The following is a 55,938-nucleotide window of genomic DNA, read 5'->3' on the forward strand; positions in this document are numbered from 1 at the left end:
AAACGTCCAAAAAGCCACTAGACATCCCGTCCAAAAACATCCTGGACTCCGTGTCCAAAAAGTCGCTAGACATCACACAGCTGGGCTAGCAGGCAGCTGGCTCGATGGCTCATGCCAGGATTCGAATAAGAGATTTAGAGTGCGTATTCGCGGAGGCGATCGGCGCGGTTTCCTTCGCGCAGCTTGGCCATGACCTCACGTTCAATTTGGCGAACGCGTTCGCGGGAGAGACCGAACTTGCGGCCAATCTGGTCGAGGGTGCGCGGAACCCCATCGTCCAAGCCATAGCGCAAACGGATGACGTCCTGCTCGCGCTCCTCCAAAGAACCAATGACGGAGCGGATATCGGAGTGGCGCATGGAAGCAACCACGGCGGTTTCGGCGTCCGTTGCTTCGGCATCCTCGATGAAGTCTCCCAGTGGAGCCTCTTCATCGGTGCCCACCGGCATATCCAAGGAGACAGGATCGCGGGACTGACGCAGCAGCATTTCGATCTTGGACTCTTCGATTCCCGATTCCTCTGCGAGCTCCTCGTTCGTAGCCTCGCGGCCTAGGGATTGGTACATCTCGCGCTTGATGCGCGAAAGCTTATTAACCTGCTCAACTAGGTGTACAGGGAGGCGAATTGTCCGGGACTGGTCAGCCATGCCGCGGGTAATGGCCTGGCGGATCCACCAGGTTGCGTATGTGGAGAACTTGAAGCCCTTGGCGTAGTCAAACTTCTCCATCGCGCGAATCAGGCCCAAGTTACCCTCCTGGATGAGATCCAGCAGCGGCATGCCGCGGCCGGTATAGCGCTTAGCCAGGGAGACCACGAGGCGCAAGTTTGCTTCCAAGAGGTGGGAGCGTGCCTTCTTACCTTCGCGGGCCAAAATCTTCAGGTCACGCTTCTCCGCGCGAGTCAACTTCTCAGCATTGGCAAGCTTGTACTCGGCGTAGAGACCAACCTCAATGGTCTGCGCCAATTCAACCTCGTCCTCGGCGCTCAGCAGCGCAGTCTTGCCGATTCCATTGAGGTAAACGCGGACCAAGTCCGCGGAGGGATTGTCATTGGTCTGGTTACGGCGTGAGCCGCGGTCAACTTCCTGTCCGTCCTCGTCCTGGACGCTAGCAGCGGATGATGTGGCCATCTCATGCCTCCTAAGTTGCGGCTTGGTTCATCCCCTACAACGGGCCTTCGCGTCAGATAGTTCCCACGGGCCCAAAAATGTTTAATCACCCGGGATGTGCGAGAGGTTTTAGGCCATTTTGGGGGAGGCGCGCCGAAGCTAGACCTCAACGAGCACGGTAAACGGTCCTTCATTGATGGAGGACACGCGCATCATCGCTCCAAAGCGGCCTTCTTCCACAGTGATTCCGCGCTCGCGAAGGCGAGCGACAACTCCCTGGATAACCGGCTGCGCGGCTTCACCCGGTGCGGCATCTGACCACGATGGGCGCCTGCCTTTGGCTGTTCGTCCGTAGAGGGTGAACTGACTTACCACCAGAACAGGCGCACCGCTGTCGGCCACGCTGGTTTCGCCTTCTAGAATACGCAGCTCAGCGATTTTGCGCGCCATCGTGTCCATCCGCTCTTCCAAGGTTGGTCCTTCGGCAGTGCCGGAGTCAGAACCTGCCGCGACGTCCTCGCGGGAAATACCGACGAGCGCTAAGACGCCGCCGGTATCCGGGCAGGAAATAGAGCCGACAACGTCGTTGTCTACGGTGACGGTAGCTTCGGAAACGCGGGTTAAGACAGCACGCATGGAAGGGAGTACACGACCTTTCTGGTGAGGAGTTCTTTCTCAGATGACAAACGCGAGGGGCTTGAGGGAAAGGAGGGGACTACTCAGTGTTGCTAAATGCCAACAATTCCGTAGGGATGAGAAGCCCATGGCGGATGAGATCCACAATGGCTGGAAGCGCGGCGCTAACCAACTCGGATTCCTCAAAGCCCTGCGCGGCGGCATAGAGCTCGATGGTCTCCCCAATGCTCAGCCCGTGGGGATTGAGCCCGGCGACGATCGCCGCGAGGTGCTCGTCGACGTCATGCTGCCAGCGCGGACCGTCCGTGCGGCTGAGCCGTAATGCTGCGCGCTCAAAGCCCATGCCAAGCTCCGTGTCGGGCAGTGAAACGTCTTCGCGGGCGACACCTGGGCGCAGCTGCACATGCTTTGTTTCCAGCTCACCCGGCACCAGGTTGCGTAGCCATTCAATGCGAGCAAAGTATTCCTCCACTTCGGGCCCGAGCGGATCGATGACCGGCTGCGCCATGGTTTCTGCCAAAATATCGGAGGGCTCGCCGTCTGCAATGCGCTGGATAGCCACGAAACCAAACCCGATGCCGGTGACATCATGATCGCGGAAATGCTCCAGCCAACGGCGTGAACGCTCCTGGCCTTCGGCACTGCGAACATCCACGGATTCATCGCTCAACCACGTGGAAACATAGAGCGCAGGGTCCGCCACATCGCGCTGAATGATCCACGCGGCCACGCCGGTATCCGGCAGCCACGAGGCAACCCGCTGCTGCCAAGACTTGTCGCCTTGGTGTACCCACGCAGCGAGAATGTGTGCGGTGCCCCCAGGATTGAGGTGCTCCACAGCTTGCGATATGACAAGCTCACTTGCTCCATCCAGATTGAGGCCGGAATCCCGGTACACGTGGCCCACCTTGGGCAAGCCCACCACGAACGGAGGGTTAGCAACGATTCGGTCGAAGCTCTCGTGCTGCACGGGCTCGAACCAAGAACCCTGGCGAAGCTCAACACGGTTTTCTGCGCCTGCAGCAGCGACAGTAGCGCGGGCAAGTTGGAGGGCTCGCTCGTGAACGTCGGTCGCAACAATTTTTTCAGCAGACTCCAGTTGCCCAAGGATTTGTACGCCAGAACCCGTGCCCAGGTCTAGTACTGAGGACACGGGAGTGGTCGGGGTCGAGTGCAAGAGGGAGAGACTGGCAGAGCCTACTCCCAACACGTGCTCGGAGCCGGGCACGTGATCCACTAGGGAAGCATCAACATCGGAAAACACGATGCGGTTCTTACCCACGATGATGTGTGGCCGAATGTCATAAGCCACGTAGGCGGTTCCGTGCTCGTCGGTAAGCACTGCGCCGCAGTCGAGCAGCCGGGTGGTTAGGCGTGCGCCGAGGACGTCGGAAAGCAGCGTGGCCGGTACGTGTTCGTGCAGCAGGAAGATCCGGATGAGGTGGTCCAGGCGGGAATCACCGTTGGCTCCCAGTGCCACGGCGGCTGGTTCGCCGCGATGTAGCGCTTCGGTGTACTCCGGCCCCAGGTGTCCCGCGATACCGTCCGCACTGAACCCTGCCTCAGCAAAGACGTGGGCTAGTTCCTCCGCAACGTCTGCGATGGGGTTGTCCGGGTTCATCGCCGGGCCGAAAGGGGAGGGCTGTTGGGTGCTCATAAAAATATCCTTTGATAGTTGGGGGAAGGAAACGGTGACTTCTTAATCTTCGTGCTCAATTGTGTTGGTCGTTGAACTCTCCGCGTCCGTGCCCGAGGGGGAAGTGTCCGATGAGGGCGCGCCGGGAAGTTCGCCGTGAGCACCGCTGGTGATTTGTTCGCGCCGTGTCTGCGCCATCTGTCGGGCGAGCGCGGGCTTGTAGACCGCTTTGTCGCGTTTGTCCTTCTTCTGCCCCCGCCCGTTGCCGATGACCACGGCTATCCAGGGAAGCGGGAAGGTGACGCCCACGACGATGGCGGCGGCAATCCACCAATGCCAGGCATACACCATGACACCAGCTAGAAGCAGCGAAGGGATGCGCAGAAACTGCAAAATTGAGTAGATAACTTCGCGGCGATGCCGGTCCTGGCCGGGAGCGAGTTTGGCGGTTGTAATGAGATAAGCCTTGCGCCCGAATCGACGCCCACGCCGCCGCCCCGATCGTGGGGTATGGCGGACGTTATCGCGCGAGTTCGAAGGGGTCATGCCCACCAGCGTAGCGGTAGGACTCGCCAACTTCGATACCGATGCGGCATGATAGTGGGCGTGAGTACGACGACTAAGACTATTGAACGCCCTGATGTCCGCGAGGATACGTCGACCAACGACGACACCCCGAAGTTTTTCCACTATGTAAAGAAGAACCAGATCCTCGATTCCGCGGTCAACGGTAAGTACGTCGTTGCCCTCTGTGGTGAGACCTTCCCTGTCACCAAGCAAGCCAAGCCCGGTTCGCCCGTGTGCCCGGACTGCGAGCGCGTATATAAGAGCCTGCGCCGCCGCTAAGCGTGCCGTCGACGCGTAATGTTGCGTCGACGTAAAACGAAGACTTTCACAAGAGCGGGATGTTGGGATAACTAGAGGGGGATAGTCGCTGACCGTGTCTACACAGACTCCAGCACAAAGATTTGCCAATAATGGTTCGCTGCGTGTGTGGCAACGCGCGGCCTTGGATAAATTCCTGGCCACCAAGCCGAAGGATTTCATGGCGGTGGCAACGCCAGGCGCAGGTAAGACTACCTTCGCCCTGCGCGTGGCCACAGAGCTCATGGCGGACCGTACCGTAGAGCGCGTGATCGTGGTGGTGCCCACCGAGCACCTCAAAGTGCAGTGGTCTGAATCTGCCTCCCGCGTGGGGCTCGCGCTGGATCCGAAGTTCACGAACTCTTCTGGAGTCAACCCCGCCATGGATGGCGTGGTGGTGACCTACGCCCAAGTAGGCATGCACCCCTTTAAGCACCGCGCGGTGGCCTCAGCCCGGCGCACCTTGGTGATTCTCGATGAGATCCACCACGCCGGCGACGCCAAGAGCTGGGGTGACGGCGTGCGTGAAGCCTACGACGACGTGGAACACCGCCTGGCGCTGACCGGTACGCCTTTCCGCTCGGATGATTCCCAGATTCCTTTCGTGCGCTACGAGGAGGACGGGGAGGGGCACTTGGTCTCCCGCTCCGATCACACGTACGGCTATGGCGATGCGCTTGCCGACGGCGTCGTGCGCCCCGTGGTCTTCCTCAGCTACTCCGGCGAGTCCCGCTGGCGCGATAGTGCCGGCGAGGAACATACGGCCCGCTTGGGCGATATCCTCAATCCGGAGCAGACCGCCCGCGCGTGGCGCACTGCTCTGGACCCCAAGGGCGAGTGGATCCCCACCGTCCTTCAAGCTGCCCACACGCGTCTGATGCAGATGCGCCGCAACATGCCGGATGCCGGCGGCCTCGTACTCGCTACCGATACGACGACGGCGCGCGCCTACGCGAAGATCCTCAAGCAGATTTCGAACACCCCGGTATCCGTCATCCTTTCCGATGACCCGGGTTCCTCCGCGCGTATCGCAGAGTTCTCCGAATCCACCGACGAGTGGATGGTGGCCGTACGCATGGTGTCCGAGGGCGTCGACGTTCCGCGCCTCGCAGTGGGTGTCTATGCCACGTCTGCCTCGACCCCGCTCTTTTTTGCTCAGGCCATCGGCCGCTTCGTGCGCTCCCGCATGCCGGGCGAGACCGCCTCGGTATTCCTGCCGTCTGTCCCGGTCCTGCTGGGGCTGGCGGAGAACATGGAGAAGCAGCGCGACCACGTCCTCGGAGGGGAGAAGAACCCCGACAAGGAGGGCTGGGACGATGAGTTGCTCGAGGACGCCAATAAGAAGAAGTCCGAGCCGGACATGCTCGAGCCTTCCTATGAGTCCCTCGGCGCGGAAGCAGAATTCTCCGGCCTGCTCTACAACGGCTCGCAGTTCACCACGGGCAATATCACCGACGAAGAAGAAGACTTCCTCGGAATTCCCGGGCTTCTCGACGCCGACCAGGTCAAGGACCTCCTTCGCAAGAAACAGTCCGATGAGATGGATCGCCGTGAGGCAGAGGAGAAGGCGCGCCGGGCTGCGGAAGCAGCGGAGGAACAACGCCGCAAGCTCTACGGCACCCCACATGCGCCGAAGCGTGGGGCGGAGGCGTCGGCAAGCAGCACCGGATCCCAGTCAGGCGTGGTGGATGAGATTTCCGCGCTGCGCAAGGAGCTCAACACGGTGGTCTCCATCACCGCTCAGCGCACCGGCCGCCCGCACGGAGCCATCCACACCGAAGCGCGCAAGGCCTGCGGCGGACCTCCTACCGCGCTGTGTAACGCTGAGCAGTTGCAAGAGCGCATCGATTATCTGCGCAAGTGGTAGCTGCGCGGACGCAGTAGAATCCGGCACAGTATCCGGTGGCGAAGGGTAGGCTCGGCAGCATTGTGAGAAGAGTGCTCTAGGCCAAAGAAAACCTAAGGAGAAAGATGATGAAAAAGCTCATCAACTCACCGGACAACGTAGTAGCCGAATCAGTAGAGGGCTTCGCGTTAGCCCACGGTGACATTGTCACTCGCAACACGAACCCGCTGTTTGTTTTCCGCAAACAGAAGAAAGAACATGGCAAGGTGGCTATTGTCTCCGGCGGTGGCTCTGGGCACGAGCCGCTGCATGCCGGTTTCGTCGGCCATGGAATGTTGGACGCGGCCGTGCCCGGCGCTATGTTTACATCTCCGACGCCAGATGCCATCCAAGCAGCCACCGAGGCAGCTAATGCTGGGGCGGGAGTGCTCTACATCGTGAAGAACTACACCGGCGATGTCCTCAACTTCGATACTGCGGCAGAGCTGGCTGAATTCGATGATATTGAGGTCAGCCAGGTCATTGTGGACGATGATGTCGCGGTGGAGGATTCTACGTTTACCGCCGGCCGTCGCGGAGTGGCGGGAACCCTCTTGGTGGAGAAGCTGGCCGGTGCGGCGGCCGAGCGCGGCGATGATCTCGTTGCGGTGACCGCTGTGGCGAAAAAGGTGGTAGAAAACACCGCGACTATGGGCGCGGCGCTTTCCGCCTGCACCGTGCCCCATGTGGGCAAGCCTTCCTTTGACCTCGGGGAAGACGAGGTTGAGTTGGGCGTGGGTATTCATGGTGAGCCGGGCCGCAAGGAGATTCCGCTGGTTTCGGCCGACGACGTAACGGACCACTTGCTTGATCCCGTCCTGGCAGACCTTAAGCTGAGCGAAGGCGAGCGCACCGTCGTCGTTGTCAACGGCATGGGAGCCACCCCGGCCTCTGAGCTTTACGTGGTTTACCGTCGGGTAGCTCAGCGCTTAAAGGAGGCGGGGGTGAGCATTGAACGCTCCCTTGTGGGCAACTTCGTCACGAGTCTGGATATGGCCGGGTGCTCCGTGAGCGTCATGCGCGCCGACGATGAAGACCTGGCGCTTTTCGACGCCCCCTGCCACACCGCCGCACTACGCCAAGGAGTGTAACTATGACAAATGATGTAACTCTTTCAACCGACTGGGCATTAGCGTGGATGAATAATTGTGCTGCAGCTGCGCATGAATACCGCGAGGAGCTCATCGAGCTTGACCGCGCCATTGGAGACAGCGACCACGGTGAAAACGTCGATCGCGGCTTCCGCGCCGTCGTGGAGAAGATGGGCGCGGAAATCTCCCCAGAGGATTCTACCGTCGCTGATGTTCTGAAACTGACGGCAAAGACACTCATGTCCACCGTTGGCGGCGCCTCCGGGCCGTTGCTAGGGACCGCTTTCTTGCGTGCGTCTAAGGCTGCCGGTTCCGGGGCGATTGATGCGCCCACGGTGGCCGGTCTATTTGAGGCTGCGCTGGAGGGTATTACTGCGCGCGGCAAGGCCGCGGAAGGGGAGAAGACGATGGTCGACGCCTGGGCGCCGGCCGCACGAGCTGCCCGTGAAGCGGCGGATGCCGCGCTGAGTCCCGCTGAGGTTGTGCGCGCGGCTGCTGACGCCGCAGCAACCGGCGCGGAGGATACCATTCCGATGGTGGCAACGAAGGGCCGCGCTTCCTATCTTGGGGAGCGCTCTGCTGGGCACAAGGATCCGGGTGCTACGTCCTCGGCTCTGTTCCTGGCCGCGGCTGCCGACGCTGCCGAGACTTCAACGAAGGAGGCATAAAACATGACACAACCGCGCGTTGGGCTTGTCCTTGTATCGCATTCGGCCAAGCTCGCTGAAGGCCTAGCAGAGCTTGCCGGACAAATGGCCGCTGATGTGACCATCCTTCCCGCCGGCGGCTTGGAAGACGGCGGTATCGGAACTTCCTACGACTACATCGAAGGCGCCATCAGCCATGCCCTCGGCCAAGGTCTCGGCGTTGTCGTCCTCACGGACTTGGGCTCGGCCACGATGACCGTTGAGTCTGTTCTTGAGTTCCTTGATGAAGAACAAGTCCGGTTTGTGGATGCCCCACTAGTCGAGGCTGCCGTTGCCGCAGCCACCGCCGCCCAACAAGGAGATGACCTTGCGGCCGTCGCCAGAGCTGCGGAACGGGCCATCGAGGTCTTCGTGCCGAAGCAGTCTGCCGCCGCTGATCCAGTGGATAAAGAGGAGCCTGAAACTAACCCAGATAGGTACTCGCTGACAGTGACCGTGGCTGATGAGGCGGGACTTCACGCCCGTCCAGCCTCCAAGGTCTCGGAGATGGCCGCAGAGGCAGACGGTGTCATTGTCCTCTCCTTTGATGGCGAAGAGGTAGAAGCAGACTCTGCAATGATGCTGATGTCTCTTGGTGCTTGTCAGGGTGCTTCAGTGACTATCAGCGGTGACACTGCTGATAAAGAGGTCATTGACCGGATTGCTACGGGCATAGAGCTGGGGCTCGACGGCTAGGGCTCCTGGGAAATCGATGAGCAGCGGGCAATGACCCCCGTACGCGGGGACTGCGCCCGCTGCCTTCGCATAAGATATCGGGCAGTGACCTAGCCGAGTCTTCGCGAAAGTGGGAAGTCATGACCCAGCCCGACTATGTGGAACCAAACTACTACGCAGCGGATCCGTACCAGGCTCCGTACCCGCAGGCTTATCCGAATTCCTATGCGGGTTCCTATGCGCCGGTGCCTTATGAAAGGCCATCCACTCCGAACCCGCTCGCCCCATGGGCACTGGGCTTGGCTATCGTTCCGCCACTTATCGACATCGCGCTGACACTCCTCATCAGCCCCGTTGGCTTCATGCTGTCGATGCTTACCATGATCACTGGGTGGTGTGCAGCAGGGCTTGGCGTTGCTGCGCTCATTCTCGGATCGGGGCGACGCCCTGAGCACAGGGGGACCGGCATGGCGGTGTGGGGAATGCTCATTGGCGTGGGCTGGAGCTACATTGCTCCTTTCGTTTCCATGGCACTGATTTTTGTCGTGGGGCCAAATTATTAGCCATCCAATGCGCATAGAGCGCGCAGAGCACAGAAGAAGCGGCGAGGAAGGTTAAACCTCCTCGCCGCTTAAATCTTTCTGCTCTCCCTAGTCTAGGTAGTCGCGCAACACCTGAGAGCGTGATGGGTGGCGCAGCTTGGACATCGTCTTGGACTCGATCTGGCGAATACGCTCGCGGGTAACGCCGTAGACTTGGCCGATTTCGTCTAAAGTGCGCGGCATGCCATCGGTCAGGCCGAAGCGCAGACGAACCACGCCGGCCTCTCGCTCGGAGAGCGTCGTGAGCACGTCCTGGAGCTGATCCTGCAGCAAGGTAAAGGACACAGCGTCGACAGCAATGACCGCTTCGGAATCCTCAATGAAGTCACCGAGCTGGGAGTCGCCCTCATCACCGATGGTCTGGTCCAGAGAAATGGGCTCACGGGCATACTGCTGGATCTCCAGCACCTTCTCTTCGGTGATATCCATTTCCTTCGCCAGCTCCAGCGGGGTGGGCTCGCGGCCCAAGTCCTGCAGCAGCTCGCGCTGAATGCGGCCCAACTTGTTGATGACTTCCACCATGTGCACCGGGATGCGGATGGTACGAGCCTGATCAGCCATGGCGCGAGTAATGGCCTGGCGGATCCACCAGGTGGCATAAGTGGAGAACTTATAGCCCTTGGTGTAGTCGAACTTCTCAACGGCGCGGATTAGACCCAGGTTGCCTTCTTGGATGAGATCCAGGAAGGCCATGCCGCGGCCCGTGTAGCGCTTAGCCAAGGACACCACGAGACGCAGGTTTGCCTCGAGGAGGTGGTTCTTCGCCTTGCGGCCGTCACGAGCGATGGCGCGCATGTCGCGCTTCTCCATGGGGGAGAGCTTGGCGGCCTTGTCGCCTTCAGCGCGAGCCTTCTCCATCTCGTCCATGCGGTACTGAGCGTAGAGGCCTGCCTCGATGCGCTTAGCCAGGGAGACCTCCTGCTCGGCGTTGAGCAGGGCGACTTTACCGATCTGCTTGAGGTAGGCGCGGACAGAGTCGGCCGAAGCAGTCAGCTCCGCGTCTTTACGGGCCTGACGCAGGGCAGCGGATTCATCCTCATCCCAGACGGAGGAGCCATCCTCCTCTTCGTCCTCGGAGTCCTCATCCTCCAAATCGTCATCGTCGTCACCGAACTCGTCGTCCTCGTCCATCTCCGCGTTGTCCGGATCGAAGTCGATGTCGGCGTCATCGGGCGTCTCGGCGTCCAACTCATCGGTCTGATCCTCTGCGAGGTCCTCCGAAGACTCGGCGCTTTCCGGCGAGGTTGCCTTCTTTGCCGCCGACTTGCGCACCGTCTTCTTGGCCGTCTTTTTCGCGGCCTTCTGGGCGGACTTGCGAGTAGTTTTCTTCGTTGCTTTCTTGGCCGTCTTCTTAGCGGTCTTCTTCGCAGTCTTTTTCGCGGTCTTCTTGGCCGTCTTCTTAGCGGTCTTTTTTGCCGTCTTCTTGGCGGTCTTCTGTGCAGGTGCAGATGTCTCGGAGGTGCTCTTGTCCTCGCCGAGTACCTGGTCTGAAGAATCAGTGGCTGCCACGTACGCCCTTTCGACTTGCTCTCTGAGTGGAAAATATGGGGACGCGCAAGTTTGTCGCGACTAGTCCCCGATGCTAGCCCGCCTCCGAGATGAGCGAGGGAGGCGCGCCGCTGGATATTCGATAATCGACAGCCCAGTATAGATCATTTTTGTCAACAGGCGGTGACTGGGGTCAACTAGGGAACGCCGGGACAATATAGATTAGGGGCGAATTCCTTCCTTCGCCGCCATTGCCGCGCCCACGATGCCCGCGCGATTGCGGAGCTGAGCAGCAACGACCGGTGTTTCAATTTTGAGGTGCTCGCCCCACTTGTCGAACTTGCGGGAGATTCCGCCACCGATCACAAAGGCTGAAGGGTTAAACAGCGCCTCATACTCGTGGAGTACGCGGTTGACGCGCTTTGCCCACTGCTTGGACTTGAGACCTTCGCGTTCCTTGACTGCCGACGACGCCTGGTGCTCTGCTTCCTTCTCACCAACGATAAGGTGGCCAATCTCCGTATTGGGGAAGAGCTGGCCGTCCAGAAGGAATGCGGAGCCGATGCCCGTGCCCAGGGTGAGGAAGATGACGGGGCCCGAACGTGCAATGTCATCACCGTAGGCCACTTCGGCGAGGCCGGCCGCGTCGGCGTCGTTAAGCACGGTGAAGGGCGCGTCGAGGTATTGGCTCAACAAATCCTGCGCATCCACGCCAATCCAAGACTTATCAATATTCGCCGCGCTGCGAATCACTTGGCCTTTCACCACAGCAGGCATCGTGATTCCGACGGGGCCGTCCCAGCCTTTTTCGGCGACGATTTGGGCAATTACTTTTGCTACGGCTTCCGGCGTAGCGGGCTGGGGAGTAGCGATCTTCAGACGGTCACCGACGAACTCGCCTGTTGCGAGGTCTACCTCGGCGCCCTTGATGCCGGAGCCCCCAACATCAATGCCAAAGGAATGGCCCTGGTGCTCAAGGCTCAATGTCGTGTCCTGGTGCTGTGCTTCTTGCGCGGTCATACTGACAGTCTATGTTGAGCGCGGCGTTGATGTGGCAACAGTGTGAGTTTCGTATCGCTGGCGGAGTCGGCACTGTGCCGTTCCCGTATTAGTGACCGCATTGTGGGTGGGTGTGAGGAGTGATACTCAGAAAAATATCCAGCACTCCAAGAACGGTGAATGCCCAGCTCATCCTATTAAAATTCGCAGGGTAGGGGGTAGAGGGGTGGGGCGGTTGGTGCCCCCATCGCGGGGCGAGTGTGACACGGGGGCTTGCGTGGTTTAGGATGCCGTCGATAAATAGACGTACCAATCAATCTGACTCACAGGGGCAAGCATTATGGCCACCGATTACGACGCACCGCGTCGCCGCGCAGAAGACGACCTCGAGACCGATTCCCTCGAAGGCCTGAAGGCGGCTGAAAACGATAACAACGGCATGGATGACGATGGTGAAATCGTCGAGGCTTTTGAGCCGCCGTCAGTGGACCTGACCGGTGAGGAACTCAATGTCACCGTCGTGCCGCGTAAAGAAAACGAATTCACTTGTTCTGTGTGCTACCTGGTGCAGTCCAATAAGCGCCTCGACCACGAAGAGGATGGGCAGCCAGTCTGCATGGACTGCGCCTAGCGCAGCAGTTTATCCTGCGCGCGATGTTTAGCCCTCGGAGGCTGCTGCCTGTTCTGGAAGGAAGGCCGCGAGGAGCTTTTCGGGGTTGGTGGAGCCGATGAGCCAATAGGGGGTGGGATCCTCTGGGTCGTCGAGGACGAGCATGACGTGCTCAGGAACCCAGCCATGCGTGACAAGGAAAGCAGCCGGATCGAGCTGTGGTCCCAGCGCATTGCGCCGCGCGGTGGCCGGCACCGCGGTACTGCGGGAGACAACATCGCTAGGCAGCTGTGCGTCCTTCACGGTGAGCCACCGGGTGCCATCGGCATCCTGCTCCACTTGAACTACTGTGTTGGACCACGTCACTAGCACCCACACGGCGATGGCACTAAGCAGAATGGCGGGAATAATGACCCACATGATGCCGCGGTTGAGACTGACCGTGGCCGTGGAAATCGCCACGACGAACGCAGCCATAAACCACCAGTACCACGGCACCCATTGGCGCTCGCGATAGAGGATGACGGGGGATTCAGCAGACGCTGTGGGGGAAACAGGCGATGAATTCGAAGTCATGGCCTCTGAGTCTAGTCGTCGGGGAAGGGCAGAACCCAACGCAACCAAAGGTGCCGGGTAACCGCGGTAGACGCGGCACGAAGCTCCATCCCTCGGGGTAGGGGATGGTGGGGACAAGGTAGGCTGGGCCGCGTGAATGAGCAACACCCCCTTGTAGATCCGGTAAGTCCATTCGGAGACATTCAGATCAAGCGCCTTGATAAGGAGCTTCCGCTGCCGCAGCGAGCCCATCGTGGCGATGCTGGCGCGGATCTCTACGCCGCGCATGACGCTACTCTGCGCCCCGGAGAGCGCGCGCTCGTCGGTACTGGCATTGCTCTTGCCTTGCCAATGGGCACGGTAGGTTTGGTCCACCCGCGTTCGGGCTTGGCGGCCAAGCACGGGATTTCCGTGGTCAACACGCCGGGCACCATCGATGCGGAGTATCGCGGTGAGATTAAGGTGTGCCTTATTAATCACGATCCCGATAAGACCTTTGAGGTCGAGCGTGGGATGCGAATTGCCCAGCTTGTTGTCCAACGAGTGGAGCTCGTGGGCTTCCGCGAAGTCGAGGAACTCGATGACACCGCTCGCGGCGATGGCGGGTACGGATCCACTGGCGTCAACTGAATCAGTTGCTCGTGGCAAAGCCTGCGCGTGCGCGGGCCATACCGAGCAACCCCACATCCGACAAACACAAGTTATCCGGCACAAGACACAGAATGAGGAAGGCACAAAACCATGGCGATGTGGCCCTTTGGCAAAAAGAAGAAGGATGCTGGCAAGGACGAAAGCCAGGACAAGAACACCACCGTCCGCACTGATGCCGCGGACAAAGAAGTAAAAGAAGCAACGGCCGAACCAGCGTCGGCGGAGAGCTTGGCAACGGAGGCCGGAGAAAGTTCGACCGCTGAGGGGCCTGTACAAGCCAGTGCAGGGCTGGTCCGCGAGGATCAGGATGACGTCGAAGGTGTTGCCGGGGTAAAAGCCGTGGCGCACGACGCCATCAACGGTGAGATGGGCCCCTACGACGGCGACAACGTGGATATCGCCGAGTTCAACTTCGAGGACTTCTCCGTCGGCCTTTTGGACCTGGGCTCGATGCGCATCCCGCTGCCGAAGGGCTCGCAGGTGCAGGTAGAAATGGGCCCAGACGGCCCTCGTATGCTCCACATTCTTACGCCGCACGGACGCATGACGCCTGTGGCCTTTGCCGCGCCGCGCACGCCGGGGCAGTGGGCGGAATCTGCCAAGGACATCGTCAAGGGTTTGGAAGCAGATGGGTTTACAGCGCATCCGGAGGATGGTCCTTGGGGTTCTGAAATCGTCGGCACCAGTGATAAGGGCGGAATCCGAATCATTGGTGTGGAAGGGCCGCGGTGGATGTACCGTTTGACCTTGGCCGCTCCTGCGGGCAAGGAAGAGGAGCTAGCGCAGCTGGGACGCGAAGTCGTCGCGCGCACCTTTATCTATCGCGGCGAGCAGCCAATTCTTGCCGGAAGTTCACTTCCCGTGATGCTGCCGCAGCAGCTCGCTGAGCAAGTCCAGCAGGCGCTTCAGGAGCGCCAGCAACAGGCAGCGCAACCATCCAGCGCTCAAAACTCCGCGCCAGCGGATAATGCTGCGGGCGCCGAAAGCGGCGCGGAGGCCGAGGCTCGCGAACAATTGCGCAATCTCGACGACCACGAGAACAAGTAGCGCGCCCTAGGCCATTGGCCGTGACCCTCCCGGCTACTACCGAAAAGGATTGTTGAAACTCGTGACCACCCCTACGCCCGAAGGGCGCGATACCACCGAACACGGCACGACGCCCGCCTCTGAGGCCTCCATGGACTCCACGAATACTGAGACACCACAACAGACTGCAGCAGCGACTCCAGCGCCTGAGGCAGAACCGTCGCTGCTCGAACAAATGGGAGGCCTGACCGGTCTGGTGTCTGCGACCCTGCCCGTGCTGGTTCTCATTCCGGTTAACAACATGTGGGGCCTGGGGCCTGCATTGGCCGCAGCGCTCGGTGTGGCGCTGGCCATCAGCCTGTGGCGTTTGGCGCGCAAAGAAACTCTGCAGCCAGCATTTTCCGGGTTGCTCGGTGTCGCCATCTGCGCTGGTATCGCGTGGTTTACAGGAGACGCCAAGGGTTACTTCCTTTATGGAATTTGGATGTCGCTCGTGCTGTTTATCGTGGCGGTTGTCTCCATCATCGTGCGCTGGCCGCTTGTCGGCGTGGTGTGGAAAGGCCTCAACGGCGATGGCATGGGGTGGCGAATCGTGCCGAAGGCACGGCGAGCCTATGCCTTGGCAACGGCGGGTTGGGCCGCGGTCTTCATTGCCCGTTTCGTGGTGCAGCGCGCGCTTTACGACGCCGATGCCACCACCACCCTCGGCATCGTTCGCATCCTCATGGGGTGGCCGCTAACCGGCATCGTCACCATCTTGACCGTCTGGATGGTTCGCCGTGCCAACGCCGCGGTGGAGGAATCAGAGGGCGTAGAAGGAGCACACAGCTCCGAAGACACCAAGGAGAGGATCCATGACTGAGAGTGCTTACAACGCTGCTGATTCAAGCGTTGTCAAAGGGGCGTCCTTCGATACCACCATCGAACGCATGGGACACGGCGGTGTCGGAATCGGTCAGGCGCCCGACGGGCGCGTGTGTTTCGTCCCCAGTGCTTTCCCGGGCGACCAGGTGAGGGCGACGGTTACCAAGGCGAAGAAGTCCTTCGTGGAAGCTGAGATAATATCCGTCCTCCAGCCAGGTGAGTACCGCGTCGAGTCTTCGTGTCCCGCAGCACAGCGCGGTGCAGGTTGCTGCGATTTCGCCGAGCTAGATCCTGCGGCGGAACCAGGAATCAAGGCCGCCGTCTTGCGCGATCAACTACATAGGGTGGCCCGGCTTGAGGATGTGCCCGAGATTGAGGCTATCGATGTCGCACCGCAGCGCGGGTGGCGCACGAGGGTACGGCTGGGCGTCGACAAGCAAGGCCGTGCCGGTGTGCGCAAGCGCGGCTCCACTGAGCTGATTACAGACGTGGCGTGCAGCCAGCTGGTGCCGGGCCTCGTCGCAGGTCTGGTGGGGCCTGGTGCTCGCACCTTTAGCCCTGGCGCGGAGGTTATTGCGGTCATGGACAGCGATGGCAACCGCCACGTCGTCGAGACACGGAAAGCACCGCGCGGCCGGCGCATAGAGACTATCCGGGAAGTAATCGAGGCCCCGACCGAGGACGTCGTGCAGCGTGCCGACGGTCACGAGTTCCGTTTCCCGGCCACCGCCTTTTGGCAGGCGCACGTGGGCGCGCCTGACGTGTACACCAGTCTCGCACGCGAGTGGCTTGCTGTGGAGGCGGGAGAAAGCAGTGCCGCAGATGAATCCGCGGTCGACGCAGTGGCTTGGGATCTCTATGGAGGGGTAGGGCTTTTCGTTCCTGCTCTGGCTGAGGCCACGGCGCCCCAGGGCGGACACACCACCGTGTTTTCTGTCGATTACTCGCCGGCGGCTGCGGCGGCACAGCCGGGTCTTGCAGCGTATGACGTGCACTTTCGCACCGACAAGGTGGAGCAGGTAGCGAGCCAATTGCCAAAGCCAACGACGGTGGTTTTGGATCCGCCGCGCACCGGTGCTGGCCGGGATGTGGTGGGCGCAATTGCTGAGGCAGCGCCGCAACGCGTTCTGCACATCGGATGCGATCCCGCTACCTTTGCCCGCGATATCGCCGCGTGGTCTGAGAGCGGCTACCGCATACTGCACTTAGCAATGGTGAATGCTTTTCCCGGAACGCACCACTTTGAAACCCTGGCGCTGTTGGTCCCCGCGGCACAGGTGGCATAGCTTTCGCTTCGAGTGCTGCCGGGGCAATGATTGACGTGTCACGTGTGTTAGCGGGTACGGTGGTAGAGAAGAAAACGATCGATGAAGGGGTTTAAGGCAAGCTCTATGGGCATTCTGGATTCCATTCAATCACCAGGCGATCTCAAAGCCCTGAGCAAGACGCAACTGGGTGAGCTCGCGGCGGAGATTCGCCAGCGCTTGATTGAGAAGGTGTCCGCTACCGGCGGTCACCTTGGCCCTAATTTGGGTGTTGTGGAGCTCACTGTGGCGATCCACCGCGTCTTCGATTCCCCGCGAGATCCCATCGTCTTTGACACCTCCCACCAGGCATATGTGCATAAGATGCTCACGGGCCGTGCCGATCAATTCGATACGCTGCGCCAGAAGGGCGGGTTGTCCGGCTACACGGACCGCGGGGAGTCTGAGCACGACTGGACGGAATCCTCCCACGCCTCGGCGTCACTGTCTACGGTGGACGGCCTGTCCAAGGCCTTCAAGATTCGCGGTGAATCGCACCGCAATGCCGTGGCGGTTGTCGGTGACGGCGCCCTGACGGGTGGCATGTGTTGGGAAGCGCTCAACAACATTTCTGCGGATAAAGACCGCAACGTTGTTATCATCGTGAATGACAATGGCCGCTCCTATTCACCGACCATCGGCGGACTCTCAGAGAACCTTGGGCGCATCCGCGCGCAGCATGGCTATGACGAGTTCATGGCGCTGGGCAAGAAGCGCCTGAAGTCCATGGGCTGGGTAGGTGAGCGCACCTTTGACGCTTTGCATGCGGTCAAGGAAGGCGTGAAGTCCACCGTCCTGCCCACCGAGATGTTCCCAGAACTGGGCATCAAATACATTGGTCCGATTAACGGACACGATATCGACGCCGTGGTCCGGGCACTGAGCTACGCCCGCGACTATGACGGCCCCATCATCGTGCATACGGTCACGGAGAAGGGCCACGGCTTCGCACCAGCGGTCAATGAGCCGAAGGACCAGATGCACTCCACAGGGGCTATCGATCCAGTCACCGGTGTGTCCAAAGGACAGAAGCAACCGGGATGGACTGCGGCCTTCTCCGAGGAACTCATCAAGGCCGGTCATGCCCGCGAGGATATTGTGGCGATAACCGCCGCTATGGCAGGCCCAACGGGATTAGCTCCATTCCAGGAGGAATTCCCAGAGCGCTTCTTCGATGTCGGAATTGCAGAACAACATGCCATGGCCTCTGCGTCAGGCCTGGCGCTGGCAGGTATGCACCCGGTGGTGGCGGTGTATTCAACCTTCCTCAACCGCGCAGTGGACCAAGTGGTCATGGACATCGCGTTGCTGAAGCTGCCCGTCACCATCGTTCTCGATCGCGCCGGTGTCACAGGATCCGATGGTCCCTCGCACAATGGTGTCTGGGACATGGCGCTGATGAGCATCGTCCCGGGTATGCGCATCGCCGCACCGCGCGATGGTGCCCGCTTAAGGGAGCTCTTCAACGAAGCAATCGCCATCGAGGATGGCCCGACGGTAGTGCGTTTCCCTAAGGGCAACCTGCTGGATGATTGTGAGGAGCTCGAGCGCCTCGATGATGGCGTCGATATCCTGCGTTATTCCGATGCTGCTGAATCAGCGGCCGAAGCAACGGATGTTCTGATCGTCTCCATCGGCGCCATGAGTGCTCGGTCCTTGGGGGCCGCCGAGCGGTTGGAAGCCGAAGGCTTCAACGTGACCGTCGTTGATCCGCGTTGGCCGGTTCCGGTCCCACAATCCATTATCGCGCTGGCTGCGGATCATGACCTCGTGGTCACGGTGGAGGACGGGATCCTGCGTGGCGGCGTGGGTTCCATGGTGGCCGAAGCACTCGATGCTGCCGATGTGGATACCCCTGTGCACCGACTCGGCGTGCCGGGCTGTTTCCCCAAGCACGCCAGCCGCGGTGAGGTTCTTGAGGAATTCGGGCTGACTCCGGAGGGAATCGCGGAGTCCGTCAGCGAGTGGGTAGCTGCTCGCAGCTAAGAACGCGGGCGAGTGGGCGCTACTGCTCTAGCCCGTGGCGCAAAAGCGGGGAGGCAAGCTCGATTTGCCACTCGCGCGCGCCCTGGGAGCGTAGGAAATCGGGGATATCCGCAGCATCTGTGATTTCCCCGGCGACGCCACCCTCTGGGCCACACGCCGCCCACACGGCCATGCGCAGCAGGCTGGGTTTGAGAATGAGCTCGTAGCTCATGCCGAGCTCATCGCCGAGGTCCTCGAAGTCACTACGGATTTCGGTGTAGAGCTGCCACAGTTCGGGGAACTCCCGGCTAAAAACTGATTTGGAAGGAACCGGGCGCGGGCTGCGCAGCACCTTCGGCCATTGCTGGCGCGGGCTGGCCAGTGCGGTTTCAACCGCGTCGAACCACCGCAAGGTCGCACCCCCGCGGCGTCGGGGAAAACCTTTGATTTGGTTGATTTCGCGTGGCGAGCGGGGCACGCGGCGAGCAATGTCCACCAACACGCGGTGCGGTAGTACTCGGTTGGGGGCCACGTCCTGTGTGCGCGCGATAGATTCGCGGCGCTGCCACAGTTCGCGAGCCACGGCGAGCTGTTCGCCGGAGCGAAGCGAGGACACGCCCTTGAGATCCCGCCACGAGCGGGGCTCGGGGCCCGTAATGCGCGCGTGGTCGTCGACTATCTTCTCAAACTCCTCATAGGCCCAGTCGAGCTTTTCCTCCTCCGCGAGGATATCGCGCAAAGTCACAGCGAGCTCATTGAGTAACTCCACGTCAAGCGCCGCATAATTGCGCCACGACCGGGGAATGGGGGTTTCGGACCAGTCGGAATCGCCGTAGCCTTTTTCCAATTGGACGTCGAAAAGCTCCAGCACCATTGCTGCCAAGTTGGGGTGGGCAAAGCCGGCGAAGCGGGCGGCCAGCTCGGTATCGAAGAGCCTGCCTGGGTACAAACCCAGCCAGGCAAGGCAAGGAAGATCGGAGGGGGCCGCATGGACGACCCATTCTTGGCCGTTGAGCGCCGGTGCTAAGGCCGCGCGGAGCTCAGCCCTGTGGTGTTCCGGGGCGAGCAAAAAAGTGCCCGCACCTTCTCGGCGAATTTGTACAAGGAACGCGCGATCGTCATAGCGGTAAGCTGACGCGCGTTCGGTGTCGATGGCGAAGGGGCCAGTTCCAGCTGTCAGGCGGTCGGCGGCGGCGTGAAATTCACGGGGAGAAAGCAGGACCTTTGGTGTTCCGTCAACCGGTACCTGGCGCAGTTCAGTCATGTTAGCGCCCGAGCTCCGCTACGCCTTCTGGAGGCAGCCCCGCGACGAGGGAAAGAACCTGCGCAAAAGCTTCCACGTGTGGGGCGAGATCTAAGCCGGCGGCGGTCCAGGAGGCGCGCATTTCTAGTTGGTAGGCGCGCGGCGGGCCGCCGATCTCGCCGAAACGAACCGAGGCGGTCGACGTGACGGTGCCGCCCAGGTTTGTATGGGTCGCCTCGCGCACGTCGAGGGATTCGGTAAGCCACTCCCAGGCGACGTCGGGAAGCAGCGGATCCCCAGCGACGGCATCGTCCAAGTCTGCTTGGATGTAGGCCACGAGGCGCATTGCGCCTTCCCAGGCCTCCTCAGCGCCGGGATCGTGGAGCAGGATGAGGCGGCCGAAGGCATCGCCGTCAGAGTCAGTGGGGATGTTGTCCCCGTGCTCGTTGCGCTCAACTTCCAAGCCGATGGCGTGGCTGAACGGCGCTAGCCGCTGCGGTGGGCGGATGGTGCCCAACGTGATTTCTGGGCGCAGCTGTGCGGCATGGAGGGAGTCAACGGCCGCCGTGAAGGCGGCCGGGGTGCTCGGCTCCGCAGGGCGCGAATCGGCGGGGGAGGCGGCGGCGCGATCGTGCAGGTTGGTCGGTGCCCCTGCGAGGTTGCGCGAAGAAACGTCGGAATTGCTCACGGGGAACAACGTATAAGCTCCGCCCTCGTGGCGGTGGAAGGCGCGCCGAAAGGCTAGTGGCGCGAGGGGTCGTCTCCAACTTATGATGGATGCGAAACTCTGTCGGTTGAAAGAAGGAGAAAGGCATGTCGAAGGTCAACTTTGCCGAGCTCAATAAGGTCCAGCGCTATTCGCAGCACGCGGTTTTTCAAGTAATCCCCGGTGCGCTGGGCACCGAGCGCGAGGAGATCGTGGCGCAGGCACAGAAGTTCTTCGCGGAATTGGAGGAAGCAGGCGTGGTTACCGTTCGCGGTATCTATGCTCTCTCCGGGATGCGGGAGAGCGCTGACTTCATGATCTGGTGGCACGCTGAAGAATTCGCCGACATCCAGAAGGCCTTCGCGGACTTCCGCCGCGAGACCGTCCTGGGCCAGGTTTCTGAGGTGACGTGGGTAGGAAATGCTTTGCACCGCCCGGCAGAGTTCAACAAGTCTCACCTGCCGTCCTTCATTATGGGCGAGGAGCCCGGTGAGTGGATTTCCGTCTACCCCTTCGTGCGCTCTTATGACTGGTACACCATGGATGAGGAAAAACGCCGCCGCATCCTCATGGAGCATGGCATGCAGGCACGTGATTATCCGGACGTACGCGCCAACACCGTGCCAGCCTTCGCGCTGGGTGACTACGAGTGGATCCTGGCCTTTGAGGCCCCGGAGCTGCACCGCATCGTGGACCTGATGTACCTCATGCGCTACACCGAGGCTCGTCACCACGTGCGCGAGGAGATTCCTTTCCACACCGGCCGCCGCGTGAAGGACGTGGCTGAGCTCATCGCGATCCTGCCTTAAGAACCGCGATAATTCGCGGTAGCTGCCGCGAAAAGCGCCGGAAGCCGGTTGAGGGTTTAGTCCTCGACCGGCTTTTCTTCTAGATCCAGGCAGATGGAATTGATGCAGTAGCGCAGGTCCGTCGGCGTATCGTAGCCCTCACCCTCGAAGACGTGGCCGAGGTGGGATTCACAGTTAGCGCACAGTACCTCGATGCGGCGCATGCCCAGTGAATTGTCTTCGCGCTCAATGATGGCGTCACCGGCCAAAGGGGAGAAGAAGGACGGCCAGCCGCAGTGTGACTCAAACTTTTCCGTGGAGCGGAAGAGCTCGGCACCACAGGCGCGGCAGGAGTACACGCCTTCGGTAGTCGTGTTGGTGTACTCGCCGACGTGCGGTGCTTCCGTTCCGGCCTCACGCAGAACGTGGTACTCCTCGGGGCTTAACCGCTTGCGCCATTCGGTATCTGCAATGAGCTTGAAATCAGTCATGCTGGGAGTTTATCGCTAGCTTGAGGCTTTGGGCTAGTGCCTCGCTCCGCGGACCACCAGCCGGCTACGGTGGTGGCGGTCACCACGATGAGCAGTCCCCACCCGATGGTGGCGATGAAGACGCTCATCCAGTGTGCGGCGGTGGGCATGCTTGTCGACGTCCACTCGAGCGGCGCTAAGAATAAAAATGCGGCCAACCATGCTCCCCATGTGTGGAAGACCGAGCGTGCAAGCATCACCGTAAACAGCATGGGGATAAGCCACATGGAGTAGTACTGCTGACCCAGGGAGGAAAGGAAGAAGATGCCGACCATGATGGCACCACTTGTGCTCAGCGCCCAGAAGGTGGGCTCGCTGTCGCGCCAGCGTAGAAGCCCGAGGATGGCCACTGCCGCAAGTACTGCGAAGAGCAACCAGATGGGGTAGTAGATAATGCCGGGGAGATCGAAGTAGGCGCGCACGCCCGGCCATGATGCGTTGGCATAATCGCGCGTTGTCGCAAGGTAGGGAAGAAGGTTGGCGCGGAAGCCTTCCACGCCCGGGACGATCGGCCAAGCAGCAAGGTTGCTCACTAGCGGTATAGCCACGCCCAAACCTAAGGTGAGCCAGCGCTTGCGCACTAAAGCGAGGAAGAGCAGCGGGGCAAATTGCGGCTTAACCAGAATCGCCAGACCGATGCACAGCCCGGCGGCCCATCCGTGTTTATCTAACAAGACCAGAAACGCCACCATGGCGAGTAGTAGCACGCCGTTGATATTGGTAAAGACCAACGTGTTGATGACTGATTCGGTAGCGAAGGCAGCAGCGATGCTGACTGGCCACAAGGGGCCGCGCAGGCTGTGGCCTACGAAGCGAGTCAGTAGGGCCAAGGCGGCGACGATGGCTGCGGCGTTGGCCAGGATGAAGGCGATGCGCGCGTGTTCCTCGGAAACAAGCCCCAAGGGGGATAGGAGGAGCGTTGCGCCCGGGTTGTATAGGTAGAGCGGCTCGACGAAGGAATAGTTCTGTTCGTAGACCGGGTTGCCCTCCCACAGGTTCCGGATTGCGCGGTAGACGGTGCCGAAATCATCGGTCACCGTGCCGTTGAAGGCGAGCACGAACACGCGATGGAAAACCAAGACTATGGCGGCGGGCCACGCGGCGGCCGTCCACAGTCGCGCGGAATCTGAGGTTGAGGGAGCCGGAGAAGTCACGGCAGCACAGTTTACGGTGTTTGGGTTCGTCGATAGCGCAGAAACACCGTGCTGTCGACAGCAGCAACGTTCTCCAACTCGAGCTTGAGCGCAGGGGAGGTGGCTTTGCCATCGACGACGGGCTTGTCGACGGAGGGCGATAGGTGCGGGTCGAGCGTCAAATAGAGCTTGTCTACAAGTCCTTCGGCGATAAAGGCGGAATACACGGAAGGGCCGCCCTCACAACTGATGCGGCGTGCGCCCTGGGCGCGAAGGGCAGCAATAGCCTCGCTCATGGTTCCGGTACCTGTGCTGATGACTTCGGCGCCGGCGTCGGCTAAGCGCCGTGCCTCGGGTGACGATGCGCGTTCCTCCGGGGTAAGCACGATGGGGCCTGCTGCAATGAAACCCTCGAACCCGGCAAAGTCAAGGGAGTGACTGAGTACGGCGAGCCGCGTGCTTGTCGACGGTCCGTACTCTTCCGACTTCACCGTGGCTGAGCCGACGACGGCAATGTCGGCCCACTCGCGCAGTGCGGCGAAGAGTTCACCGTCGGTGGCGTTGCCCATTGGCCCTGAGGTTCCATCGATGGTGGCGGAGCCGTGGAGCGTACTCACCGCAATCAAGCGGATTCCTTCTCGGTCGGGCCCCATGAGGTGGTTTATCAGAGCAGTGTCACTCATGGCGCCCCACGGTACCTGAAATGTCGACGACGGCTTAGGGCGTGGGATTGGCCGGAGCGTATGTGATCAGGCGCGTTGGAACCGCCATGTGCCGAAGCGCAGCGCAGAGGCTCCCCAATGCAATAGCAGGAGCACCAATAAAGCAAGGGACAACCGGTGCCAGCCTTCATTCCAGGAGCCAAGGCACAAAGTGCCGACAGGGAATGTGGAGCCCCACCAGCCTGGGCCATAAGGGGCCCACGCGACTACCGCTTGGTAAAAGCAATACATTGCGAATACTACGCAGGGCGCACCAATGATGAACACGATGATGCCGTAGAGGTGGGCGTCAAAAAGCAGCGTCGAGGCCGCCGTTGACTGTCCAACCACGCCGAGCGGGATCCATGCCGTACCCGCAGCCGCCTCGCGCGGCCTATCTTGACAGCGTACTAAAGACCAATAGCAATAAGCGAACAGCGGAATTGCGGTGATGAACGTGAGGAAGAAGCACAGCTCACCGGCATAGTGGTAGAACTGCCCGTGGTTCATAGCCAACTGACCTGCGGAGGTCGCCGCCACCATGGGAGAAACAAGTGCCAGGCCCCAAGGAAAAGCGGGCTTGTCGTAGAGGTGCGGCTGTTTGAACAACCCCCACAGCTGCCATAGGCAGACCACCACCGATAGCGGTGCACCAATCCACCAACTTGCCAACTGGAAGGCATCGCTTCCAGTCAACGCGGTCCATGCCGAGCCGCACGCCAGCAGGCCCATCGTGTACATGCCCCACGCAGCCATATTCTGGTGTCGAGGCGGTTCATTTCTCGCGCCCACGGTAAAAATCACCAGCAGAACAGCTGCGATAAGAGCAAAAACAATTTGGCCTACGCGTAGACCATGCAAACCCGACAAAGTTGACGCAATTGAGGTTCCCATCAAGGAGCCTGCCCAGACTGGGCCGTACTTTGGCAACTGCACATCTATCACCCTATGCCTGCACGTGTTGCTATTGAACCATTATGGAGTTATCGGGCAACTACGCGTGGGGGCAGATCCAATATCGTGCAGACTTTATTAACCATGCCGTGTCCCCAACGGGTTAAGCTATCGTGTCTGGCGTTCTTGGCCAGTTTCAGGAACAATGAAAAACACCCCTGGGTGAACAGCTAAATGCGGATTCATTTTCCACATAGTAACCACGCGGAGGCTTGTGTTATACGCTGCACGTCTTTAACCTGCAACTTTAATGGTGGTCCTAGCTGGGATTGAACCAGCGACCTTTCCGGTGTGAACGGAACGCTCTCCCACTGAGCTATAGAACCTCGGTGCAGCACTTAAGGTACACCGCGCGTATGGAAACCCCTAATCGACCAGCTCAACCGCGCTTTCATTTACTCTGCGTGCATTTATTCTGGTTGGTTGCTCGCGACTGTAAGGGTGTAGTGGCTACTCAGGGCTGTGCGAGAACGGATGGATCTTGGAGTTCTCCCGACAGTACTAGTGTGTTCCTAGTGCAATCATGCGCAATCACTGTAACTGCAGTCTCAATCACATTAATGTAATCCATGCGCTGTTGGATGGTTGGGGATTAGTGCTGTGGGCTGCGGATTTGGAAACTGGGGTGGCGCACGATAAAGTTTCTTCTCGCACCACGGCATACCAGCCGGTTACGTGCAATGCGGATGTAGCGCAGTTGGTAGCGCATCACCTTGCCAAGGTGAGGGTCGCGAGTTCGAGTCTCGTCATCCGCTCCAAGGCTTTCTTGATGCTAGAGGGATCCTCGAGCAAAAAGCCTTGATAAATGGATAAGCGCGATTAGCTCAGTGGGAGAGCGCTTCCCTGACACGGAAGAGGTCACTGGTTCAATCCCAGTATCGCGCACAAGGACTTAGTCCTAGAAACCGGGCCTGGTTTCGAATGCGGATGTAGCGCAGTTGGTAGCGCATCACCTTGCCAAGGTGAGGGTCGCGAGTTCGAGTCTCGTCATCCGCTCCAGCACATGTAGTGTGTGAGGCGGTATCGCCACGGTGGAATGGCCGAGTGGTGAGGCAACGGTCTGCAAAACCGTGCACACGGGTTCGATTCCCGTTTCCACCTCAAAAGCTGGCGCCCAACTTCGGGTGCTGTGAGCGCGTTTAGCTCAGCGGGAGAGCGCTTCCCTGACACGGAAGAGGTCACTGGTTCAATCCCAGTATCGCGCACAGGGAGTTCCTTACGGACTCCGTGACAAACTCCGGTTTGTCGCGCGGATGTAGCGCAGTTGGTAGCGCATCACCTTGCCAAGGTGAGGGTCGCGAGTTCGAGTCTCGTCATCCGCTCCACGTCGAGTGCCCCTCCACTATGGAGGGGCACTTTTCGTTTTCTTGTTTGCCGGGGTGTATGGCTAGGGGCGGTCCAGGGAACTTTTCCACTGCATGCAACGACTACTTGGTAACCTCGCACAATCCGTGCGGGGTAAGGATTGGCTCGAGGATCCCTCCCGGCGATAGGATGAGGGAACCTTCAACCAAAAGTTTCATCAGACCATCAAGGAGTTGTTCTGGACATGCAGCTGCGTCAGGTCACCACAGGGATTGCTGCCGGGGCAGCCTGCCTCGCGGTCGGGCTGTCCGCGCCACTAGCGGCGGCACATGACTCAGTCATAGGCGGCAACGTTGTGAGTGATACGCCGCTGGAGGAATTCCCCCGCGAAATCACGTTGGAATTCTCTGGTATTCCAAAGGACAACTTCAACACCTTTGCCGTGAGCGATAAGACAAGCGGCGACGTTCTCTTTGACGCAACCCCGACCATTGACGGCCGAAACCTCACCGTCGAAGTCCCCCAGGACGTCGAGCCCGGTGATGGTGACTACCAAGTAGGTTTCCGCATTACGTCCTCCGATGGGCACTCCACACTCGGTTCCGTGCCATTTAGCGTGGCCTCCGGGGCTGGGGGAGATAAGACTGCAGATGCTTCTGCCGATGGTGCCAAGGAAAGCGACGATGCAGAAGAGTCTCAGGATCCCCTGAGTTCTTTGCCTACCGCGGCCAAATGGATCATTGGTGTAGGAGCAGTTCTCGTCGTCGGCGCAGCCCTTTTCGCCTTCGGAGCAAAGACCCGCCGTTCTGGCGGAGAAGACCCAGAAGGCTAAGCACCACACGGTTCTGATGATGCGAGAGTCAAACCGCATTTTATTTCACTACTGTTACTGCAGAAAGGCATGTCACATGCTGAATTCCCGTATTTTCCTCCGTGCTTCCGTGGTTGCCGTTGCGGCTGCCGGCCTTACACTGGCAAGCTGCTCGACGAGCGAGGAAGATTCCACCGCAGCCCCATCGAGCGCAGCAGCCAGCGCTGAGAAGGACAAGGAAGCAGCGACCAGTGGTTCGGCTTCTTCCTCCGCTGAGTCCGGTGTGACCTTCGAGGATGCTGTCGTGCGCGCCATGGAGAAGGATTCGGATATGACCGCGATCTTCGGCACACTCCACAACCACACGGACAAGGACATCAACGTGGTTGGCTTTACCTCTTCGGTGAAGGCGGAGCACTACGAGATCCATGAGGTCGTCGATGGCGTCATGCAGGAAAAAGAAGGTGGATTTGATCTGCCCGCTGGCGAATCCGTTGAGCTCGCACCGGGTAGCTTCCACTTCATGCTGATGGGTGTTACAGAGCCTGTTATGGCTGGCGAGACCGCCACACTGACGCTGGAGCTTAGCGATGGCTCCACGGTCGACCTGGGCGACATCCCCGTGCGTTCCATCGGTGCAGGCGACGAGAACTATGGCGATATGGGCGGCATGGATCACGGCGACGATATGGACCATGGCGACATGAAGCATGGTGATCACATGGACCACTCAGAGTCCGCAGACATGTCGGGCATGAAGACGGAAGAGCACGCTCACTAGAAAAGCGTTCTCTGGGCCAAGGTAGGCAAGTTATCGGTTCTCACGAGATAGGGAGACAACAACGATGAGCGGGTTCGAGGAACCTGTCAGCCGGCGTGGATTGCTCGCCGGAAGTGCTGTGGCTGCAAGCGCGGTAGCGCTCGCCGGTTGCGCGAAGGGGGAGGAGTCAGGGCAGTCTTCGGCGGAGTCTGCAGACGCTTCCCAAGCCGCGCAGGCCGGTGACGCCGGAAGCACCGGGCCGGAGCGCCGCGAGGAAACCATGGGTGGCGATATCGTCGCCTTCGATGGTAAGCATCAAGCAGGCATCCAAACCCCGGTCCAGGCCCACGTGGAATTGGTCGGCTTCAACCTGAAGAAGGAGACCACCGCACGCGGTGCGGCCGCACTCATGCGTCTGTGGACGGAGGACGCTCGCCGCCTGTGCACCGGCGAGAACCCGCTGGGCAGCCTCGAGCCTGAATTGTCTACCACCCCGGCAAACCTCACCGTCACGTGCGGTTGGGGAGAAGGATTCTTTGACACGGTGGGCGTCGCCAAGCCCAGCTGGCTGCGAGATATCCAGGACTTTGAACACGATGATTTGCGCCCTGAATGGGGGCAGACCGATATAGTCCTACAGATCTGCAGTGATGATGCCTTCACCGCGGCCTATGTACTGCGGCATATGACTCGTGCCGGTAAAGACTACGCCGACGTCGCGTGGATTCAACAGGGGTTTAGCCACGCTTATGGTTCCGCACCGAAGGGGACAACCGCGCGCAACCTTTTTGGGCAAAAAGACGGCACGGTCAACCCGCGAAGCGATGAAGATTTCAATGAGCAAGTGTGGATCGAGGACGGCCCCTTTGCCGGCGGCAGCGCCATGGTGGTTCGCCGCATCCACATGAACCTCGATACGTGGGAGCAACTTGATCGTGCTGCGCGTGAAAACGCTACGGGCCGAGCTCTCGATACCGGCGCACCTCTAGGTGGCAAGGACGAATTCGACGAGGTTGACCTGGACGCGCGAAACGAGTTTGGCCTCAAGGCCATTGATGAAAACTCGCATGTTGCCCGGGCGCATCCGCCGGCCGACTCTCCTCATCAGAAGCTGCTGCGCCGTCCGTATAACTACAACCTTCCGCCCTCCCCGGAGACCACCAAGCGTGGTGAACTCAGCAACGCTGGATTGATCTTCATTTGCTACCAGAAGGACCCTACGGCCCAGTTCGAGCCCATTCAGGCGCGCCTCGACAAAGCGGATCGCCTCAATGAGTGGATTACCCACATCGGCTCGGCCGTGTACTACATGCCGGCCGGAACTGAGGGCGAAACCTTTTGGGGCGAATCGCTCATCCGCAGTTAAGAGGGGTAGACTAAGCCGCTGTAACTTTCTCGTTGAGTGCTGCTCGGCCAGGTATGTCGAGCGGCGCGTGAGCGCAAAGGAGCGCAACAAGTCATGGCGGAAATGATTCCAGCAGTCCCGGTGAACTACGAGCCGATCACGGTCCCGGCCGGTACTGCCGTGGGAGCAGCGATGCGCGAGCATGAGCTGCCCAACAAGGGCCCCGAAGCTGTCGTCGTCGTCCGCGGCGCCGACGGTACTCTCTACGATCTCTCCCACACGCCGGACACTGACGCCGAGTTCACCCCGGTTGCTGCCTGCGAGGAAGACGGCCGCGCCGTTATTCGCCACTCCTGCGGGCACGTCATGGCCCAGGCCGTGCAGGCGGAGTTCCCCGGTACGAAGCTGGGTATCGGCCCGGCCATCGAGAACGGCTTCTACTTCGACTTCCAGACCGCAGAGCCCTTCACTCCGGAGGACCTTAAGGCCATTGAGAAGCGCATGAAGAAGATCATCAAGGGCGGCCAGCGCTTCGAGCGCCATGTCTACTCCTCCCCGGAGGAAGCGGAGCAGGCGCTTGCTGCCGAGCCATTTAAGCTCGAGCTGGTCCAGGACAAGGGCAACGTGGCCCCTGATTCCGATGAGGCTGCCGAGGTTGGTGCCGGAGACCTGACCCACTATGACAACGTGAACCCTCGCACCGGCGAGGTGGAGTGGTTTGACCTCTGCCGCGGTCCGCACGTGCCGACCACCAAGTACATCCCGGCATTCACCCTGACGCGTTCCTCTGCTGCCTACTGGCGCGGCGACCAGTCCAAGGCTGGCCTGCAGCGCATTTATGGCACCGCCTTCGAATCCAAGGAAGCACTTGAGTCCTACAAGACCATGGTGGAAGAGGCGGAAAAGCGCGACCACCGCCGTTTGGGTGCCGAGCTGGACCTGTTCTCCTTCCCGGATGAGATCGGTTCCGGTTTCCCGGTGTTCCACCCCAATGGCGCTACCGTGCGCATGGAGATGGAAGAGCACTCCCGCCGTCGTCACATCGCTGATGGCTACTCCTTCGTGTCCACCCCGCACCTGACCAAGGGAGACCTCTTCAAGAAGTCCGGCCACCTGGACTTCTACGCCGATGGCATGTTCCCGCCGATGCAGCTCGACGGCGAGTGGGATGAGGACGGTAATTGCACCAAGCAGCCGCAGGACTACTACGCCAAGCCGATGAACTGCCCGATGCACAACCTCATCTTCGCTTCTCGTGGCCGCTCTTACCGCGAGCTGCCGCTGCGCCTCTTCGAGTTCGGTACGGTGTACCGCTATGAAAAGTCCGGCGTTGTTCATGGTCTGACTCGCGCCCGTGGCTTCACCCAGGATGACTCCCACATCTACTGCACCCCTGAGCAGCTCGAAGATGAACTGACCAAGGTTCTGGAGTTCATCATTTCTCTGCTCAAGGACTACGGCTTGGACGACTTCTACCTGGAGCTGTCCACCAAGGATCCGAATAAGTACGTCGGTTCTGATGAGATTTGGGAGCGCTCGACGGCTATTCTGCAGTCCGTGGCGGAGAAGTCCGGTCTTGAGCTGGTTCCGGACCCGGCGGGCGCGGCCTTCTATGGCCCGAAGATTTCTGTCCAGGCTCGCGATGCCATTGGCCGTACCTGGCAGATGTCTACCGTGCAGCTGGACTTCAACCTGCCGGAGCGCTTCGAGCTGGAGTACACGGCGTCGGATGGCAGCAAGCAACGCCCGATCATGATTCACCGCGCGCTCTTCGGTTCCATTGAGCGCTTCTTCGGCGTGCTGCTGGAGCACTACGCCGGCGCCTTCCCGGCATGGCTGGCCCCGCACCAGGTGGTGGGCATCCCGGTGGCGGATACCTTCGCCCCGCACCTCGAGAAGGTATGCGCCGAGCTACGCTCCCGCGGCCTGCGCGCTGACGTCGATACTTCCGACGACCGCATGCAGAAGAAGATCCGCAACCACACCACTGGCAAGGTCCCGTTCATGTTGCTGGCGGGCGAGCGCGACGTTGAGGCAGACGCCGTGTCCTTCCGTTTCCTTGACGGCACGCAAGTTAACGGCGTGCCGGTGGAAGCTGCAGTCAACGTCATCGAGGCTTGGGTGCGTGAGCGCAACAACGATCAACCGACCAAGGAAACCATCGCCGAGCGTGTCTAGGTGCAGATGCATCTAGACAGAGCTGAGAAAGGGAGCACACACAGAGTGGGAGAGTACGTCGATACCGGCCTGGGAACCCCCGACCGCTTAGAGCGCCTGTGGGCGCCGTACCGTATGAGCTACATCAAGCGTGAGGGCGGCGCCGGCGACGTGCCAAAGGAAGCCCGTAACCCGTTCGTGGAGATCCCACAGATGTCGGACGAGGACGGGCTCATCGTTGCCCGCGGTGAGCTTGTCTATTGCGTGCTCAACCTTTATCCCTATAACGCCGGCCACATGATGGTCATCCCGTACCGCCAGGAATCTGAGCTGGAAAACCTCACCGAGGAGGAGTCCCGCGAGCTCTTCCAGTTCGCGCAGGCCGCCATCCGGGTTCTGAAGAAGGTGTCCGGCCCCGATGCCGTCAACGCCGGTTTTAACCTGGGGCGGGCCTCGGGCGGATCGGTGGGGCAGCACCTGCACATGCACATCGTTCCGCGTTGGAGCGGAGATTCAAACTTCATGACTATTGTGGATGGCGTTAAAGTGCTGCCGCAGCTCCTCAAAGACACCCGTTCCCTTCTTGCTCAGGGATGGGCGGAGCTCGCCGCCGAAGGAATCATCTCAGGAGAAGCGCATGCTTAGTGTTCACGGGCGCAAACCCGCCGCCGTGGTTGTGGTCCCGGTGGCCAAGCTCTTCCTCAAGATGGGCCTGACCCCGAATATCGTCACCATTGTGGGAACGATCGTCACCATTGCCATATCAGTCATCCTCATCCCACTTGATCACCTCTTTGCCGCCGCGCTGTTGTCGGGTCTCTTCGCGGCCTTCGACATGCTCGACGGCACGATGGCGCGCCTGACCACGGGTGGATCCAACTTCGGTGCTACTCTCGACGCCTCCTGCGACCGCATTACCGACGGTGCCTTGTTCGCGGCGATCGCTTACTGGATGGTGTACGTCGACAACGCTCACCCCATCAACTTCGCCGCCTGCATGGTGGTGCTGGTTAGTTCCCAGGTCATCTCTTATGTCAAGGCGCGCGGCGAGGCCTCCGGTTTCAAGATGATTGGCGGCCTCGTCGAGCGCCCAGAGCGCCTCATCCTAGGACTCGGCGGCGTGGGGTTGGAAGGCCTGGGCGTGCCTTATGCGCTGGAAGTCGCCCTGTGGCTGCTGGCTGTGGGGTCTATCTTCACCATTTACCAGCGCATGCGCCAAGCGGCGCGTCAGGACACCAAGGCGCGTTTTAAGAAGGAACTGAAGCACCTATAGCTCAATCCCCGCTCCCACCGGAAGGTACCGTGCCCCCGGCCCGCACAGAAAGGCTCCTGAACCGTGGCTCTACTGGATCGTGACCGGCTGACCGCCGCCGCGTACATCGCGTGCTGGAAGGTCGTGCGCTTCCTCCCGCAGCCTCTCGCTGCCTGGCTTTTCGAGCGGGGCGCGGACTGGGCTAGCGACAACGGCAAGGGCATGGAGCAGCTGCGCCAGAACTTGAGCCGGGTTGTGGGGCCCGAAAACGTCACGCAGGAGCTGGTGCGGAACTCGATGCGCTCCTACATGCGCTACTGGTTCGAGGCCTTCCGCTTGCCGGCCATCCACTCGGACCCTGATCTGCAGAAGCGGTTGTTGGCTGGCCTGCGCGGCAAGGAGTACTCGGATGCGTCGGTGGCATCCGGGCGCGGCGTGATTTTTGCGCTGCCGCACTCAGGAAACTGGGACATGGCGGGCGTCTTCTGCGTGGGCCACTATGGCGGCTTTACTACGGTGGCTGAGCGCTTGAAGCCGGAGGCGCTTTTCGACGCCTTCGTGGACTACCGCGAAAGTCTCGGATTCACTGTTCTGCCGCTGACCGGAGGTAGTTCGTCACCATTCCCGCGCCTCAAGGATGCCTTGGAACGAGGCGGGGTGGTGTGTTTGCTGTCCGAGCGTGATCTCACGCGCACCGGCGTGCCCGTAGACTTCATGGGCGAAGAAGCCAACGTTGCCGCCGGCCCCGCCCAACTCGCCATAGAAACAGGGGCGGCTCTCCACGTGGTGCACTCGTGGTTCGACCGCAAGGGCTGGGGGCTGTCCGTCGGCCCCGAGGTTGAGGTCACGACTCTTCAGGAGACGTGCCAGCGCCTCGCGGACGGCTTCGCAGAAAACATCCGGGCGCATCCGGAAGATTGGCACATGTTGCAACCGCACTGGAATGCGGACGTCGAGCGCCGGCGCGCTGCTCGCCACAAGAAGTAGAAAGGCAGAACACACTCCATGCGCATAGGTATTATCTGCCCCTATTCCTTCGACGAACCCGGCGGGGTTCAGGCCCACATCCTTGACCTAGCCACTGTCTTTATTGAGCAGGGGCACCACGTGGAGGTGCTGGGGCCGGCGTCGACAAGCACGCAGGTGCCCAGCTTTGTGCGCAAGGGTGGCTGGGCCGTGCCAATTACCTATAACGGCTCGGTGGCTCGCCTGTCTATCGGCCCGCACGTGCGCCGCAACATCAAGCGCTTCATTCGCGAAGGGAACTTCGACATCCTACACATCCACGAGCCGAATTCCCCGAGCTATTCCATGGCTGCGCTGGCAGCGGCACGTGGTCCTATTGTGGCGACGTACCATGCTTCGGCATCAAGCTCCGTGGCGCTGACCCTGGCCAAACCTTTCCTGCGCCCCTACCTGGAAAAGATCCGGGGAGGCATTGCGGTTTCAGAGATGGCTCGTCGCTGGCAGGTAGAGCAGTTGGGTGGTGACCCCGTGCTCATTCCCAATGGGGTAGATACCTCTGTGTATGCGCGCGAGCGTGCTCGTGCCGAGCACACGTCGAAAGACTCTGAGGTTGAGATCGTGTTCTTGGGGCGTCTCGATGAGCCGCGAAAGGGCCTGGACATTCTTCTTGAGGCCCTCACTCTGCTCCCAGAGAAAGTGCGGGTGACAGTCATGGGCGGCGGTCATCCGCGAAGCGTTCCGGGAGTCGACTTTGTGGGGCGCGTCAGCGATGCCGAGAAGGCAGCCATTTTGGGGCGCGCCGATATCTACGTGGCTCCCAACACCGGCGGCGAGAGCTTCGGCATCGTCCTGGTTGAGGCAATGGCAGCTGGCTGTGCAGTGGTGGCTTCGGATTTGGAGGCCTTCGCTGCAGTGTGCAATGCCGACTCGGAAGAACCTGCAGGTGCCTTGTTCAGAACCGGCGATGCCACGGACTTGGCGCGCGTGCTGCAGGATGTAGTGAAGGATACGGACAAGCGACAGGCCTTGATCAAGGCAGGAGTGGAGCGCGCCCGCGAATACGATTGGGATCATGTTGCCGCTGCCGTCATGCGCGTGTACGAGACGGTGGCGGATGGCACGAAGGTGCGGGTGTCTTAAATGCCGATTGAAGTTGTCATTGCTCTTGCCGTCCTCCTCATGCTGGGGATGTGGGCGCTCTATACGGCGCAGCGACTGAACTCCCTCCATATCCGCACCGACGCAGCCCTGGCTCAGCTTGAGGCCACGCTGGATCGCCGCGCGGCGGTGGTTAGCGCCCTAGCTCCCGAGCTCGAGGGCATTGCGGCGCGCGCAGAGGCGACGGAGCTTGCACAGGGGAGTTTCGATGAACGGGCCACCCGGGAGCGTGAGCTGTCGGCGGCCATCGCGCAGCGCTTTGAAGCGCGCCCAGCCGTGCTTGCCGACGCCGAAGGGCGCATCCACTTAGCTCACCGCTTCTACAACGAGGCGGTCAGCGATACCCGCGCGCTGCGCCTGCGCCCGGCCGTCAAGCTGCTGCGCTTGGGAGGCACGGCGAAGCTGCCGGAGTATTTCGAGCTGAGTCAAATTGAGGTGTGATCCACCTGGGACTGTTGAGCCCGCGCCACGCGGGACTCGAGGGAGTACCAGTACAGAGCAAAAGCGGTCATCGCCAAGATAAGGAGGTTGCGCAACACGAGTGCGTACACCGGGTTGAGGTTTTCGCCCACAAAGAACCAGATGTAGTCATAGCCATAGGGATAGATGACGGTTCCCAGGGCAGCTGTTCCCACGGCGAGTACCGCCATGATGGCGCGCACCCCAGCGATATTAGCGGCCTTGTTTCGGTAGGAAGCAGACTCCACGGGGACGGGGGAGCGGAGAGCCACCGCAAGAATCGGCCCAAGCCACACGATATATTGCGGAGAAAAGACCTTATTCGTCGCCATAAGCAGCAGGATTGCCGCGATGAAGAAAACAAGTGTGGAGCGTGGGCTCCAGCCGCCGCGCAGAAAGTGAGCGAGCGCTACTGCAATGATCCAGAGGAGCGCGGCACCCATCGCGATGGTGCTCACAGTAATCGCCGTATCGACACCAGGCCCGGAGATCTCAAAGCTTTTCGACGTTGCGTATTCCATCGTCCACACCCCAGGCTGGTGATGGGCTTGGTAGACGAACCAGGTGGCGGCTAGAGATTCAATCTGGAGGCCGCGTTGACCTTGATACGTCAGAGGAGAGAGCAACCTATCCACACCGGCTATCGCAGCTACACTGAGGCAGAGGGCGGCGAGGCTTCCGAAAAAAGCGGACAGCCGCTGCCAAGTACCACGAGAGGTTGCGCGTCCGACGAGCCCGGCAGCGAGGACTCCGGGCCACAGCTTGGCTGCGGTGGCCCAGGCCAACAAAGCCGAGGCAAGACGGGGGCGGGTGGCCAGAAGTGCGCCCGCACCGGCGACGAGCAAGGCGGGATAGAGGTCTAGCCGCCACGCGAAAACGTGGCCTGCCGCGGTGCCGAAAAACACCCAAAACCATCCGGCGCTATACGCTGCGGGGTTGTCGCGGTGATGGCGCAGGAGGAGGGCGAGGAAGGTGGCGTCGGCAAGCAGCACCATGGCTGTAAAACCGATGGCATAGCGCTCAAAGTCGTATCCAGTAAGCCACGCGAGCAGGACGCTGGGCCAGGTTCCGACCTGCGGATACTCCGTCATGTCTTGAGGATTATCGCCAAAGACGCCCTCGAGGTAATACCGAACGTCTCCGAGCGGGTCCGTGTCGTTGACGAGCATGTAAACGAGGAGAAGGCGCGCCAGGACCCAGCCTGCCCAAATGCTTGGAGTTTTAGCGATTATTTTCAATGGCGGACTCTACGTCAACGGGTGGTCCCAACATGAGCAGGATGCTAAACACAACGGCGACGACGAGTAGCGCGATGAGCGCGCTGCGCACCGGGTGGCGGATGACCTGTGCCAAAACCGAATCGAAGAAGCCGTGTGGCTGTGCGTCGTCGGCAAAGCGCCACGGCCCATCAACGAGTCCGCGCCGAGATACCCAGACCGCAAAGGGCAGCGCCGCGAAGGGGATGACGGTCACTACCAGGCCCAGGATTCCAACCCCCACCGGCCAGCGGTTGTTGATCCACACCAGGGCCGTCATGAGCAGGAAGCAGAGGAAGCCGAAGCCGTGGATGCCACCTGCAATCGGTGTGAGCGCCTCGGTGGTGCCGGAGTACTTGAGGATCATGGAGAGGATCAGCAGACCCCACGTGATCATTTCTAGGTAGGCGGCCACGCGGTGCACGCTGTGCGGGGTGGTTGAACTCATGCGGAACATAGTACGCAACTCCCAGGAGCAGATCAGCTCGTGAGTAGGATGGTCGGAGTGAGTGTGGCGGGCGCCATAACGGCGATGGAAATGGAGTAAAGATGGCATCGGTGGCTCAAGCAGTCGACATCGAGCGGATTGGCGATGACGAATTTCGCGCCCCCGCGGTTCCCTCGCTCATCGCTCGCACCTTTGGGGGACAAACCATGGCGCAAGCGCTTCGGGCGGCGCAGCTCACCGTTGATGACAAGTTGGCGCACTCCATGCACTGCTACTTCGTGGGGCCTGGTGACTCCAGTGCGCCCACAACCATCCGCGTGGAGCGGATACGGGATGGCCGCTCTTTTGCGCATCGCCATGTGCGCGTCTACCAAAAGGACCGCATGATCTTCATGCTCAGCGCTGGTTTCCACGCGTCAGGCGATGTTGGCCCGGAACATCAGGCAGGCATGCCGCAGGTGCCGCCGCCGGAGAGCATTACAGAATCCCCGTACTCCACCCGGATCATCTTGAAGGAGTGGGAAGACTGGGACGTGAGGCTGGTCCCCGACGCATCCCGCGATGCCGTCGCCGCGGAAACCACAGGCGCTGGGTTTCGAAATATCTGGTTCCGTAACACGGGTGCCTTGCTTGCCGACGCCCCCGATCCGTCCCTCCATCAAGCGGCGCTGCTCTACATGTCCGACATGACATTGATTCGCTCAGCGCTGCTCCCGCACCAAGGGGAGAGGATCCAACTAGCCAGCTTGGATCATTCATTGTGGTTCTTGCGTCCGGTCCGGGTCGATGAATGGATGTTGTACTCACAGTCGAGTCCCTCAGCACAGACCGGGACTGGTCTTGCACAGGGCAAGATATACAACCAACGCGGGGAGCTACTGGCGGTGGCCATGCAGGAGGGGCTGACGCGGACCATGCATCCTGAAAGTGAAGGCACCAGCGCCAACGGCAATTGGCAAAATGTGTGATGCTACAGCGAACCGACAGTTAGGAATGAGGCTTCCACGCGTACCCCTGTGCGGAGGTACGTGGCGTGAGGCCGTATAATTGCACCAGTTTCTAGCAATTTATTGCACAGCCATATCGAAAGGGATGACATGTCAGGCCACTCCAAATGGGCAACGACTAAGCACAAGAAGGCTGCCAACGATGCCAAGCGCGGCAAGGAATTTGCCAAGCTGATTAAGAATATCGAGGTGGCGGCCCGCACAGGCGGCGGCGACCCGGCGGCGAATCCCACCCTCGATGACATGATTAAGAAGGCCAAGAAGGCCTCCGTTCCGAACGACAACATTGAGCGTGCCCGCAAGCGCGGTTCCGGCGAAGAGGCCGGCGGCGCAGATTGGGAGACCATCATGTACGAGGGCTACGGCCCCAACGGTGTGGCCATGCTCATCGAGTGCCTGACGGATAACCGCAACCGCGCAGCCACCGACGTTCGTACCGCGATGTCCAAGAACGGCGGCAACCTCGGCGAGTCCGGTTCCGTCGCGTACATGTTCTCCCGCACCGGCTTGGTCATGGTGGAGAAGGGTGAGCTTAGCGAAGATGACATCCTGCTCGCTGTGCTGGAAGCTGGCGCCGAGGAGGTCAACGACAACGGCGAGAAGTTCGAGATCACCTGTGCACCGGGTGATGTTCCGGCCGTGCGCGAGGCCCTTGTTGCTGCTGACATCGAAGTTGATGACACCGACACCGATTTCCGCGCGTCCGTTGAGGTTCCGCTGCAGGCAAATGATGCCCGCAAGATCTTCCGCCTCATCGATGCGCTTGAGGATTCGGACGATGTCCAGAACGTCTACACCAACATGGACCTCAGCGATGAGGTTCTCGCCGAGCTCGACGAGGACTAAGGGCTTCTAGCTGAGCTTAAGGCCTTCCAGGCCATGTACCGTCACCGTCTCTGATAACGGCGCGCGCCCCGGGGCAGTCTTGAACACAGGGCTGGATTCATCGGCCACGCCGAAGGTGAGGGCGGTGACGAGCTTGTACTCCTCGTCCACCCCGAGGAATTCACGGACCGTGGGCGCGAGGAGTGAAATCATGCCCTGTGGGACACCGTGGTAGCCGTGTGCCTGCAGCGAGAGCAAAAAGTTCTCAGCATAGGTGCCTTGATCGAAGGCAGCGCGAATGCGATCACCCAGCGGTGGAATGAAAAGCAGCGCCGCGTGCGGGGCTCCGAAGAAACGAAGGTTTTCGCGGATGAACTCCGTGCGCGCCTCTTTATCCTCGCGCGCAATGCTGAGCAGCCCGTACATCTTGGCGGCGAGCTGCTGCGAGCGTTGCGGGTGGACTCCCTGACCATAGTCAATCGTGAAGTCTGGATTAATTCCGTTCTTATCGAACTCCGCGATCAGCGCGGCGCTTAATTCTTTCAAAGCAGCGCCGCCCACGAGGTGTACGTTCCACGGTTGAGTGTTGGAATTGGAAGGCGCGGATTGGGCGTCGATAAGCACCTGCTCGATGACATCAGTGGGGATGGGATCCGGCAGGAACGCCCGCGGGGAATGACGGGATCGGATAAAGCCTGAATAGTCATTTGGTTGTTGAGACATGCGCGCCACTCTACCCGCGGTGATGAAGAGGAAACAGATGGGATGGGCCTGACTGATTTGGCAGGCATCGTTCGCAGGGCGCTGATTGCGCTAGAACACATGTGTGTACACTATGCCCCAGGCAAGTGAGTTCATCAGTAGGGCGAGGAGGCGGCCGTGAATTTGGAAGGGCTGCGCGTCATGGGTATTGATCCTGGATTGACGCGCTGCGGCCTGTCCGTTGTCCAAGCAGGACGTGGGCGCGCGGTTATTCCCATCGCAGTAGGTGTCGTGCGCACCCCCAGTGACAAAGAGTTGGGGGAACGCCTGAAGCGGCTATCTGTGGCGGTGAGGGAATGGATGGATGACTACCAGCCGCATGTCGTGGCGCTCGAGCGCGTATTCGAACGCGGCCAAGTGTCAACCGTCATGCAGACCGCTCATGCCGTCGGAGTCTTGGTGCTCGCGGCAGCAGAGCGCGATATTCCTGTGCACATGTACACGCCCTCCGAGGTGAAGAAGGCGATTTCAGGAAATGGGCGCGCTGACAAGAAACAGATGACAGCCATGATTACCCGTATCTTGGGGCTGAGTGAGGCCCCCAAGCCGGCTGATGCGGCGGATGCTTTGGCCCTTGCGGTCTGTCACTGCTGGCGTGCTCCAGCGCTGGCATGGATGAGTGGCGGTGACACGAGCGCCGGCATAGGGGCGGGCGCACGAACAAGCGGGGTACGGGGTTCTTCACCGCGTACCGCGTCTGTCTCTCGCGCGGCAAAGTCAACCTCTTAAGCTAACTGGCATAACCCTTCGAACCAAGGAATTTTTATTTAATGATTGCATCTCTGCGCGGAACAGTCCTCGACATCCAGCTTGATCACGCCGTGCTCGAATGTGCCGGCGTGGGCTATAAGGTCCTTGCCACCCCGGCCACGTTGGGGACGCTCCAGCGCGGTGAAGAGGCCAGGGTTATGACTACGCTCGTGGTGAAGGAAGACTCGATGACGCTGTATGGCTTCACGAGCCACGAGGACCGCGACATGTTCCACGTGCTCCAGACGGTCTCTGGGTTGGGGCCAAAACTGGCCTTGGCCGCCCTGTCGGTGATGAGCGCCGGCGATTTAGCTCAGGCGATTGCGGGGGAGGAGACAGCACGCCTGCAAAAGATTCCGGGTGTGGGCAAACGAGTTGCACAACGATTGATTCTTGAGCTCAAGGACAAGGTTCAAGCTTTTGCTTCTGTGGATGGCGGCGATTCTTCGGTTGCTGCGCAGACCGCGTCCGGACCGGTTGTTGAGGATGTTGTTGAGGCGCTCGTCGGGTTGGGCTTTACGGACAAAATGGCCCGCCCCGTGGTGGAATCAGTTGTGGCTGAAAAACCTGAGGCGGCGACACCAGTGGTGCTGCGCGCAGCACTCAGCAAGCTGGGGTCCAAGAAATAGGGGAGAGTGGGTGACATGTCAGACGTAGAACGCACAGAATTCTCACTGCCGGACGGGGTGGAGCTTAACTCTCCACTCCAGCGCAACCAGGATATGGATGCCACCGAGCAACAGGGCGAGCACGATATTGAGCGCTCGTTGCGTCCGAAGTCGCTCGGCGAGTTCATTGGCCAGCCTAAGGTGCGCGAGCAGCTATCCCTTGTGCTTAATGGAGCGAAAAATCGCGGCGTAACGCCAGATCACGTGTTGCTATCCGGCCCTCCCGGACTGGGCAAGACGACGATGGCGATGATCATCGCCCAAGAGCTGGGAAGCTCGCTTCGTATGACCTCGGGGCCTGCTCTGGAGCGAGCAGGTGACCTGGCAGCGATGTTGTCGAATTTGATGGAGGGCGATGTGCTCTTCATCGACGAGATTCACCGCATCGCCCGCCCGGCTGAAGAAATGCTCTACATGGCGATGGAGGATTTCCGTATTGACGTCATCGTGGGCAAGGGCCCAGGGGCTACCTCTATCCCGTTGGAAATTCCGCCTTTTACCCTGGTGGGGGCGACTACTCGCGCCGGAATGCTGACCGGGCCGTTGCGTGATCGCTTCGGGTTCACCGCGCAAATGGAGTACTACGATACCGAGGACCTCACCCAGGTCATCACCCGCGCAGCGCGAATCTTGGAGGTTGACATTGACCAAGATGCTGCGGTGGAGATTGGATCTCGGTCGCGCGGAACTCCGCGAATTGCCAACCGCCTCCTGCGCCGGGTCCGTGACTACGCCGAGGTCAATGGGGATGGTCACATCAACGTTGGCGCAGCACAAGCAGCGCTGCGGGTTTTTGACGTGGACGAACGTGGGCTGGACCGCCTTGACCGTGCGGTGCTCGAGGCTCTCATTAAAGGGCACGGCGGTGGCCCCGTGGGTGTCAATACTCTGGCCATCGCGGTGGGCGAGGAGCCGTCGACAGTGGAGGAGGTGTGCGAGCCCTACCTCGTGCGCGCGGGGATGATCTCGCGAACGGGCAGAGGTCGTGTTGCGACTGCGGCGGCATGGCACCACCTAGGCCTTGAGGCACCCGAGGGAACGGTGGGCGGGACCCTCTTCTAATTGGCCCGGAGACGGGGAGGTCTGGCACACTGGCCACTTATGAACGGAACCCAGATTCTTCTACTCCTCGTACTCGCAATTCTCGTTATCTTGCCGAGCTTTATGTCAATGCGCGCTCAGCGCAAGCGCCAGGCGCAGATGCAAGAATTGCAGTCTTCCTTGAAGCCTGGCCAAGAGGTGATTACCGCCGGCGGCCTGCACGGCACCGTGGTGGAAGCCGGTAAGCAGCAGGTTGATTTGCGCGTTAAAGACGGCACCGTGATTACCTTCGACACGATGGCTATCGTGCGAACTGCTGAGCAGGCTGGCACGGTCAACGATGCGCCGGCTGAGGCGGAGGGCGACAACGACGAACGCTTCCCGAAGCTCTAATTCAAGTTGCGCTCGTCACATGCGGGCGCCTCACCTTAAGCCTGTTAAGGAAAACCGCGGTCCATGACGTACGATGGTGGACTGTGCTCTAGTCATGGTGGCGTCATGGCGCTCAATCGCGTCGTGGAGATAGCTACCATGACCTATGATTTTTAGCCCTGTTCCACACAACACAGGAGAACTTTGTGTCCGCTTCGAAACGTGGTGGCGTTAGCAGCCGTCAACGGCAATGGCCTAAGCGCGCGATAGCGCTGTTTGCGCTCATTGTCATCGTGATTTACGCACTGATATTTCTGACCGGTGATAAGTCACCAACCCCAAAGCTCGGCATTGATCTGCAGGGTGGTACTCGCGTAACCCTGGTTCCGCAGGGTGAGGACCCAACCCAGGAGCAGCTGCAGCAGGCGCGCACCATCCTCGAGCAGCGTGTGAACGGCATGGGTGTTTCGGGCTCTGAGGTCGTCATCAGTGGATCCAGCTTGGTGATTACTGTTCCGGGCGAAGATGCGTCCCAGGCGCAGGCAGTGGGTCAAACCTCTCAGCTGCTGTTCCGCCCGGTGGGCGAGCAGCCCATGCCGGATATGGACAAGCTTGAGAAGTCCATGACTGATACGGCTAACCGCTGGGTCAAGTACGGAGTCGTGACGCCAGAGCAGGCCAATAAGGCGCTGGCCTCCATTCACGATGCGCTCAGCCAGAACGCAGATGCAGCCGCCCAAGGCGGGGAGAAGAAGGACGAAAAGAAGACCCCGGCTCCTACTGTGAGCGAGAAGCCGCTTCCGGCCCCGGCGAACTCTCTCGAGGAATCTGAGCGCCGCGATAAGGTTAATGAGGTTCTGCTTAAGGACCGCCAGTCTGAGGATCCCACCCAACAAACGGCAGCATTGGGCTTGATGACGTGTGACGCGGAATCCGACCCACTGGCCGGAACCGATGACCCAGCAAAGCCGTTGGTGGCTTGCGATTACTCTAATCAGCAGCCCTACCTGCTCAAGCCAGCTCCGCTTCTGGACGGTATTGAGGATCCGAACGGAACCCGCCTGACTGGTAACGAGATCGATAGCAACGCTCCGATTCAGGGCGGCCTGAATTCCCAGACCGGCCAGATGGAGATCAGCTTCGCTTTCAAGACCGGCGATGGTCCCAATGGCTCGCAGACGTGGTCCACCTTGACACAGGAGTACCTGCAAAAGCAGGTGGCCATTACCCTCGATTCCGGCGTGATTTCTGCTCCGGTAATCCAGGGCGCGACCCCGGTTGGTGCTGCTACCTCCATCACGGGTGATTTCTCCCAGGAGGAAGCACAGAACCTGGCAAATAACCTGCGTTATGGTGCGCTCCCGCTGTCCTTTACCGGCGCCAATGGCGAGCCGGGCGGAACGGTCGAGACCGTGCCGCCGTCACTGGGCAAGGCCGCCCTTGAGGCAGCACTCATCGCCGGCATCGTCGGCCTGATTCTGGTTTCGCTGTACTCCATCTACTATTTCCGCGCTCTGTCTTCGGTGGCGCTGTTGGTGCTCGTCACCACCTGCGTCATGCTGTACGGTGCCCTGGTCCTGCTGGGTCGGTGGATTGGCTACTCGCTTGATCTTTCTGGCATGGCGGGCTTGATCATTGGTATTGGTGCCACGGCCGACTCCTTCGTTGTCTACTACGAACGTATGAAGGATGAGATCCTGGGCGGGCGCACATTCCGGTCTGCCACCCGCACGGGTTGGGAGCGCTCGCGGGCAACGATTGTCACGGGTAAGGCCGTGACGCTTATCGGCTCCGTCGTGGTGTACTTCCTTTCTATTGGCGCCGTCAAGGGCTTTGCCTTCACCATGGGCTTGACCACCATCTTCGACCTCATCGTTTCCTTCCTGATCATGGCGCCGCTGATGCAGCTCCTTGGCAGCCGCCCAGCTTTTGCCAAACCGTCGATGAACGGCCTCGGCGGCATCTACAACCTCGTGGAGGAGCGCCGCGAACGCGGCTTTTATGCCAAACCGGCCAAGAAACCCGTCGCTACTGCAACGGATGAGGAGAAGTAATCATGGCTGTCGAAACTACTAACCGCAAGATTTCCCGCTTTGACCGTCTCTACGTGGACGGCAGTGGATTTGACTTCGTAGGTCGGGCTAAGACCTGGTACACCATCGCCGGTGTGCTGCTCATCGCCTCCATCCTGGCTATTGCACTTCGTGGCTTCAATCTCTCTCTGGACTTTGAGGGAGGCACGAAGCTCAACATGCCGGCGGGGGATCTGTCCACCGAACAGGTAGAGGAAACCTTTACGGAGGCGACCGGTGTTACCCCAGAGCTGGTGCAGATCGTGGGCGCGGGTTCCTCGGAGACGCTGGAAATCACCTCCGAGCGTCTGAGCCAGGATGAGGTTAATCAGGCCCGCCAAGCCATCTTTGAGAAGTATCAGGTCAAGGATGACAACGGTAAGCCGAGCCCGGATGCGATCGGTTCTTCGACGGTGTCGGAATCGTGGGGCTCGTCGATTACCAAGCGCATGGTCATTGCGATGGCCGTATTCCTCGTGCTGGCCACCATTTACGTGGCGGTCCGCCTGCAGCGGGACATGGCCTTTGCGGCAATTCTTGCCCTCATTTTTGACGGTGTGTTCATTGCCGGTATCTATGCGCTCTTTGGCATCGAGGTGTCCCCGGCAGTCATCATTGGTCTGCTGACGGTGCTGACCTTCTCCCTCTACGACTCCGTCATTGTCTTTGACAAGGTGGACGAGAATACGACGGGATTGGAAGGCCAGCGCAAGAAGACCTATGCGGAGCTCACCAACTTGGCCATTAACCAGACGGTGATGCGCTCGATCTCCACGTCTATTATCTCGGCCCTTCCGATCATCGCTCTGTTCGTTGTCGCCGTATGGCTGATGGGTATCGGCACACTGCGAGATCTTGCTCTTGTGCAGTTCATTGGCGTTATCGAGGGCGTATTCTCCTCAATCTTCCTCGCTACGACGCTTCTGGTGACTTTGTCGAACCAGCGAAAGAGCGTGAAAAAGCACAACGCCGTGGTTGCCGCCTACCGTGCGGAGGGCGAGCCTACGAAGGCAGGCGAAGGCGATGATGAGACGAAGGCTACGCGCACCGTCGTTTCCCCATCCGCGGCTTCGCATTCTGAGCCCGAGTCACGCACTGACGAGTCGGGTGGGGCGTCCTGGCGCCCCGGGCGTTAAGCCGTGCGTACATCTCCAGTCGCGGCACTGCTGGCCCTGGCCCTCACCGTGACAGCGTGCGGCTCTACTGAGGAGGGTGCGGGGGAGGACTCTTCGGCATCACGTTTCGCGGTGCTGAGCGATTCCCCCCTTGCTACCAGTAACGCAGCCTCCGCGTGGGGCGATGCCGTCGGGGCTGCCCAGCTAGCAAGCCGCGTCTATCCTGCGCTGTACGTACCGGGCCCAGCCGGGCAGATGGTGCCCAACTCAGATCTTGCTCACGCGGAGTATTTCGCTCCCGACGGCGATGAGACCGGGGCACACGTGGACTTCACGCTGACGGAGCAGGCTCGCTTCGCCGACGGTGAGGCAGTGACCTGTGACGATTACCTCTTGGCCTACACTGCTGGCCAGTTGAGTGAGACCTTTGGCTCCCACCTTCCGCTGATGGAAGAGGTCAGCGGAGTGGAATGCGCGCCTCACAGCAAGAAATTTACCGTGTGGTTTACGCCCGATGCGGGGTCGCGGTGGCGCTACTTGTTTGGCCCCGGCACGGTTCTCCCAGCGCACGTGATGGCTAAGCGGGCGGGGATGAGCGTCGAAGAGCTTAACGCGGCGCTTCATACTCAGGACATGGCAACGTTGCAACCAGTGGCGGAGGCTTGGCGCGATGGCTTTTCGACGGAACCGGGGCGTTTTGACCCGGACATGCAGGTTTCTTTCGGGCCATATCAGATTGACCGCGTCGAGGATGATGGCTCAATCGTTCTGACGGCGAATGACAACTACTACGGCGACAAGCCAGCCGTGCGTGAAGTAGTCATGTTGCCCAGCAGCGCGGATGCGGCAGCGTTTGTAGCCTCAGATGAGCTTCGCGTTGCAGAGTCGCCCACGGCTTCACCCTCGTGGTTGGACCGCAATGCCGAGGGGAAGCCGGTGGACGTGACATCCGTAGCGGGTAGCCTGACCGACACTCTGGTCTTCTCGGAGGCTGGGATTTTTGCCCAGCCGTGGGCACGCGCCGCATTCGCCGCGTGCGTGGATACGGAGCGCTTGGCACAGGCCTCCTCCAAGGAATCAGGCGTGGATGTTCCTGCCGTCACCGTGCGCACGGTGCGCAACGATGATCCAGTTGCGGCCCAGATGGCCTCGCTAACAACAGTCCCCGTCGACAACGCAGCTGCGTCGGGTCTGTCCGGTTACATCATCGGCGTAGGCTACCTCGCTCCCAACCCTCGCTATAAGGCAATGGTTGAGCAGTTGCGCGCGGCCTGCGAGCCCGCAGGAATCACCGTGGAAGACCGCTCCGGAGACCGTGTTTCCCGCGAGCAATTGTCCGCGGATCCCGCGACTGGCCTGCCGGAGATCGACGTATACCTTGGGGCAGTAGATCCGATGCGTGAGCATTCCGCTCCCGCCTCCAGCGTGAAGAATGCGTCGGCATTGCGCACGTTGGAACAGGATTTGTGGGAGGAATTGCCGTCTATTCCCATCTCTGCGCAGCCCCGGACCTTTATCACTGACCGCGCTGTGACAGGCGTGGTGCCCTACACTGGCCCTGCGGGTATCGGGTGGAACCTCGACCGTTGGAGCTATACCCCACAAACAGCAACCGAAACTAAGGAAGAGTCGTGAGCGAGATTTACGTCGCAGCAGCACAAGCCTTGAAGGATAAGGTCCGCCTTGTCCAAGACTTCCCGGAGGAGGGAATCCTGTTTGAGGACCTGACCCCGGTATTGGCAGATGCGGAGTCCTTCGCCGCCGTGGTCGATGGCTTGGCTGAGGCCTGCAAGGAGCTCGGTGCCGATTTGGTCGGTGGCCTCGATGCGCGCGGGTTCCTTCTTGGTTCCGCCGTTGCCTACAAGTTGGGGGTGGGAATTCTCGCCATCCGCAAGAAGGGCAAGCTTCCGCCACCCGTGTTGACCCAGGAATATGAGCTGGAGTACGGCACGGCAGCGCTGGAGATCCCAAACAGTGGTATTGACATTAAGGGCAAGCGCATCGTGCTTGTCGACGACGTCCTCGCTACCGGCGGCACGCTCCACGGAGCCGCATTGCTGCTGGAATCAGCGGGCGCGGAAGTAGCGGGCAACGTCGTGGTTCTGGAGGTCAATGGACTCCAAGGACGTGAGCGACTGCAAGGTTCCCCACTGATTGTGCTCAATCAGATGGGAGCAAAGGACTAAGGTTGTATGCCTAAGCTACTTCGCGGAGGCAGACATGACGACTGAAAAGCAGGACAAGACTGCGTGGCGGCCGGGCAGTGTGCGCGGCATGTCCGCCCGCTTGGCGCGCTCGCTGACGGGCGGTCGCGTAAAGATCAATCCGGCGCTGGACCCGTTGATGTCTATCCACCGGGAGTTTCACCCGAAGGCAGACGCGGAGCTTCTCAACAAGGCCTATGCGATGGCGGAGCGGCTGCACGAGGGCGTATTCCGCAAGTCCGGCGAGCCTTACATTACGCATCCACTCGCGGTGGCAACCATCGCGGCGGAGATTGGTATGGACACCACGACCGTTGCGGCGGCCTTGTTGCACGACACAGTGGAAGACACCGATTATTCTCTCGAGGATCTCACTCGTGATTTTGGGCCGGAGGTGGCCCGACTTGTCGACGGCGTCACGAAGCTCGACAAGGTCGCCCTCGGCGCCGCCGCCGAAGCCGAGACGATTCGGAAGATGATCGTGGCTATGGCTACGGACCCGCGCGTGCTCGTCATTAAGGTGTGCGATCGCCTGCACAACATGCGAACCATGCGCTTCCTCCCGCCGGAGAAGCAGGCGAAGAAGGCACGGCAAACCCTTGACGTCATTGCGCCGCTTGCTCACCGCCTGGGCATGGCAAGCGTCAAATGGGAACTCGAGGATCTCGCCTTCGCCATTCTGTATCCGAAGAAGTACGACGAGATCGTCCGCATGGTGGCAGATCGCGCTCCCTCACGCGATAAAGCGCTCAAGGAAATCAAGGCCCAGGTAAGCCAAGCCCTCAAGGCAAACGGCATTCAAGCCGAGGTGATGGGGCGCCCGAAGCACTACTGGTCGATTTATCAGAAGATGATCGTTCGTGGGCGTGACTTTGCGGAGATCTTCGATCTCGTCGGAATCCGCATCCTCGTCGACGACATCAACTCCTGTTACGCCGCCATCGGCGTGGTGCACTCGTTGTACCAGGCTCTTCCGGGGCGCTTCAAGGATTACATCTCCTCGCCTCGCTTCGGCGTCTACCAGTCGCTGCATACCACCGTTATCGCGGACGGCGGCTCCACCCTTGAGGTGCAGGTGCGCACGCACGAGATGCATTACAACGCCGAGTTTGGCGTTGCGGCACACTGGCGTTATAAGGAGACCAAGGGCAGGAATTCCGGCCACCAAGAAGAAGTGGATCAGATGGCGTGGATGCGCCAGCTGTTGGATTGGCAGAAGGAAGCCGCTGATCCCAACGAGTTCCTGGACTCTCTGCGTTATGACCTGACCGCCAAGCAAATCTTTGCGTTTACCCCGAAGGGTGACGTAATCAATTTGCCCGCTGGTTCCACCCCCGTGGATTTCGCCTATGCGGTGCATACGGAGGTAGGCCATAGATGCATTGGTGCCAAGGTCAACGGCAAGCTCGTGGCATTGGAATCGGAGCTGAAATCCGGCGATAAAGTTGAGATTTTCACCTCCAAGGATCCGAATGCGGGTCCCTCGCGGGATTGGCAGGAGTTCTTGGTCTCGCCACGGGCTAAGACGAAGGTGCGGCAGTGGTTTGCCAAAGAGCGCCGTGAAGAGCACCTCGAAGCTGGGCGGGATGCCTTGGCCGCCGAGGTCCAGCGTGGCGGCTTGCCCATGCACCGGCTGTTCACCGCTAGCTCGATGAAGCAGGTAGCCGAGCAGCTGCACTACCCGGATGTGGATGCGCTCTATACCGCCATCGGCGCCGGCCATGTCTCAGCTCAGCATGTTGCCAACCAGCTCATGGCGCTCTTCGGAGACAGGGACGATGCAGTCGATGCCTTGGCTTCTCGCACCCCGCTCAGCGAGCTGGAGAATTCCCGCGCTCAGCACACGAAGGATTCCGCATCCGGCACCGGAATTTTGGTGGAGGGCAGCCCGGACGTCATGGCCAAGCTGGCGAAGTGCTGCCAGCCTGTGCCTGGTGACGCCATCTTTGGCTTCGTGACCCGCGGCGGTGGTGTGTCCGTGCACCGAGCTGACTGCACCAATGCTGAAAAGCTCAAGTCGGAACCCGAGCGCATGATGCAGGTGGAGTGGGCTGGCGGGCCGAAGTCTTCCGGTGCCTTCTCCGCAACGCTGCAACTGGAGGCCATTGACCGTCAAGGTCTGCTCTTTGAGCTCACCCGGATCTTCAGCGATCAGAGCCTCAACGTATTGTCGATGACCTCCAATCGCGGCGATGACCACATTGCGACTGTGCGCTTCACCTTCTCGGTTTCTGACACCAAGCAGCTGGGGCAGTTGATGACAACCCTGCGTAACACCGAGGGCGTCTTCGACGTCTATCGCGTCACGGCTTAAGGCATCACCCCTCAACCGGGGGTGTGTGGCTGAACGGGAGGTTGCGCCTGGGTGAAACTAGGGGAGATGTTTGGTGAACGCGCTGGTCGTGGCGTCAGCAAGCGCTGCGCAATCGTGATGGATGCGTTATAAACACGTGGACAAGATTTCTCTCATACCCAGGAGATCCACGTGAACTTCCGTCGCTTTGGCCAGCTTCTGGCCGCCACCACCGTCACCGCCGTTGCCGTCTCCGGCGCGCCTGCCTTCGCCGCTGAGGCCGACCAGGTGACCATTTCCGTCACCAACTTCACCGACTTCCACGGCCACCTTGAGCTGGCCGAAAACTTTGACAAGGAATCCGAGGAACTGGTTGGTTACTCCGAGATGGGCGCTGCTCGCATGGCTGCGCTCATCAAGGCCGTCAACAAGGACCAGGAGTACGCCTTGACCTCCTCCGGTGATAACGTTGGTGGTTCCGCTTTCGTGTCTGCGATTTCTGAGGACAAGTACACCAACGAGGCCCTCAATGCTATGAATCTCGATGTCACGGCCGTGGGCAACCACGAGTTCGACAAGGGCACCGATGACCTGATGGGCCGTATCAAGGACCAGTCCAACTTCCCGATCCTGGGCGCCAACGTCACCAAAGATGGCAAGCCCCTGCTCGATGCTTCCTTCGTCAAGGAGGTAGACGGCGTGAAGGTGGGCTTCGTTGGTACCGTCACCGAGAACACCAAGTACAAGGTGTCCGCTGCGTCCATCCCGGGCGTCGAGTTCTCCGACCCGGTCGAGGCCACCAATAAGGAAGCCAGCCGACTGAAGGAAACCGGCGAGGCTGACGTCGTTGTGGCGCTCATGCACGAGGACGCTCAGCAGTACGCGGAGGGCTTCAGCAAGGATGTGGATATCCTCTTTGGCGGTGATACTCACGTTAAGACCCAGGGCGAGGTTGCTCGTGAGGGGGCAATGCCGCTGTACTGGGCACAGGGCTACGAGTACGGCAAGGTGCTTAACGACGTCGACATCACCTTCGACAAGGCCGAGAAGAAGATCACCAAGATTGATCTCAAGCAGTACGACGTGGCCGACGCAGAGGTCTTCGCCCAGCTGCAGGGCCTCGAAGACGACCCCGAGGTGGCTAAGGTCGTCGAGGAAGCAAAGAAGGTAGCGGAGATTGAGGGGGCCAAGACTGCTGGTACCACCGAGAAGGCCATGTACCGCGGTTCTGATGAGGGCAAGGACACCGGTTCCAACCGCGGCGTGGAGTCGACCCTCAACAACTTTATTGCCGATGGCCAGCGCTATGCTCTATCTAAGCAGACGGACAAGGACATCGAAATCGGTGTCATGAACGCGGGCGGTGTGCGCGCCGACCTCAAGCAAGGTGATGTTACCTACCAGGACATCTTTGCCGTCCAGCCTTTCGGTAACTCCGTGATTACCGCGGAGGTCAGCGGCGCTGCCTTCATCACCGCACTGGAGAACCAGTGGAAGCCTGGCCAGTCCCGCCCACGCCTGGCGCTGGGCCTGTCCAACAACGTCACCGTTGTCTACGACCAGAAGGCTGAGCAGGGCAAGCGCGTCAAGTCTGTCACCATTAACGGTGAACCGATTGACCCAGAGAAGAACTACAGCATTGCTCTGTCCTCCTTCCTCGCATCTAGCGAGACGGAAGCCGGCGGTGATGGCTTCTTTGAGCCCGGTTCCATCAAGAACCGCAATGACGTTGGCTACATGGACACCAATGCGATGATCGACTACATTGCTTCCGGCGAGTCCAAGGTCCGCACCGGCCAGGGGCAGATCGGTGCCCACGTGTCTGGTGATCTGAAGCCGGGCAAGGAAATCACCGTCGACCTGTCTTCCTTGAACTACTCCAACGCAGAAGAGCCACAGGCTAAGAAGGTCACCGTTGCACTGGGTGACGCTAAGGCCGAGGCAGACATTGACAACGCAGCACAGCCCGGTGACGAGCAGTTCGGCGAGCGCGGGCGTGCAACCGTCAAGCTCACCATCCCGGAGGGTCTGAAGGGCGAGCAGAAGCTGCTCATTACTACCGATGCTGGCACTGAAGCCGCCCTTCCGATTTCCCTCGACGGTGACGACGACGCGAAGGACCCGAAGGATACTGGTTCCGCCAAGGATGCAGCTTCCTCCATCGGCCTAGGTGTGGGTATCACCGCCGCTATCGCCGCCGCCATTGCCGCTGTGATTGGTGCCATCAACATGCCGGTTGCTGCGCTCCCAGCACCGGTGCAGCAGCTGATTGAGCAGCTGCGCAAGCAGTTCAACATCTAGTCTGTACTGATGCACAAGCCCGCACTATCGTGCGGGCTTTCCTCGTGCGGAAGGTATGGTGGAAAGCCGTGGATACACTGAGGCTGTTTGGACGCGAGGCAATGTACCAGCTAGGTATCGAGCCTCACCGAATCCCACTGGTGATGCTCGCGACGCTGGGTATTTATTTGGCCTTTATGGTCTTGGTCAAGCTCTTTGGCAGCCGCGTTCTGACGTCCATCACTGCCTCTGATGCTGTCATCATCATTATGTTTGGTGCGGTCTCGGGCCGCGTTATTGTGGGCAACCCACCGACGCTTGCCGCCGGCATCATTGGCCTGTTTACCCTCATGCTTTTGGAGGCCGCCTTCGGCACATTCCGCCAATTGGTGACGTGGTCACGGTTTATTGACCGCAAGCCGGTATTGCTGGTCTATAAGGGGCAGCTGCAGGAAGACAATATGAGTTTCGCCCACATCACTGAAAGAGACATTAACTCCGCCGTGCGTAAAGCTGGCCTCGGCCGGCGCAGCGATGTGCAACTGATGATCCTGGAGCCAACCGGCCAGATTTCCGTCATCCGACGAGGCCAGCTTGTTGATGCCTCCGTATTCAAGGACGTTCTCGGCGCCGAGCGCATCGAGGAAGTAGATGCACAGGACTAGGAACAGTCTTCTAGGTTGCAAGAGTAGCCGGGCTTAGAAGCCGCGTCGTGTTTGGGCGTTGAATCCGCTGTCCAGGAAAACGAAAAATCTCCCCCTGCGCGGATTGCGCAAGGGGAGAGCGGCGCTTGTGGCTTACTTGATACCAGCGAGCTTATCGCCGAGACGCATTGCGTCATCCATCGCATCGATGATGGAGGTGAAGACCTTGATCCACTCGCGGATCTCCTTCGGGCTGACGTTGCCCTCATCGTCAGAAGAGAGAGCGAAGAAAGCCTTGGATGAGCTGTCATCCTCAACCGGAGCTGCAGAAGCAACTGCGGTGCCGGAGAAAGCGATGGTTGCGGCTGTAGCAGCGGCAACGATGGACTTACGGGAGAAGAACTTCATGGTGGTGTGTCCTAAACTGAATCGAAGGTGAACGGAGAACGTCCGACTTACTTAGCGTTAGGCGCGAGGTTCTTGTTGTAGAAAGCGAATGCGGTGCCCAGAGCGCCGATGATGGCGGTGAAGACGGCGATCCAGTCGCGGATTTCCTTCGGGTCCATGTCGGAGATGGAGGAACCCTCGGAGTCATTGGAGGAGGAAGAAGAAGACTCCTCGTCCTTCTTGTCGTCCTTCTTGTCGTCCTTCTTGTCGTCCTTCTTGTTGTTGTCGTCGGTGTTGTCCTCGCCCTCAGACTTAGGAGCGTCGTTGGTGGTGCCGTCGTTGATGGCTTCGTTTACCGCGGTGGTGTCTTCGTTGGTGGTCTCAGCGGTAGCAACGGTCACGCCGGACAGGGAAACGGCAGCGGTGGTAGCAGCAGCAACAAGGGCCTTACGGGAGAAGAGCTTCATTCTCGTTCCTTATACATCTCGGGAATTTCAAAGACCTCACAGATGCTACTGAGCTATTGCGGGTTTTGCAAGGGATCTAGCGATCAGCTGATGAATCTGTGTGGCTGCTGTCCGTCGTATGTGAGCTGGGGTTTGCTGCACGGCAGTGTGTGGGCGTAGCGAATAGTTTGCCAAATGAACAGCTCAAGGCTAAGAAATTCTTAGTCCAGGTGGGGAGAGGCGGTTGGAATGGGAAAGGCCCCGCTCGCTGAATTCGAGCGGGGCCGGCCACCGTAAAGGGGGTAAAACTTAGCTCTCGACGGTTGCCTTGGTGATGCGAACTTCCTCAGCGGGAGCGCCGTCGGACTGCCCATCCTTGACGCCCTTGGCAGCGATGGCGTCGATGGTCTTCTGTCCCTTCTCCGTCAGGTCGCCAAAATAGGTGTAGGAGGGCGGAAGCTGCGAGTCCTTATAGTTAATGAAGAACTGGGAACCATTGGTGTCTTCGCCGGCATTAGCCATGGCGATGGAACCCTTCGGGTACAGAGCAGGCTGTGCCTTAGCGGCGTCGTCAGCCTCATCGGTGGGGTACTCATTGGCAAACTGGAAGCCCGGTCCACCAGAACCCTTGCCGGTCGGATCACCGCACTGCAGGACGGAGAGGGTGCCCTCCGTCATGCGGTGGCACACGGTGTCGTCGTAGTACTTCGCGGAAATCATGTCCGTGATTGCGTTGACGGTACACGGAGCAAGCGAGCGATCGAGAGTCATCTCAATATCGCCTTGCTTGGTGGCGAAATTGACGGTCACTTCACCCTTGGCAGGAATGTTCTTTCCTTGCGGAGTAGGGACATCGCGGGAAGCGTCGCCAGTCTCGTTGTACTCGCAGGTGACGGTCTCAGCGAGCGGCTTAGCACGCTTGCCGCTCAATGCTTCGGCGGTAGGGGCTTCAGTGGGCGTATCGGCGGCGGAGGTTTCCGAGGCCTGAATCTCTTCTTCCTCCGGCGAGCGCGTGGCCAAGAACCAGATACCGCCGACGAGGGCAACAATAACGACGGCGGCCATCAAAACGACGCCGAGCGGGCGGCTCTTCTGTTTACGGTCGCGGGATTTCAGCTCGCGATCGAGCTGGTTGAGCGCATCATCCAAGCGCTGGCTGTTAGTAGACACCTATGTTTCCTCCACAGTGGTGGTTTAAAAACTTTGACCCACCTATCCTAACCGCACGGTAGTTCACCGTGGCGCGTCGCCCCGCACGTCAGTACGCTTGGGTGCCATGGCTACTACGAATTTTCAGAATGAACCCGTCGAAACCAATGCTGAGCTGCCGAAGGTCGGTGACGCCCTGCCGGACTTCACCCTCGTCGGCACCGACTTGTCTGAGCTAACCAATGCGGACTTCGCTGGTAAGCGCCTGGTGGTGTCCTGCTTCCCGTCCGTGGATACCGGCGTGTGTGCAGCGCAGCTGCGCAAGTTCAATCAAGAGGCGGCTGGTCTGGAGAACACCGTTGTCCTGTCCGTCTCCCGTGACCTGCCTTTCGCACAGGAGCGTTTCTGCGCTGCTGAAGGTATCGACAACGTCGTTAGCGCTTCTGATTTCCGCTCCGATTTCGCCGACAAGCTGGGCCTTGTCCTGGAGGGCTCCCCGCTCAAGGGCCTGTTTGCCCGCGCGGTCATCGTCACCGACGAGAACCACACGGTGACCTACACCGAGCTGGTTCCCGAGGTTACGACTGAACCGGACTACGACGCAGCGTTGGCCGCCCTCAAGTAATGAACACACCCGATATCTACGGTTTCGCCGCAGGGCCTTATAAAACCAACACCTATGTTGTGGCTAACGGCTCGCGGGCGTTCATCGTGGACCCAGGGATGCACACACGCGAGCGTCTTGAGCAGCTCGCGCGTGAGAAGTCCCTGGAATTTGAGGCCGTCGTGCTCACCCACGGTCACATTGACCACACGCGTGATGCCGCTGAGTTTAACCTGCCGGTCTACATCCACCCGGATGACGCGTTCATGTTGGTGGATGGCTCCGGAGTATCTCCCGAATCGCAGATGCTTTTCGCCGCCGCTTCCATGAAGCAGGTGGCGGACCGGCGTGATCTGCTGGGTGGTGAGATGCTGAGCCTCGTCGGCCTGGAGTTTGAATTACTCCATGCGCCGGGGCATTCACCGGGTTGCGTCATGCTCGTGGCCGAGGATTTTGCGCTGACCGGTGACGTGTTATTCAAGGGCTCGATCGGCCGTACAGACCTTCCGCATTCCGATCCCGCGGCGATGCAGCGCTCATTGCGCGGTCCGGTGTGGGGCCTTGATGATTCCCTTGCCATCTTGCCGGGCCACGGCCCAACATCGACGATGCGCCGCGAACGCGCGACTAATCCGTTTCTCCGTGCGGCGGGGGATGTACTCTAAAGGGCGTGAGTGATAAGAAGCAGTTCAAAGCCCTGT

General features: G+C 60.2%; 57 protein-coding genes and 7 tRNA genes (1 of these 64 only partly in view). 44 read left to right on the top strand and 20 right to left on the bottom strand.

The features are described from left to right. Window positions 1-134: 134 nt before the first annotated feature. The 4 genes from QP999_RS11390 to QP999_RS11405 all read right to left on the bottom strand — a co-directional run bounded on the left by QP999_RS11390 (window position 135) and on the right by QP999_RS11405 (window position 3,927). Complete coding sequence (locus QP999_RS11390) at window positions 135-1,130, bottom strand: sigma-70 family RNA polymerase sigma factor (RefSeq protein WP_010190233.1); 996 nt, start codon at window positions 1,128-1,130, stop codon at window positions 135-137. Window positions 1,131-1,268: 138 nt separating this feature from the next. Then, the gene (gene dtd, locus QP999_RS11395; protein ID WP_269948098.1) at window positions 1,269-1,745 is read right to left on the bottom strand and encodes a D-aminoacyl-tRNA deacylase; all 477 of its coding nucleotides are present in this window, start codon (window positions 1,743-1,745) and stop codon (window positions 1,269-1,271) included. Window positions 1,746-1,824: 79 nt separating this feature from the next. Beyond that, window positions 1,825-3,402 (bottom strand): DUF7782 domain-containing protein, encoded by a 1,578-nt coding sequence (locus QP999_RS11400; RefSeq protein ID WP_284848356.1) that lies wholly within the window; start codon window positions 3,400-3,402, stop codon window positions 1,825-1,827. A gap of 42 nt (window positions 3,403-3,444) precedes the next feature. Beyond that, window positions 3,445-3,927: a DUF3099 domain-containing protein gene (locus tag QP999_RS11405; RefSeq protein WP_269948099.1), complete on the bottom strand. Its 483-nt coding sequence runs from the start codon at window positions 3,925-3,927 to the stop codon at window positions 3,445-3,447. A 48-nt stretch (window positions 3,928-3,975) separates the two neighbouring features. On the opposite strand from QP999_RS11405, the gene QP999_RS11410 reads away from it, so the two are divergent. From QP999_RS11410 to QP999_RS11435, 6 genes are all read left to right on the top strand, one after another. Beyond that, window positions 3,976-4,227 carry a DUF3039 domain-containing protein gene (locus tag QP999_RS11410; protein ID WP_012715089.1) on the top strand — a complete coding sequence of 84 codons (252 nt, stop codon included), beginning with the start codon at window positions 3,976-3,978 and terminating at the stop codon, window positions 4,225-4,227. Between the two features lie 94 nt (window positions 4,228-4,321). After that, window positions 4,322-6,112, top strand: coding sequence for a DEAD/DEAH box helicase (locus QP999_RS11415; protein WP_144675097.1), 1,791 nt, complete (start codon window positions 4,322-4,324; stop codon window positions 6,110-6,112). A 107-nt stretch (window positions 6,113-6,219) separates the two neighbouring features. Beyond that, window positions 6,220-7,221: a dihydroxyacetone kinase subunit DhaK gene (gene dhaK, locus QP999_RS11420; RefSeq protein WP_284848381.1), complete on the top strand. Its 1,002-nt coding sequence runs from the start codon at window positions 6,220-6,222 to the stop codon at window positions 7,219-7,221. Window positions 7,222-7,223: 2 nt separating this feature from the next. After that, window positions 7,224-7,889, top strand: a complete 666-nt coding sequence (gene dhaL / locus QP999_RS11425) for a dihydroxyacetone kinase subunit DhaL (protein WP_284848357.1) — start codon at window positions 7,224-7,226, stop codon at window positions 7,887-7,889. 3 nt (window positions 7,890-7,892) lie between these two features. Beyond that, the gene (gene dhaM / locus QP999_RS11430; RefSeq protein ID WP_284848358.1) at window positions 7,893-8,603 is read left to right on the top strand and encodes a dihydroxyacetone kinase phosphoryl donor subunit DhaM; all 711 of its coding nucleotides are present in this window, start codon (window positions 7,893-7,895) and stop codon (window positions 8,601-8,603) included. A gap of 119 nt (window positions 8,604-8,722) precedes the next feature. Beyond that, window positions 8,723-9,145 carry a hypothetical protein gene (locus QP999_RS11435; RefSeq protein ID WP_070522021.1) on the top strand — a complete coding sequence of 141 codons (423 nt, stop codon included), beginning with the start codon at window positions 8,723-8,725 and terminating at the stop codon, window positions 9,143-9,145. Between the two features lie 87 nt (window positions 9,146-9,232). On the opposite strand, the gene QP999_RS11440 is transcribed toward QP999_RS11435, so the two are convergent. Next, window positions 9,233-10,693 (bottom strand): RNA polymerase sigma factor, encoded by a 1,461-nt coding sequence (locus tag QP999_RS11440; RefSeq protein WP_144675096.1) that lies wholly within the window; start codon window positions 10,691-10,693, stop codon window positions 9,233-9,235. Between the two features lie 201 nt (window positions 10,694-10,894). Further along, entirely contained in the window at window positions 10,895-11,692 is a 798-nt protein-coding gene (ppgK, locus tag QP999_RS11445; RefSeq protein WP_070531305.1) for a polyphosphate--glucose phosphotransferase, read from the bottom strand. Between the two features lie 319 nt (window positions 11,693-12,011). Here ppgK and QP999_RS11450 point away from each other — a divergent pair, with 319 nt between their 5' ends. Continuing rightward, complete coding sequence (locus QP999_RS11450; RefSeq protein ID WP_070531301.1) at window positions 12,012-12,302, top strand: DUF4193 domain-containing protein; 291 nt, start codon at window positions 12,012-12,014, stop codon at window positions 12,300-12,302. Between the two features lie 27 nt (window positions 12,303-12,329). On the opposite strand, the gene QP999_RS11455 is transcribed toward QP999_RS11450, so the two are convergent. Further along, complete coding sequence (locus QP999_RS11455) at window positions 12,330-12,857, bottom strand: DUF3093 domain-containing protein (protein WP_144014957.1); 528 nt, start codon at window positions 12,855-12,857, stop codon at window positions 12,330-12,332. A gap of 132 nt (window positions 12,858-12,989) precedes the next feature. Here QP999_RS11455 and dut point away from each other — a divergent pair, with 132 nt between their 5' ends. The 5 genes from dut (at window position 12,990) to dxs (ending at window position 18,667) form a co-directional block, all read left to right on the top strand. Further along, window positions 12,990-13,466: a dUTP diphosphatase gene (dut, locus tag QP999_RS11460; RefSeq protein WP_070623916.1), complete on the top strand. Its 477-nt coding sequence runs from the start codon at window positions 12,990-12,992 to the stop codon at window positions 13,464-13,466. A 111-nt stretch (window positions 13,467-13,577) separates the two neighbouring features. Continuing rightward, the gene (locus QP999_RS11465) at window positions 13,578-14,534 is read left to right on the top strand and encodes a DUF3710 domain-containing protein (protein ID WP_070683432.1); all 957 of its coding nucleotides are present in this window, start codon (window positions 13,578-13,580) and stop codon (window positions 14,532-14,534) included. A gap of 130 nt (window positions 14,535-14,664) precedes the next feature. Then, window positions 14,665-15,375: a DUF3159 domain-containing protein gene (locus tag QP999_RS11470; protein WP_210396371.1), complete on the top strand. Its 711-nt coding sequence runs from the start codon at window positions 14,665-14,667 to the stop codon at window positions 15,373-15,375. Beyond that, a complete protein-coding gene (locus QP999_RS11475; RefSeq protein ID WP_070683436.1) occupies window positions 15,368-16,663 on the top strand; it encodes a class I SAM-dependent RNA methyltransferase in 1,296 nt (431 codons plus the stop codon). Before QP999_RS11470 ends, QP999_RS11475 begins: the two co-directional genes overlap by 8 nt. Before the next feature lie 105 nt (window positions 16,664-16,768). Continuing rightward, window positions 16,769-18,667, top strand: a complete 1,899-nt coding sequence (dxs, locus tag QP999_RS11480; RefSeq protein ID WP_070531286.1) for a 1-deoxy-D-xylulose-5-phosphate synthase — start codon at window positions 16,769-16,771, stop codon at window positions 18,665-18,667. 19 nt (window positions 18,668-18,686) lie between these two features. On the opposite strand, the gene QP999_RS11485 is transcribed toward dxs, so the two are convergent. Further along, the gene (locus QP999_RS11485; protein WP_070683438.1) at window positions 18,687-19,910 is read right to left on the bottom strand and encodes an HRDC domain-containing protein; all 1,224 of its coding nucleotides are present in this window, start codon (window positions 19,908-19,910) and stop codon (window positions 18,687-18,689) included. Between the two features lies 1 nt (window position 19,911). Continuing rightward, window positions 19,912-20,526, bottom strand: a complete 615-nt coding sequence (locus tag QP999_RS11490; protein WP_168166645.1) for a DUF3000 domain-containing protein — start codon at window positions 20,524-20,526, stop codon at window positions 19,912-19,914. A 176-nt stretch (window positions 20,527-20,702) separates the two neighbouring features. Between QP999_RS11490 and hemQ the strand changes: the two genes are divergently transcribed. Beyond that, the gene (hemQ, locus tag QP999_RS11495) at window positions 20,703-21,404 is read left to right on the top strand and encodes a hydrogen peroxide-dependent heme synthase (RefSeq protein WP_284848359.1); all 702 of its coding nucleotides are present in this window, start codon (window positions 20,703-20,705) and stop codon (window positions 21,402-21,404) included. Between the two features lie 56 nt (window positions 21,405-21,460). Here hemQ and msrB read toward each other — a convergent pair whose 3' ends face one another. The 5 genes from msrB to QP999_RS11520 form a co-directional block, all read right to left on the bottom strand. Continuing rightward, the gene (msrB, locus tag QP999_RS11500; protein WP_070522057.1) at window positions 21,461-21,874 is read right to left on the bottom strand and encodes a peptide-methionine (R)-S-oxide reductase MsrB; all 414 of its coding nucleotides are present in this window, start codon (window positions 21,872-21,874) and stop codon (window positions 21,461-21,463) included. Next, the gene (locus QP999_RS11505) at window positions 21,871-23,067 is read right to left on the bottom strand and encodes a glycosyltransferase family 87 protein (RefSeq protein WP_070683442.1); all 1,197 of its coding nucleotides are present in this window, start codon (window positions 23,065-23,067) and stop codon (window positions 21,871-21,873) included. Before QP999_RS11505 ends, msrB begins: the two co-directional genes overlap by 4 nt. A gap of 11 nt (window positions 23,068-23,078) precedes the next feature. Then, a complete protein-coding gene (locus QP999_RS11510) occupies window positions 23,079-23,729 on the bottom strand; it encodes a dihydrofolate reductase family protein (protein ID WP_284848360.1) in 651 nt (216 codons plus the stop codon). Between the two features lie 66 nt (window positions 23,730-23,795). Continuing rightward, window positions 23,796-24,692, bottom strand: a complete 897-nt coding sequence (locus QP999_RS11515) for a TDT family transporter (RefSeq protein WP_350309536.1) — start codon at window positions 24,690-24,692, stop codon at window positions 23,796-23,798. Between the two features lie 260 nt (window positions 24,693-24,952). Further along, window positions 24,953-25,027 (bottom strand) — tRNA-Val (locus QP999_RS11520). A 356-nt stretch (window positions 25,028-25,383) separates the two neighbouring features. On the opposite strand from QP999_RS11520, the gene QP999_RS11525 reads away from it, so the two are divergent. From QP999_RS11525 to QP999_RS11595, 15 genes are all read left to right on the top strand, one after another. Then, window positions 25,384-25,459, top strand: a tRNA-Gly gene (locus QP999_RS11525). A 55-nt stretch (window positions 25,460-25,514) separates the two neighbouring features. Then, a tRNA-Val gene (locus tag QP999_RS11530) sits at window positions 25,515-25,586 on the top strand. Between the two features lie 38 nt (window positions 25,587-25,624). Next, window positions 25,625-25,700 (top strand) — tRNA-Gly (locus tag QP999_RS11535). 31 nt (window positions 25,701-25,731) lie between these two features. Further along, a tRNA-Cys gene (locus QP999_RS11540) sits at window positions 25,732-25,802 on the top strand. Between the two features lie 32 nt (window positions 25,803-25,834). Then, a tRNA-Val gene (locus QP999_RS11545) sits at window positions 25,835-25,906 on the top strand. A 44-nt stretch (window positions 25,907-25,950) separates the two neighbouring features. Continuing rightward, window positions 25,951-26,026, top strand: a tRNA-Gly gene (locus QP999_RS11550). A gap of 224 nt (window positions 26,027-26,250) precedes the next feature. Further along, the gene (locus QP999_RS11555) at window positions 26,251-26,838 is read left to right on the top strand and encodes a copper resistance CopC family protein (protein WP_070562965.1); all 588 of its coding nucleotides are present in this window, start codon (window positions 26,251-26,253) and stop codon (window positions 26,836-26,838) included. Window positions 26,839-26,914: 76 nt separating this feature from the next. After that, window positions 26,915-27,598 carry a copper chaperone PCu(A)C gene (locus QP999_RS11560; RefSeq protein WP_070562967.1) on the top strand — a complete coding sequence of 228 codons (684 nt, stop codon included), beginning with the start codon at window positions 26,915-26,917 and terminating at the stop codon, window positions 27,596-27,598. Between the two features lie 64 nt (window positions 27,599-27,662). After that, on the top strand, window positions 27,663-28,943 hold the full coding sequence (locus QP999_RS11565) for a Dyp-type peroxidase (protein ID WP_284848362.1): 1,281 nt from the start codon (window positions 27,663-27,665) through the stop codon (window positions 28,941-28,943). 93 nt (window positions 28,944-29,036) lie between these two features. Further along, window positions 29,037-31,100: a threonine--tRNA ligase gene (gene thrS / locus QP999_RS11570; protein ID WP_070596708.1), complete on the top strand. Its 2,064-nt coding sequence runs from the start codon at window positions 29,037-29,039 to the stop codon at window positions 31,098-31,100. Window positions 31,101-31,106: 6 nt separating this feature from the next. Beyond that, a complete protein-coding gene (locus QP999_RS11575) occupies window positions 31,107-31,724 on the top strand; it encodes an ATP adenylyltransferase (RefSeq protein ID WP_070522237.1) in 618 nt (205 codons plus the stop codon). Further along, window positions 31,717-32,352 (top strand): phosphatidylinositol phosphate synthase, encoded by a 636-nt coding sequence (gene pgsA / locus QP999_RS11580; protein ID WP_070562973.1) that lies wholly within the window; start codon window positions 31,717-31,719, stop codon window positions 32,350-32,352. The genes QP999_RS11575 and pgsA overlap by 8 nt, the downstream gene beginning before the upstream one ends. 63 nt (window positions 32,353-32,415) lie before the next feature. Next, window positions 32,416-33,318 carry a phosphatidylinositol mannoside acyltransferase gene (locus QP999_RS11585; RefSeq protein ID WP_070522086.1) on the top strand — a complete coding sequence of 301 codons (903 nt, stop codon included), beginning with the start codon at window positions 32,416-32,418 and terminating at the stop codon, window positions 33,316-33,318. 18 nt (window positions 33,319-33,336) lie between these two features. Continuing rightward, a complete protein-coding gene (locus QP999_RS11590) occupies window positions 33,337-34,437 on the top strand; it encodes a glycosyltransferase family 4 protein (RefSeq protein WP_144014756.1) in 1,101 nt (366 codons plus the stop codon). Beyond that, window positions 34,438-34,896 (top strand): LemA family protein, encoded by a 459-nt coding sequence (locus tag QP999_RS11595; protein WP_143334848.1) that lies wholly within the window; start codon window positions 34,438-34,440, stop codon window positions 34,894-34,896. Here QP999_RS11595 and QP999_RS11600 read toward each other — a convergent pair. Next, complete coding sequence (locus QP999_RS11600; RefSeq protein ID WP_083299159.1) at window positions 34,881-36,083, bottom strand: glycosyltransferase family protein; 1,203 nt, start codon at window positions 36,081-36,083, stop codon at window positions 34,881-34,883. The genes QP999_RS11595 and QP999_RS11600 overlap by 16 nt on opposite strands. 52 nt (window positions 36,084-36,135) lie before the next feature. Beyond that, entirely contained in the window at window positions 36,136-36,618 is a 483-nt protein-coding gene (locus QP999_RS11605; protein WP_070563344.1) for a DUF3817 domain-containing protein, read from the bottom strand. 101 nt (window positions 36,619-36,719) lie between these two features. Here QP999_RS11605 and QP999_RS11610 point away from each other — a divergent pair, with 101 nt between their 5' ends. Together QP999_RS11610 and QP999_RS11615 are read left to right on the top strand one after the other, a co-directional pair. Then, window positions 36,720-37,586: an acyl-CoA thioesterase gene (locus tag QP999_RS11610; RefSeq protein WP_070563248.1), complete on the top strand. Its 867-nt coding sequence runs from the start codon at window positions 36,720-36,722 to the stop codon at window positions 37,584-37,586. A 129-nt stretch (window positions 37,587-37,715) separates the two neighbouring features. Beyond that, entirely contained in the window at window positions 37,716-38,471 is a 756-nt protein-coding gene (locus tag QP999_RS11615; RefSeq protein ID WP_070529978.1) for a YebC/PmpR family DNA-binding transcriptional regulator, read from the top strand. A 6-nt stretch (window positions 38,472-38,477) separates the two neighbouring features. Here the strand turns inward: QP999_RS11615 and QP999_RS11620 are convergent, their stop codons facing one another. After that, complete coding sequence (locus QP999_RS11620; RefSeq protein ID WP_083299160.1) at window positions 38,478-39,173, bottom strand: nitroreductase; 696 nt, start codon at window positions 39,171-39,173, stop codon at window positions 38,478-38,480. 156 nt (window positions 39,174-39,329) lie between these two features. Here QP999_RS11620 and ruvC point away from each other — a divergent pair, with 156 nt between their 5' ends. The 11 genes from ruvC to QP999_RS11675 all read left to right on the top strand — a co-directional run bounded on the left by ruvC (window position 39,330) and on the right by QP999_RS11675 (window position 52,672). Further along, a complete protein-coding gene (gene ruvC, locus QP999_RS11625) occupies window positions 39,330-39,941 on the top strand; it encodes a crossover junction endodeoxyribonuclease RuvC (protein ID WP_070562988.1) in 612 nt (203 codons plus the stop codon). 41 nt (window positions 39,942-39,982) lie between these two features. Further along, a complete protein-coding gene (gene ruvA, locus QP999_RS11630) occupies window positions 39,983-40,591 on the top strand; it encodes a Holliday junction branch migration protein RuvA (protein ID WP_070596715.1) in 609 nt (202 codons plus the stop codon). Window positions 40,592-40,606: 15 nt separating this feature from the next. Beyond that, window positions 40,607-41,692 carry a Holliday junction branch migration DNA helicase RuvB gene (ruvB, locus tag QP999_RS11635; RefSeq protein ID WP_070522109.1) on the top strand — a complete coding sequence of 362 codons (1,086 nt, stop codon included), beginning with the start codon at window positions 40,607-40,609 and terminating at the stop codon, window positions 41,690-41,692. Window positions 41,693-41,731: 39 nt separating this feature from the next. Next, entirely contained in the window at window positions 41,732-42,064 is a 333-nt protein-coding gene (gene yajC / locus QP999_RS11640) for a preprotein translocase subunit YajC (RefSeq protein WP_070562995.1), read from the top strand. Between the two features lie 185 nt (window positions 42,065-42,249). Then, window positions 42,250-44,097 (top strand): protein translocase subunit SecD, encoded by a 1,848-nt coding sequence (gene secD / locus QP999_RS11645; protein WP_144675078.1) that lies wholly within the window; start codon window positions 42,250-42,252, stop codon window positions 44,095-44,097. A 2-nt stretch (window positions 44,098-44,099) separates the two neighbouring features. Further along, window positions 44,100-45,251: a protein translocase subunit SecF gene (secF, locus tag QP999_RS11650; RefSeq protein WP_144675076.1), complete on the top strand. Its 1,152-nt coding sequence runs from the start codon at window positions 44,100-44,102 to the stop codon at window positions 45,249-45,251. Between the two features lie 3 nt (window positions 45,252-45,254). After that, window positions 45,255-46,865, top strand: a complete 1,611-nt coding sequence (locus tag QP999_RS11655) for an ABC transporter substrate-binding protein (protein WP_284848363.1) — start codon at window positions 45,255-45,257, stop codon at window positions 46,863-46,865. Further along, window positions 46,862-47,416, top strand: a complete 555-nt coding sequence (locus QP999_RS11660; protein ID WP_070522126.1) for an adenine phosphoribosyltransferase — start codon at window positions 46,862-46,864, stop codon at window positions 47,414-47,416. Before QP999_RS11655 ends, QP999_RS11660 begins: the two co-directional genes overlap by 4 nt. A gap of 34 nt (window positions 47,417-47,450) precedes the next feature. After that, window positions 47,451-49,748 (top strand): RelA/SpoT family protein, encoded by a 2,298-nt coding sequence (locus QP999_RS11665; RefSeq protein WP_284848364.1) that lies wholly within the window; start codon window positions 47,451-47,453, stop codon window positions 49,746-49,748. 171 nt (window positions 49,749-49,919) lie between these two features. After that, window positions 49,920-52,028 (top strand): bifunctional metallophosphatase/5'-nucleotidase, encoded by a 2,109-nt coding sequence (locus QP999_RS11670; protein WP_284848365.1) that lies wholly within the window; start codon window positions 49,920-49,922, stop codon window positions 52,026-52,028. A 68-nt stretch (window positions 52,029-52,096) separates the two neighbouring features. Continuing rightward, a complete protein-coding gene (locus tag QP999_RS11675; protein ID WP_413773176.1) occupies window positions 52,097-52,672 on the top strand; it encodes a DUF421 domain-containing protein in 576 nt (191 codons plus the stop codon). Window positions 52,673-52,804: 132 nt separating this feature from the next. Here QP999_RS11675 and QP999_RS11680 read toward each other — a convergent pair whose 3' ends face one another. The 3 genes from QP999_RS11680 to QP999_RS11690 all read right to left on the bottom strand — a co-directional run bounded on the left by QP999_RS11680 (window position 52,805) and on the right by QP999_RS11690 (window position 54,654). Next, window positions 52,805-53,059 (bottom strand): hypothetical protein, encoded by a 255-nt coding sequence (locus tag QP999_RS11680; RefSeq protein ID WP_284848366.1) that lies wholly within the window; start codon window positions 53,057-53,059, stop codon window positions 52,805-52,807. A gap of 47 nt (window positions 53,060-53,106) precedes the next feature. After that, window positions 53,107-53,505, bottom strand: a complete 399-nt coding sequence (locus QP999_RS11685; RefSeq protein ID WP_284848367.1) for a hypothetical protein — start codon at window positions 53,503-53,505, stop codon at window positions 53,107-53,109. A 288-nt stretch (window positions 53,506-53,793) separates the two neighbouring features. Then, window positions 53,794-54,654, bottom strand: coding sequence for a peptidylprolyl isomerase (locus QP999_RS11690; RefSeq protein ID WP_284848368.1), 861 nt, complete (start codon window positions 54,652-54,654; stop codon window positions 53,794-53,796). Window positions 54,655-54,760: 106 nt separating this feature from the next. On the opposite strand from QP999_RS11690, the gene tpx reads away from it, so the two are divergent. The 3 genes in view from tpx to hisS are tightly spaced (at most 5 nt apart) and all read left to right on the top strand, a layout consistent with a single transcriptional unit that may run on beyond the window. Continuing rightward, a complete protein-coding gene (gene tpx / locus QP999_RS11695) occupies window positions 54,761-55,258 on the top strand; it encodes a thiol peroxidase (RefSeq protein ID WP_284848369.1) in 498 nt (165 codons plus the stop codon). After that, window positions 55,258-55,902, top strand: coding sequence for an MBL fold metallo-hydrolase (locus QP999_RS11700; RefSeq protein ID WP_070596721.1), 645 nt, complete (start codon window positions 55,258-55,260; stop codon window positions 55,900-55,902). Before tpx ends, QP999_RS11700 begins: the two co-directional genes overlap by 1 nt. A gap of 5 nt (window positions 55,903-55,907) precedes the next feature. Next, window positions 55,908-55,938, top strand: partial view of a histidine--tRNA ligase gene (gene hisS / locus QP999_RS11705; RefSeq protein WP_284848370.1) — the 5' end (the start) only. Its footprint extends 1,247 nt past the window's final position; the window shows 31 of its 1,278 coding nt (coding positions 1-31); its start codon is at window positions 55,908-55,910; the stop codon falls past the right edge of the window.

The sequence above is a fragment of the Corynebacterium sp. MSK004 genome (genome assembly GCF_030232515.1).
GTDB lineage: Bacteria > Actinomycetota > Actinomycetes > Mycobacteriales > Mycobacteriaceae > Corynebacterium > Corynebacterium hesseae.

What these genes read in the sequence shown, in the direction of transcription:
- QP999_RS11390 (WP_010190233.1), bottom strand. Translation starts at nt 1,130, where the DNA reads ATGGCCACATCATCCGCTGCTAGCGTCCAGGACGAGGACGGACAGGAA.
- dtd (WP_269948098.1), bottom strand. Translation starts at nt 1,745, where the DNA reads ATGCGTGCTGTCTTAACCCGCGTTTCCGAAGCTACCGTCACCGTAGAC.
- QP999_RS11400 (WP_284848356.1), bottom strand. Translation starts at nt 3,402, where the DNA reads ATGAGCACCCAACAGCCCTCCCCTTTCGGCCCGGCGATGAACCCGGAC.
- QP999_RS11405 (WP_269948099.1), bottom strand. Translation starts at nt 3,927, where the DNA reads ATGACCCCTTCGAACTCGCGCGATAACGTCCGCCATACCCCACGATCG.
- QP999_RS11410 (WP_012715089.1), top strand. Translation starts at nt 3,976, where the DNA reads ATGATAGTGGGCGTGAGTACGACGACTAAGACTATTGAACGCCCTGAT.
- dhaK (WP_284848381.1), top strand. Translation starts at nt 6,220, where the DNA reads ATGAAAAAGCTCATCAACTCACCGGACAACGTAGTAGCCGAATCAGTA.
- dhaL (WP_284848357.1), top strand. Translation starts at nt 7,224, where the DNA reads ATGACAAATGATGTAACTCTTTCAACCGACTGGGCATTAGCGTGGATG.
- dhaM (WP_284848358.1), top strand. Translation starts at nt 7,893, where the DNA reads ATGACACAACCGCGCGTTGGGCTTGTCCTTGTATCGCATTCGGCCAAG.
- QP999_RS11435 (WP_070522021.1), top strand. Translation starts at nt 8,723, where the DNA reads ATGACCCAGCCCGACTATGTGGAACCAAACTACTACGCAGCGGATCCG.
- ppgK (WP_070531305.1), bottom strand. Translation starts at nt 11,692, where the DNA reads ATGACCGCGCAAGAAGCACAGCACCAGGACACGACATTGAGCCTTGAG.
- QP999_RS11450 (WP_070531301.1), top strand. Translation starts at nt 12,012, where the DNA reads ATGGCCACCGATTACGACGCACCGCGTCGCCGCGCAGAAGACGACCTC.
- QP999_RS11455 (WP_144014957.1), bottom strand. Translation starts at nt 12,857, where the DNA reads ATGACTTCGAATTCATCGCCTGTTTCCCCCACAGCGTCTGCTGAATCC.
- QP999_RS11465 (WP_070683432.1), top strand. Translation starts at nt 13,578, where the DNA reads ATGGCGATGTGGCCCTTTGGCAAAAAGAAGAAGGATGCTGGCAAGGAC.
- QP999_RS11470 (WP_210396371.1), top strand. Translation starts at nt 14,665, where the DNA reads ATGGACTCCACGAATACTGAGACACCACAACAGACTGCAGCAGCGACT.
- QP999_RS11475 (WP_070683436.1), top strand. Translation starts at nt 15,368, where the DNA reads ATGACTGAGAGTGCTTACAACGCTGCTGATTCAAGCGTTGTCAAAGGG.
- dxs (WP_070531286.1), top strand. Translation starts at nt 16,769, where the DNA reads ATGGGCATTCTGGATTCCATTCAATCACCAGGCGATCTCAAAGCCCTG.
- QP999_RS11485 (WP_070683438.1), bottom strand. Translation starts at nt 19,910, where the DNA reads ATGACTGAACTGCGCCAGGTACCGGTTGACGGAACACCAAAGGTCCTG.
- hemQ (WP_284848359.1), top strand. Translation starts at nt 20,703, where the DNA reads ATGTCGAAGGTCAACTTTGCCGAGCTCAATAAGGTCCAGCGCTATTCG.
- msrB (WP_070522057.1), bottom strand. Translation starts at nt 21,874, where the DNA reads ATGACTGATTTCAAGCTCATTGCAGATACCGAATGGCGCAAGCGGTTA.
- QP999_RS11510 (WP_284848360.1), bottom strand. Translation starts at nt 23,729, where the DNA reads ATGAGTGACACTGCTCTGATAAACCACCTCATGGGGCCCGACCGAGAA.
- QP999_RS11555 (WP_070562965.1), top strand. Translation starts at nt 26,251, where the DNA reads ATGCAGCTGCGTCAGGTCACCACAGGGATTGCTGCCGGGGCAGCCTGC.
- QP999_RS11560 (WP_070562967.1), top strand. Translation starts at nt 26,915, where the DNA reads ATGCTGAATTCCCGTATTTTCCTCCGTGCTTCCGTGGTTGCCGTTGCG.
- QP999_RS11565 (WP_284848362.1), top strand. Translation starts at nt 27,663, where the DNA reads ATGAGCGGGTTCGAGGAACCTGTCAGCCGGCGTGGATTGCTCGCCGGA.
- thrS (WP_070596708.1), top strand. Translation starts at nt 29,037, where the DNA reads ATGGCGGAAATGATTCCAGCAGTCCCGGTGAACTACGAGCCGATCACG.
- QP999_RS11575 (WP_070522237.1), top strand. Translation starts at nt 31,107, where the DNA reads ATGCATCTAGACAGAGCTGAGAAAGGGAGCACACACAGAGTGGGAGAG.
- pgsA (WP_070562973.1), top strand. Translation starts at nt 31,717, where the DNA reads ATGCTTAGTGTTCACGGGCGCAAACCCGCCGCCGTGGTTGTGGTCCCG.
- QP999_RS11590 (WP_144014756.1), top strand. Translation starts at nt 33,337, where the DNA reads ATGCGCATAGGTATTATCTGCCCCTATTCCTTCGACGAACCCGGCGGG.
- QP999_RS11595 (WP_143334848.1), top strand. Translation starts at nt 34,438, where the DNA reads ATGCCGATTGAAGTTGTCATTGCTCTTGCCGTCCTCCTCATGCTGGGG.
- QP999_RS11600 (WP_083299159.1), bottom strand. Translation starts at nt 36,083, where the DNA reads ATGCTCGTCAACGACACGGACCCGCTCGGAGACGTTCGGTATTACCTC.
- QP999_RS11605 (WP_070563344.1), bottom strand. Translation starts at nt 36,618, where the DNA reads ATGAGTTCAACCACCCCGCACAGCGTGCACCGCGTGGCCGCCTACCTA.
- QP999_RS11610 (WP_070563248.1), top strand. Translation starts at nt 36,720, where the DNA reads ATGGCATCGGTGGCTCAAGCAGTCGACATCGAGCGGATTGGCGATGAC.
- QP999_RS11615 (WP_070529978.1), top strand. Translation starts at nt 37,716, where the DNA reads ATGTCAGGCCACTCCAAATGGGCAACGACTAAGCACAAGAAGGCTGCC.
- QP999_RS11620 (WP_083299160.1), bottom strand. Translation starts at nt 39,173, where the DNA reads ATGTCTCAACAACCAAATGACTATTCAGGCTTTATCCGATCCCGTCAT.
- ruvA (WP_070596715.1), top strand. Translation starts at nt 39,983, where the DNA reads ATGATTGCATCTCTGCGCGGAACAGTCCTCGACATCCAGCTTGATCAC.
- ruvB (WP_070522109.1), top strand. Translation starts at nt 40,607, where the DNA reads ATGTCAGACGTAGAACGCACAGAATTCTCACTGCCGGACGGGGTGGAG.
- yajC (WP_070562995.1), top strand. Translation starts at nt 41,732, where the DNA reads ATGAACGGAACCCAGATTCTTCTACTCCTCGTACTCGCAATTCTCGTT.
- secF (WP_144675076.1), top strand. Translation starts at nt 44,100, where the DNA reads ATGGCTGTCGAAACTACTAACCGCAAGATTTCCCGCTTTGACCGTCTC.
- QP999_RS11665 (WP_284848364.1), top strand. Translation starts at nt 47,451, where the DNA reads ATGACGACTGAAAAGCAGGACAAGACTGCGTGGCGGCCGGGCAGTGTG.
- QP999_RS11680 (WP_284848366.1), bottom strand. Translation starts at nt 53,059, where the DNA reads ATGAAGTTCTTCTCCCGTAAGTCCATCGTTGCCGCTGCTACAGCCGCA.
- QP999_RS11685 (WP_284848367.1), bottom strand. Translation starts at nt 53,505, where the DNA reads ATGAAGCTCTTCTCCCGTAAGGCCCTTGTTGCTGCTGCTACCACCGCT.
- tpx (WP_284848369.1), top strand. Translation starts at nt 54,761, where the DNA reads ATGGCTACTACGAATTTTCAGAATGAACCCGTCGAAACCAATGCTGAG.
- QP999_RS11700 (WP_070596721.1), top strand. Translation starts at nt 55,258, where the DNA reads ATGAACACACCCGATATCTACGGTTTCGCCGCAGGGCCTTATAAAACC.